Below are 57,671 nucleotides of genomic sequence, written 5' to 3'. Positions count from 1 at the left end.
CCTGCTGCTCGATACCTATGACGCGCCTCGCGAAAAAGTCGAGGTCATCCCGCATGGCATCCCGAATTACCCTTTTGTCGGACCGGAAGCTGCCAAGGCACGTCTCGGCTTTTCCGACAAGACGGTGATCCTCACTTTTGGCCTATTGTCGCCCAACAAGGGCATCGAGGTCATGATCGATGCCATGCCGATGGTCCTGAAAAGCCATCCCGGTGCTGTTTATGTGGTTCTTGGGGCAACGCACCCCAACCTGGTCCGCGATCACGGAGAGAGTTACCGGCATAGCCTGCAGTCACGGGTGGACGAACTGGGTTTGCACGATCACGTCGTCTTTCTCGACAAGTTCGTCGATCGACCAACACTGCTGCAATACATCGCCATGTGCGATGTCTACGTTACGCCGTACCTCAACAAGGCGCAGATGACGTCAGGCACGCTGGCCTACAGCTTCGGACTTGGAAACGCGGTCGTCTCCACTCCCTATTGGCACGCGGTCGAATTGCTCGACCACGGCCATGGCCTACTGGTCCCTTTCGGTGACGCGGAGGCGACCGGCCAGACCATCTCTGCGCTGCTGATGGATGAGCCTCGCCGCCAAGCGATGCGGCAGCGGGCCTATGCCGATAGCCGGCATATGACGTGGGACCATGTGGCCGCCCGCTATGTCACCTTGTTTGATCGGGCTAGAGCTGCCGAGCGCAAGCAGTCACCCCTGCGCAGCACCAATCCGGCCCTGCCTGCCTTGCGTTTCAACCACCTCGAAATCATGAGCGATGATACCGGGCTTATTCAGCACGCCATCCATGACGTGCCTGATCGGCTGCACGGCTACTGTGTCGACGACAATGCGCGGGCGCTTCTCCTGGCCAGCACACTGGCGAGCGAGGGCCGCGACAGCATTCCTGAACGGATGACTTCGGCCTACGCGTCCTTTGTCCAGCATGCCTTCAATTCGGACACGGACCGGTTCCGAAACTTCATGGGCTATGACCGGCGCTGGCTAGAGCCGCAAGGGTCTGAGGACAGTCACGGGCGCACGCTTTGGGCCCTCGGCCTTACGGCCCGCGGCCAACGCCAGTCCTCCCGTAGCCATTGGGCCGCCGAACTTTTCGAACGGGCTTTGCCAGCGGTAGAAAACTTCGGGTCCCCCCGTTCCTGGGCCTTCGCGCTGCTTGGCCTTAACGGCTATTGCGAGGTCCGGCCGGAGGACGGTTTCGCCCTTGGGCTGCGCAACATCCTTGCAGACCGGCTCTGCGCGCTCCTCATCCAGGTCGAGAGCCCGGACTGGATCTGGTTCGAAGAAGGCCTTGCCTATGACAATGCGCGCTTTTGCGAAGCGCTAATCCTGACCGGGCGTGAGACCGGACAGCCGGACTACGCGCAGACGGGCCTGCGAACGCTGGATTGGCTGATGGCACGACAGACAAGCTCGGCCGGAAATTTCCGTCCTGTCGGCAGCACCGGGTTCGGCGATGTTCGTCAGCCGCCGCGCGCCTTCGATCAACAGCCTGTCGAGGCATCTGCCAGTATCGCGGCCTGCCTTGCTGCCTGGCGCATGACGACGGATACGCGTTGGCGGAGCGAAGCCAACCGCGCCTTCGCATGGTTTACAGGCAGCAACGATCTGGGTGTTTCGCTGGTCGACACCGCGACGGGAAGTTGCCGTGACGGCCTGCATCCAGATCGGCCAAACGAGAACCGCGGTGCAGAATCTGTCCTGTCCTATCTCCTGGGCCTGCTCGACATGCAGCAGTTCGATCGCCTGGCCCTCGCGCCCAACCCATCCAGACTGGCGGTCGACAAGCCTCGGCTGACCCTGCTTCCCCAACCCAAATTTCGAGGCCGTCTTGTCGCAAGCAAATTTCCTGAACCGCCAGGCCCTTTACCTCAGGCCTGATCCGACCCGTGTCGTCGTTCGCCCGTTCAAACCGACAACGGAGCCCAAAGACCTCAAGCCTTCCGAAAAAACGCGCGCTAACCACATTGTTGATCGGGTACTGGCCCTTGATGAGGAGACTGTGACGCGCCAGCTTGCCGATGTGCTGGAGAATTTTGAGGGGCGGCATCGCAACCTGTTGCGCACTTTCGAGCTACGCGCCGCCGAAATGGAGGCGGCGCTGTTCAACCATCCAAGCTTTACCAAAGCACAGAGCCAGTTGGCCGGGGCTTACTTCCTCAACGAATATTCGTTCGAGGCCTCGGCCCTGTTCAATCCAAGCATCGTGCCCCACCCGGACCAGGGGCTTGCCCCCCCGGGCGGCTTGCGGTTCATCCTGAGCCTGCGTGCTGTGGGAGAGGGACACGTCTCCTCCCTCACCTTTCGCGCTGGCACCATCACCAAGGATGGCAGCGTTTCCATAGACCCCACTGCCCGCCTCGCCGCCACCTCCAAACTTCCGAAGGATTTCGACGCGGCGATCGACCAGCCAGTGGAGGTATCGTTCGATACTGGCGATATTAGCGAACGCGTGCTGTTCCCGGTCACCGCGGCACAGTCGAACGGTATCGAAGATGCGCGCTTCGTGCTTTTCGAAGATGGCGATCAGAGCACCTACTACGCCACCTATACAGCCTATAGCAGCGCCGGCATCCGATCGGAGCTGATCGAGACCAAGGATTTCCTTTCCTTCCGCATGACCCCGCTCAAGGGCAGTGCGGCGGTCAACAAAGGCATGGCGCTCTTCCCGCGCAAGATCGACGGCCGCTATGCGATGATCGGCCGGCAGGACAACGAGAATCTCTATCTCATCTATTCTGACGACCTGATCACCTGGAATGGCGGCAAGCCTATCCTCAAGCCCCTCTGGCCGTGGGAATTCGTGCAGATCGGCAACTGCGGATCACCGATCGAGCTCAAGGAGGGATGGCTGCTGTTCACCCATGGTGTTGGCCCGGTTCGCCGCTACTCGATCGGCGCTGCGCTGCTCGACAAGCACGATCCCGGCAAGGTGCTGGCTCGGTCGCGCGACCCGCTGGTGCATCCCGACGTCTCGCAGCGCGAGGGCTATGTGCCGAACGTGGTCTACACTTGCGGCGCCATCCGCCACGGCAGCCGCATCATCCTCCCCTACGCGGTGTCCGACACCTACTCAAACTTTGCCACTATCAAGATTAGGTCGTTGCTTGAGGCCATGGAGCCGGTGGCCTGACATGGTGGATATGGATAAGGCCATGGGGCGGCCATTTGCCTTGCTGAGGTGAGATTGGGGTCAGCATCCGCTTCACCCAATTTGCATGGGCGTTGTCCCACTTAACAATGTTCGCACATCGCGGATATCCGCTGAGCGGGGACGTCAGCCCGGTAGCAGCCCGTCTACATTGGGCCGCCTCCTCGTGGTCCACTCGGGACCGAGGGATGGCACGGGCAGAACAAGGGGCGTTATCGGACATTTTACCCTCCCCTCGGGCCCTGTCTTCGATGTCGATTTCAGGTCCATCGATCAGCGAACCAGCAGCTTTTTCCTCAGCGCAAGCTCCTCTCAACCTGCATCGTTGAAACTCTGCGAGCATCCGCGATCCAGTGCGTGATGTTTGAAATGTCATGACGTCAAAACAGTGGGTGGCGCGATAGGAGAGGACCGTTTTGACGACGCACTGACACCAAACCGCTGCTCGCTATGACACGTCAGAATTCTTGACGGCGCGGGCTAGCGCCAATAACAGCGCCCCAAAGGGGAATGCTGTCATAAGATGAGACGGCATTGGGGAGATCGCACGTGCAGCAAAGTTCTGAAAAACCGCCCGGCATTTCGGCCCCTGCGACCGATCTCATTGCGTGGAATCTTCGGAAGTGGCGAACGGCGGCCGGCCTCAGTCAGGACGGGCTCAGCACCAAAGCAGATGTTGATCGCACCTATGTCAGCCGCTTGGAACGAGGCATAGAAAACCCTTCAGTCCTCGTTCTTGAAAAACTCGCTGCCGCCTGCGCGATCCATGTGTCGCAGCTTCTGACCGTGCCCGAAGCTAACGAGAAACGTCCCCGAGCCATGGCCGCCGGACGAAAACCCAAAGCCGTCAAAGCGTCAGAAGGCCATTCCAGCTAAGCGGTAAAGCCCTGCCAATGGCTTGAACGCTGGCCCTCGGGCAAGAGGCCATCTTCGAACTGCACAAGCTTCCGGGCAGCCTTGAGTGCATTGTAGAGCTTACCTTGCCCGATGGCTTTGTTGATCTCGGCGACATGCGGCATGGCACCCGGCAGTTCGGCAATGATCATTCCGGTCAGCCTAAAATAGCTTTCACGGTGAGCGTCGAAATTATTTTCAAGATAAGCTTGCTGGATGGCAAGATAGATCTGCCGCGAAGACGTATCTGCGTGGGCCTGGTCGAGGTAGTCCTTTTCGCGAACGATCGGCAGGGCGCCATCGATGAAAAGATTGTAGATCGCATCGGCGTCGCAATAGATCATGCCGGTGCCGACATAGAGCTTTTCGCCGGGTTTGAGAGTGAGTTTGAGGGCCATCTGCTTTCGCCGTTCTGTGCGGATATAGACGATCCACTCGCCGATCGTGTCAATGAAAATGAAGAAGGCGGGCTTGTGGCCCGCCTTCCTTTGTTCGGTACGCTGCTTGCGATTAACGCAGGAGCTGCAGAACAGCCTGGTCCTGCTGCGACGCCATCGACAGTGCCGAAGACGACAGCTGCTGACGGGTCTGGAGAGCAAGGAGGTTGGCGGCTTCTTCGTTCGTATCAGCCAAGGTCAGGTTCGACGCGCCGGTTTCGAGCGTGTTGATCATGTTCTTGGTGAACGACTGACGGTTTTCGACGGACGACAGGTTCGAACCGAAGGTCGAGGCCTGCGAGCGCAGTTCAGTCAGAGCTGACGACAGCGTCGAAAGCAGGGAGTCGATGCCCTCGTCGGTATCGAGATCTTCAGCCATCAAGCTGGAAACGTTCATATTGGCAGCATTGATGCCACGTACGTTTCCATTGGCATCCTTTGCCTGGATGTCGATCGAAGAAGAACCGCTTTCATTGAAGGTGATCTTCAGCTTGTCGCCACGGAGCAGGTTGATACCGTTGAAGGAGGAGTCATCTGCAAGCTTGTCCAACTGGTCGCGCAGTTCGTTGAACTGCTTGGACAGGTTGGCACGAACCGTGTTGCCGGTGATTGTGTGCGAGGTCGGGGAACCTGCACCGATGCCGTCCTTGTCGAACGAGACCTTCAGTTCCTGCGTCGACAGGTTTTCGATACGCAGCTTGCCGTTGTCATTGGAAGCGCGAAGCTTGCCTTCGAACGAGCGATTGATTTCTTCAACGAACTTGTCGACCGTGTTGGCGGCATTGTAGCCAGAGACGGCAGCCTTTCCGGTTGCGACGGTGTCGGTACCGAAGAAGGTGCTGTTCTCACCAGAGATCGCAAGCGTCTTCGCTTCAGCATCGGTGGACTCAAGGCTGAGACGACCTGCACTATCGAAAGACGCGGTTACACCAGTGATGCCAGCGGCCTTGAGCTGATCATTAATGCTCTTGGTGCGCTGCTCCTGTGTGCCGGCAACAACGTTGAGGTCGGCAGACACGTCGCCATAGGTGACTTTGAACTTGTCCGAAGCCGCGGCTTTCGTTTCGGTGTAGACGCCAGCCGTGCCCTGAGTAACGGTCTTATTCTTAATACCGGCGATACCATCCTTTGGAAAGGTAGCGTCGTTCGTAGAACCAACCTTGCTGTTCGCCGAGAGATCAATGTTAACGGCAGGGCGAGCGCCCTTAGTCGTTGACTCGATTTTGAGGTCTGTACCAGTGGCCGTGGCGGAGTAACCAGTCCAACCTGCAGCTGTCAACGCAGCTTCGACCCGAGCCTTGACGTCAGCATCAGTTAGGCCAGCTGCACTGAGGTCGACCTGAGCATCTGAGTAGCCCGCACCAGCGGCCTTGACGGTGAAGCCGTTGTTAGCAGCACCCTTCGTGATGGTCATATCATTGATCGCAGCCGTCTCTTCAGTCAGGCCGGTGATCTGCGGTTCGGAACCAGCGCCGGTTGTCCAGCCAGTGGACGTCAGCGTGATCTTCTTAGTCGTAGAATCGGAGACTACGGTGTAGCCGCCGTCCTTTGCCTTGGCTTGCAGGTTAGTGACGAAGCTCTCGAAATCGGTACCTGCATCGACCTGCTCGCCGCCAACTGTGACAGTGCCGGGGCCATGGCTATCGTAGACAAACGAGACGGAGCCCTGGGTTGCCATGGTGACACCACCAGCAAACTCAACGGCTGGAGACGGCTTGCTCGCATCTGTAGAAGAGATAGAGAGCTTACCGCCGGCGAAGGACGTGGCGTACTTGCCAGTTCCGAACTTGCCGTCCAGCGCAGTCTGAACTGCCGTACGATAGGTGCTGCCGGTGCCAGGAGTGCCATTGGTGATGGTACCGAGGTCGATACCGTCGACCTTGAGCGCCTTGCTGTCCAGCGATGCGTCATAGTTGACAATGGTCTGAGCGCCGACGGTTTCGCCTGCTGCCAGTGTCGGATTATTGTAAACAGCCTGCGTGGTCAGCTTGGCCTTTACGCCACCGGTCGCTTCCTGCAGCTTGATTTCGGTTTCGGCGCCAAACTGCCCGCCATTGACCTTAATGGTCGATGCGTCAGTCACATCGTAGGTACCGGTCTGGAACGACTTGTCCTGGCGAGCCTGACGCAGAGTCGACTGCATGGATTCGACGTTCTTGGTGATCGCGGTGATGCCGTTTGAGGCAGCTTCGATAACCTTGATACCCGAAGCCATCGAGTCGAGCAGGTTGCTCATGTCGGCAGCGCGGCTGTTGAGAGCCGAGGCGGTGAAGAAGTTCGACGGATTGTCGAGGGCAGAATTCACCTTGTTGCCGGTGGCAAGTCGCGACTGCGTCTTGTCCATCATCGAGGCGGTATTCTGGAGGCTCAGAAGGTTCGCGCGAACGGCCTTCGAGAGAGAAACATCGGAACCCATGTGTGGTGCTTTCCATTCTTGGATGTTGGCCCTCTTCTGAAGGCCTGCGCACACCATGATGCAGTGCTATTTAATGGCCAGTTAATGCTGAACGGGCTGCTACCGGATTACGTAAAATTTGCATCAACGGGTTGATCTGGCCCGTCGGCGAGAGGCAACGATGATCGGGAGGCTTTGCTTGTCGGTGAACGTAAATGATGCTGGCGCATGTGCTTGATTCCAAGATCGTAGATTTAAGTATAGCGCTTCTCCACGTCAGTAGATGTGTGTGGGGGGCTAACGAGCGCAATGGGCCCACAACCACAACGAGTGGTTGAAATGCAATGGCTTTCGCAACGGCGGTTCCGTCTAAATTGCGAGCAAGAGACCGCTTTGAGTCATACCATAGACGGATAGAGCTCCATTCCGGGATTAAGTCCGCGATTTCGTTTCCCTAAGGAGCGGTCAGTCCGCTTTGTTGATACCAACATCGCGAAAAAACAGAACCGGATCGTCAGACGAGGGCCGATCAAATTTGAAGTTGACAAGCCAGGGCCGCAGATCGAAAGCGGCATGACTGATTGGTCCGCAATCCCCCTGCCTTCAAATAGCCAGTTCTGAGACTAGACGTTTTCTTTAAGCCAGTTTCGAAACGCAGAGAAATTCCGCGGCCGCTTCTTTGTTCCGGAAAAGCAGAACACATAGTGCTCGTGAACGATGTGCTCTGGGAAGAGGGCGACCAGTTTTCCCGAGCGGATCTCTTCGTTGACGAGCGCGATGCGGACGATGGTGACACCAAGACCTTCGATGGCCGCCGTCAGTTCGAGGCCGGGGCTTTCAAAGTCGATACAGCGGGCCTCTTCAAGGACGCTCTTCGCGTCTTCGGACAGCCAATTGGTCCAGTTCTGCAGATAGTCGCGGGAGCGCAACAGCGTATGCCGGGCCAAGTCGGAGCGCTTGTGCAAGGCCGACGCGGCTGAGAGATATCGCGGGCTGCAAATGGGCGTGAGGTTCGCCTCGGCCAGGAGATCGTATCGGTAATCGTCGCGCCGTTCCGGGCTGATGGCGATGGTGCCATCGACAGGGCTGGCGCCGCTGCCCGAGGTCAGGAACTTAACCTTGGCATCCGGGTGTTGCGCGTAAAAGCTGCTGAGCCGAGGCAGGAGGATACGCTGGAGAAACATTCTCGGTACGACAATGGTCAGGGGGGCATCTTCGGCGCGCTTCGCCACGGCGCTCGTCGCATCGCGGAGATCAGATAGAGCCTTTTTGACCTGGGCCCAATATTCCTCTCCCTCCGGTGTGAAGCTCATCCGCCGGTGATTGCGCACGAACAGCGCGATGCCGAGGTAAAGTTCAAGGTTCTGGATCTGGCGGCTGATGGCGCCTGGCGTGAGATTGAGCGCTTCTGCGGCTCGGGCGACGCTGAGATATTGTCCAACGGCTTCAAAGACAGGCAGCGCCGTCATCGGCGGCAATGGCAGATTCTTCTTCCGGTCCTTGCTATCCATCGCCTCTGCCTCCACCACAGGCTCTAGCGGTTCGTTGAGAAAAACTCAATCATTGCGAAAAACTTTCGATTTTATGGCGGACGATCCGCGCCTACCGAAGAAGAGACCGCGACAAGACGGTCAAGGGAGGTCGTATTGAGAAAGATCCAAATCATTGCGGGCACCAGCTTGCTCGCCTGTGCATCCGCTTTCGCACTTGAGGCTGCCGCGCAAGACCTGACCGTTGGTCTTGCCGCGATCGCGACCTCGGCGGATCCGCATTTCCACCGCGCCGGCTACAATTTCGATCTGCGCGAAAACATTTCCGATGCCTTGGCGTTCAGCAGCGGCGTGACCGGCGAACTCGAACCACGCCTCGCGCAGAGCTGGGAGATCGTCGACGACACCAAGTGGGTCGTCACCCTTGAGCCGAATGCAAAGTTTGCCAGCGGCAATGCCTTGGGCGCCGATGACGTCATCTATTCGTTCTGCCGCGTGCGTAACGTGCCCAACAGCCCCGGTCTTTATTCGAGCTTCATCGGCACCATTGCGAGCCTTACCGACCTCGGCGACGGCAAGCTCGAAATCACCACCAAGGCGCCAGACCCCAATCTGATGCGCAGCCTGAGCAATATCGGCATTGTTGAAAATCCGACCGAAGGCACCCTCGCCTATGACGAGGAAACCTGCGGCAATGACAACTGGCTCTCGACCAACGACTTCAATTCCGGCGCGACTGCCGCGGGCATCGGCCACTTCAAGGTTCGCACTTTTACGCCAGACGTTGAGATAGTGCTTGAGCGCAACGATGATTATTACGGCGAAGCCGCGGCCTACGAAACGGTGACGATCAAGGCGCTGCCCGACAATAGCGCACGCATTGCAGCGCTCCTTGGCGGTTCGGTGGATGTGATCAATTCGGTGCCGATCAATGGTATCGAGTCGATCCAGTCGGCCGGCAATCTCGAACTGGTTTCGGCGCCTTCGACACTGGCGATTTTCTTCCTCGCCGATCAGGGTCAGGAGCCGACGCCAAAGGTGACTGGCACGGACGGCAAGAACCCGTTCCTCGACGTTCGCGTCCGCCGTGCCCTCAACCTTGCCATCAATCGCACCGAGATCGCCGAAACGATCATGGGTGGCATGGCACAGCCGGCAAGCCAGCTGATCGGTGAAGGCGTCTTCGGCTATAATCCCGACCTGCCGCCTTATGCCTACGATCCGGAAGCGGCGCGCGCGCTGCTTGCCGAAGCCGGCTATCCCAACGGGTTCGGACTGACCCTGACCGCGCCCGCTGACCGCTATGTCAACGGCGCCCAGGTCGCGCAGGCCGTTGCTGCCATGCTCTCCCAGATCGGCATCAACGTAACGCTCGAGACTTTCCCGCGCAGCGTGTACTTCGAAAAGGCCAGTGCGTTCGAATATAGCCTTTATCTCGCTGGTGCCGCCGCGGACACGGGCGAAGGGTTGAGCCTGATGTTTAACCTGGCTGCGACACGCGACACGCAAAAGGGTTGGGGCGGCGCCAATCGTGGCCGTTATTCGAACCCTGCAACCGATGCCTTGCTGGTTGAAGCCCAGCAGACGCTTGATGACGCTAAGCGCGAAGACCTGCTGCGCCAGGCCTCGGCTCAGGTCTACCAAGACGAAGGCTATGTGCCGCTTTATCACGAATATGGCGTATGGGCGACCAAAGCCGATATCGTGTTCGAGCCGCACGCCAATCTCGTCAATATCTTCTACACGGCTCGTCCCAAGAACTGAGCCCGTCCATCGGGATGCGCCCCGGGCGCATCCCGTCTCCAAAATCCTGAGAGTTGCTTAAATGGGCACAGCCTTCAACGATGCGCTGGCAGCGCAGGTGGACCTTCGTGGCCTGCGCGACGCATTTTCCCCCGCCGCCACATATTCCGCCTTTCTCGAAATCGAAAAGGCTGTCGCTCTGGTGCAGGGCGAAATGGACATGATCCCGGCCGATGCCGCTCAGACCATTGCCGATAATTGCCGTGTCGAGCGATTGGACATGGCCCGCATCGAGGCCGATTATGGCGTCACGCGTCACCCGCTGATGCCGCTCCTCAACGAACTCGTTCGCGTCAGCGGGCCCAAGCACGGCGGTTATGTGCACTGGGGCATTACGACGCAGAACGTCATCCAGACCGGCATGCTGGTGCTGACAAAGCGCGCCCATGACGTGATGGACACCATCACGCGTGACGTGCTTGGGCACCTCGGCAAACTGGCGCGCGCCCATGCGGCAACGACCATGGCTGGGCGAACGCATTTCCGGCATGCCGTGCCGATCACCTTCGGCTTCAAGGCTGCCGTCTGGATCGAAGAAATTCTCCAGTCCATCGACCGGCTCGATAGCGCGCGCGATCGCGCCTTCGTCGTCATGATGGGTGGCGCTGTCGGCTGTTTTTCGGCGATTGGCGCTCAGGGGCCGGAATTCCAGAGGCGCGTTGCGGCGCGTCTCGGCATGGGCGAGATGGCCATTCCCTCCCGCGCCATCCGCACCCATATCTGCGAATATGTGAACGGCCTCGCGCTCCTTGCATCCGTCTGCCATCGGATCGCGGAAGAAGTGTACCAGACCTCGTCCGAAGAATTTGGCGAACTGCGCGAAAAGCGGCTCGATGGCGCCATTGGTTCTTCGACCATGCCGCAAAAGATCAATCCCGTGCAGTGCTATGGCGTTATCGCCAACGCCAACAAGCTCTATTCCCAGGCCGCCATGCTGATGGCGAATGCCCATCGTCCCTTTGAATCCGATGGCAGCACCAATCTTCTCTTTGAAGATACACTGGTCGAAGTCATCGCCGCCGCCGCCGAAGTTCTGGTCCGCACCGAGGCCCTGCTTTCAGGGCTTGAACTCGACCCCGTGCGCATGCGCGAAAACCTCAAACTGTCGAACGGCGCGATCTTCGGCGAATACGCCATGATGCAAATGGGCGCGACGATGGGCAAGCACCAGAGCCATCATCTGGTGCACGAAGCCGCCATCGCGGCTGCTTCCGGCGAAGGCACGTTCCTCGGGCACCTCGAGCGTCTGCCAGGCGGCGATGTCGTCAGCGCCGACATTCGCCACATGCTCGATGTGGACGGCGCGGCCGGCATTTGCAAAGAGTTCGCCCTTCACTTCGCAGACCTCATCGACGCCATGGGGTCGGGCCACTATCCCGGAGCCGAACAGCGCAAGCTTGGATTGGCCAACACATGATCAACTTCGTCCTTCAGCGCCTGCTGCAATGCATCGGCGTTGTGCTCGCGCTTTCGATCGTCCTCTTTGTCGGGCTCTGGCTGATCGGCAATCCCGTCGATGTGCTGATCTCGTCCGAAGCAACCGAAGCTGACCGTCAGGCGGCCATTGTCGCCCTTGGTCTCGACCGGCCGATCTGGGAGCAGTACTTCAACTTTCTCGTCAACGCCATGCAGGGCGATTGGGGCACCTCCTTTGTTTATAAGGAGCCCGTCACCACCATCCTGCTGCAGCGTCTGCCCGCCAGCCTTGAACTGGCCTTCGTCGCCTTCTTCATCGCCATCGGCTTTTCCATCCCCGCAGGGCTTTACGCCGGATTGAAACCAGAATCGTCGTTTTCGAAAGCCGTGATGGGCTTTTCACTGATCGGGGTCAGCATCCCCACCTTCTGGCAGGGGATGCTGCTGATCGTCGCCTTCGGCATCGCCCTGCCCTTTTTCCCCGTCGGCGACCGCGGCAATGTTGCGACCTATTTCGGGATCACATCCAGCCTCTGGACGCTGGATGGCTGGCACCACGTTCTTCTGCCCGCCTTCAGCCTCGCCCTCCTCAAGATGTCTCTCTTGATCCGCGTAACGCGCGCGGCAACGCTCGAGATCGTGCGGCTCGACTATGTCAAGTTCGCCTATGCCAAGGGCGTGCATCCCGTTCGGATCGTCTTCGTGCATATTCTGCGCAATGCCCTTGTCCCGCTGATCACCGTGATCGGCATCGAATTGGGCAATCTTCTTGCCTATGGCGTCATCACCGAAACGGTCTTTTCCTGGCCCGGTCTTGGAAAGCTCCTGATCAATTCAATCAAGGTGCTCGACCGCCCGATGATTGTGGCGCAGCTCACCTATACGGCGCTCCTTTTCATCACCATCAACTTCCTCGTGGACATCCTGCACATGACCATCGACCCGCGCGTGCGCTCCGTCATGGGAAAGCGTGCCAAATGAACCGCGCCGCCTTTGCCGAATTCGCCGGTCGCTTCGCTGAAAGCTGGGTTGCTGTCGCCAGCCTTGTCGTCACCGTGCTCTTCCTTGCCTGCGCGCTGTTTGCACCATGGCTTTCCCCGACCAATCCTTATGATCTGGCGCGCCTGCAACTGATCGACGCGCTCAAGCCCATGGGCTCACCCCAGGTAAAGCCGGGTGAGGAAATCCGAGCCAATTTCGCCCTGACGCAAGGCCAGTTGATACCTGAGGCCAATGCCACGGATTTTGAGGTGGAAGCCTGTGGCGCGAACTGCTTCATTGTCGGTCTCGCAGATAGCTCCGCCCCACTGATGAGCCTGCAACTTCGCGGCCTGGCGCGCGACGCCATCGTCGATGGTGCGAGCAAACATCCCATCCAGCCATGGTGGACCTTGAACGCGCCAGAGAACAATCAGGCGAAGGTGAGCTTTGAAACCGCCCCGGCCGACGCCCGCGTCGAAGCCATTGCGCGTACCGACAATCAGCCAACCGGCTTCATCTTCCAGCTCGGCAGCGACGCCTTTGGCCGCGACATGCTCTCGGCTATTCTCTATGGCATTCGCATCAGCGTCTTTGTCGGCGTTGCGGCGGCCGGGTCGGCTATGCTCTTCGGCACGGGCCTCGGCCTGCTGGCCGCCTGGCGCGGCGGAGCGACCGACGCCATGATCATGCGCGCCGTGGACTTTACCCTCAGCTTTCCCGCCATTCTTGTCGGCCTTGCGATCCTTGCCATCCTCGGCAGCGGCGTCGAAAAGGTCATTCTCGCCGTGGTTCTGGTGCAGTGGTGCTACTATGCACGAACGGCTCGATCCCTGGCGCTGAGTGAACTCAACAAGGAATATATCGAGGCGGCGCGGGGCATGCGTCTGCCAGCGTGGCGGATCATGCTGCGCCACGTGCTGCCCAATTGCCTGCCGCAGATCATCGTGCTGTTCACGCTCAATATCGCCTCGGCGATATCGCTAGAATCTTCCTTGAGTTTTCTCGGCGTCGGCCTGCCATTGACGCAGCCATCCCTCGGCATGCTGATCGCCAATGGCTACGAATATATCTTCTCGCAGAAATACTGGATCAGCTTCGGCCCCGGCATCGTGCTTCTTATCATGATTGTCGCCATGAACCTTCTGGGTGACCGGCTGCGCGATCTCAACAATCCGCGTTTCGAGAGTTGATCCCATGAGCGAGCAGTTCTTTGAGGTCGAAGGCCTCAACACCTGGTTTTTCACCCGCGCTGGCACGTTCAAATCGGTCCGGGACGTTTCCTTCAATCTCAAGCGCGGCGAGGTGCTGGGCATTGTCGGGGAGTCCGGATCAGGCAAGTCGGTAACTGGCATGTCGATCATGGGACAGGTCGAAAAGCCCGGCAAAATCGTCTCCGGATCGATCAGGCTCGATGGCGAAGAGCTGACCGAGCTCAGCTTTGACCAGATGCGAAAGTATCGCGGCCGCCGCATCGCCATGGTTTTCCAGAACCCCTTGATGACGCTCAATCCGCTGATGCGGGTGCGCCAGCAGATGTTCGAAGCGATCAGCGAACATGAAAAGGTCCCGGCCGCCCAGATGCGCGAGCGGTCGATCGCCGCGTTAAAGGCTGTGGGCATCCCCTCGCCTGAAGAACGGCTCGAAGCCTATCCGCACGAGCTGTCCGGCGGCATGCGGCAGCGCGTTGTAATCGCCACGGCACTGTTGATGAACCCCGACCTGATCATCGCCGACGAGCCGACAACGGCACTCGACGTCACCATCCAGGCCCAGATCATCCACCAGATGCGTAGCCAGATCACCGATCGGGGTCTCGGCATGATCTGGATTACCCATGATCTTGCAACATTGTCCGAACTCGCGGACCGCATTCTCGTCATGTATGCTGGGGCCATGATGGAAACAGGCGCGACGGCCGAAATCATCGCAACGCCGCGCCACCCCTATACCAGCAAGCTGCTTGAATCGGTGCCGTCGAACAACGAGCCCGGTCAACGTCTCAAGCAGATCCGCGGCACCATGCCTTCGCTTCTGGACCTGGGTGAAGGGTGCGCCTTCCGCAGCCGGTGCGAGCGGGCGTCACCTGCTTGCGAAACGTCCCCGCCAAAGCGCAGTTTTTCTTCAACGCACCACGCCTGGTGCCACCATCCAATCGAGGGATGATGCAAGTGGTCCAAACCGTCTTCCAAGCTGATGAAGTGTCCCGCGTCTTCGAGCCCGCTCGCGGCACGATCGAAAAACTGACAGACCGCCTGACCGGCAAGCGCCCCGCCATCGTTCAGGCCGTCGATCGCGTCAGCCTTTCCGTTGCGCAGGGCGAAACCCTGGGCATTGTAGGAGAATCGGGCTGCGGCAAGTCGACCCTTGCCCGCATGGTCACCGGCATTCTGCCGGTCTCTGGCGGAACGCGCCGCTTTCGGAACGAAGACTATGACAGTTTTCTCGCCCGTCGCCGGGATGCCCTCAAGGTTCAGATGGTATTTCAGGACCCGATGTCATCTCTCAACGGCCGCTTGAAGGTCGGCGAGATCATCGGCGAAGGGGCAGTCGTTCATGGCATTGTCCCCCGCTCGCGCATGCGGGAACACGTCGCCAGGATGCTCGAGCGCGTTGGCCTTGCCGCCGACAGCATCGATCGCTATCCGCATCAGTTTTCGGGCGGCCAGCGGCAGCGCATCGGCATCGCCCGCGCGCTCGCGGTCGAGCCCGAACTTCTCGTCTGCGACGAAGCCGTTGCGGCGCTCGATGTTTCGGTACAGGCGCAGATCATCAATCTCCTGATGGATATCCGTCAGGAGAGCGGACTGTCGATGATCTTCATCAGCCACGATCTGGGCCTCATCCGGCACCTCTGCGATCGCGTGGCGGTCATGTATCTCGGGCGCGTGGTCGAACTGGCAAAGACCAGTGAACTCTTCGCCAACCCTGTCCATCCCTATACCCAGATGCTGCTTGCCGGCATGCCGCGCATCTCAACCGAGCGACGGACTTTTATGCCCATCAAGGGCGAGATACCGTCTCCGCTGAACCCGCCAAGCGGATGTCATTTTCATCCCCGCTGTGACCGCGCTACGGATCATTGCCGTATTTCGCGCCCGGATTTAAGAGAAAAAGGCACCGGCCATTTTCATGCGTGCCTGAACGCGTAGGATTGGATCGAAGGCCACCGGCTTGGGACCACATACAAAAGCCAGTTTGCGCCCCAGCTCTGAAGTTTCACTGAAGCAGATATCTCAAACACTGACAAGTCGACCGATCCATTAGAGAAGATCGGGCGGTGGCTGCCCTTGGGCGAGAGAGCAGCAATTTGTTGCATCAGGTTCGAGCTCGATAAGGGCTGCTCATGAACATCAACGCCATTCCATCGACTGTGTAATAGCCGACGTCGTCTTAACCAGGCACCAGAATGATTTCCGAAACAAAGATGCTTGGGAAATTGACTGCGAGACGATAAGCGCCAGAGGCAATGAGCGAAAGCTGGTGACCATCGTGCACGAACGGGCAGACCGCGCGGCCATCGTCATCGCGCATACAATCGCCTTCAAGCTGCGGCTAGACGCCGGACTGGTGCTGTCGATTGAGGCTGTTTTGCCAGGCATTATGGCCTCGAACGGCCTAACATCGCCCCGAAACCCTGAGGGCTGGTCCGCCGGGTGATCGGGCGATCACTCCAGCCGAACCGTTGACGGATCCGCAGCCCCTTGTCCCCGGACCCATACCTGATCACAAGCCATCGGAATACTCGGCCTACCGGCGAAAGCAAGCCTCATATCCCTCGTCAGCAAGACGCTTCTGTTGCCGGCAGCTTTAATCGATCTGCTCAAAACCCGCCGCCACCCTTCAGCCTCCTCCAAGCCCGACTGACTGAGCTAATGGATGAGGCAGGCACGGGGCGAGGCAACCGGCGTTATCGGACATTTGCAGGTTGTGCGACCATCGCGCGCGGCACTCCTCGCGCTATCCTAGTTCAGGTTTGAGAGCAAAAACCTGACCGCATCCCCTTGGGCACAGTCCTCTCGATAGTGAGGGCCCAACGGGATAGGTGAACCTCCCAGCCATGCGGACACCCAAATCCGGCACGCCCCCTGCCCGGCTTTCAAGACCGATGACTGAATCGGTTGAACTTCCGCATCGCAGAAAAAGGCCAATCTCTCGGCTACTATACCGCATCCCACTGCTAGCTCTGGGTGAGCAATGACGAGGTGAGCTATCATGACTTATCGACACTATGGATCGCTGCAGGTCGCGGAGCCTTTGGCAGCCTTGGTGGAAACAGAAATCGCGCCGGGCAGCGGCATCGACCCGGCAAGGTTCTGGGCGGAATATGAAAAGGTCGTCGCGGACCTCGTGCCGACCAATCGTCAACTGCTCGAGAAACGAGACAAACTGCAAGTTCAGATCGATGACTGGCACGAACGGCATCGCGGCGAGCCCATCGACATGGAAGCCTATCGCCACTTCCTCACCAACATTGGCTATATCGTTCCCGTTGGCAGCGATTTTGCCGTCGCGCCTCAGAATGTCGATGATGAGATCGCAAAGCTGGCGGGACCGCAATTGGTCGTGCCGGTATCCAATGCCCGCTTTGCGCTCAATGCAGCAAATGCCCGCTGGGGTAGTCTTTATGACGCGCTCTATGGGACAGACGTCATTCCAAGCGATGGCGAACTTGCGCCTTCTAAGGGTTACAATGCCAAGCGTGGTGCAGCGGTCATAAATAGAGCGGCTGCTTATCTGGACGCAATGATCCCCTTGGCCGGAGCGTCTCACGCCGACGTTGAGGGCTACACGCTCGGCGCTTCCGGTTTTGAGGCCAGCGTTGATGGCCGCGTGCTGCATCTTGCCGACCCAGCACAATATCGGGGTCGATCCCAGAATACCGGGCGGACGACATATCTATTTGTTCACAACCACTTGCACCTGGAGCTCGTAATCGACAGCCTTGACCCTGTGGGGCGGGCGACAAGATCTGGTCTTTGCGACGTGGTTCTGGAGGCAGCGCTTACAACCATTCAGGACTGCGAGGATTCCGTCGCCGCCGTAGATGCCGAGGATAAGGTTGACGTCTATCGCAATTGGCTCGGCCTCATGAAGGGTGATCTCACAGCAACGCTGAACAAGGGCGGAAAGACAATTGAGCGTCGCCTGGCGGAAGACCGCGAATACGAAGCCGCCAATGGCGAGCGTCTGGTCTTGCCCGGGCGCAGCCTTATGCTCGTGCGACACGTGGGCCATCTGATGACAACCGATGCGGTTCTTGACGCTGAAGGCAGGGAGACGCCCGAGGGCATCATGGATGCCATGGTCGCGACTTTTGCGGCGCTGCACGATCTGCAGAAGACGATTGGAGCACGCAACAGTCGAACCGGATCGATCTATGTGGTCAAGCCCAAGATGCATGGGCCTGAGGAAGTCGGTTTTGCCAATATGCTGTTCGACCGGGTGGAAGATGCCTTGGGCCTTGCCCGAAACACGATCAAGATCGGAGTCATGGACGAGGAAAGGCGCACAACAGTCAACCTCAAGGAAGCGATCCGGGCCGTGCGCGACCGTATCGTGTTCATCAACACAGGTTTCCTTGACCGCACTGGGGATGAAATTCACACATCAATGCATGCTGGGCCTGTTGTGCCCAAGGACATGATCAAGTCGGCGACCTGGCTTGGCGCTTATGAAGCGAACAATGTCGATATTGGCCTTGGCGCCCATTTCGGCGGTAAGGCGCAGATCGGCAAGGGCATGTGGGCCAAGCCTGACGCCATGGCCGAAATGCTCGCGACCAAAGCCGGACAGATGCGGGCTGGCGCCAGCACGGCCTGGGTGCCTTCCCCGACGGCTGCGGTATTGCATGCGCTTCACTATCACGAGGTCGATGTGCGGGCCCAGCAAGCCGAAATCCGCGACCGCGACCCAGCCAAGCTCGAAGCCATACTGACCCCACCGCTGCTTCATGGGCAGAACCTGTCGGAAGCCGATGTGCAAAGGGAAGTCGATAACAATTGTCAGTCGATCCTCGGATATGTCGTGCGTTGGATCGACCAGGGGATTGGGTGCTCCAAAGTGCCCGATATCAACGATGTGGCGTTGATGGAGGATCGCGCGACGTTGCGCATCTCTTCGCAACACCTTGCCAATTGGATCTTTCATGGCGTGGTGCATCGCCAGAAGGTGGAAGACAGTCTGGCGCGAATGGCGGAAGCCGTAGACCGGCAGAATGCCAATGATCCGGCCTATGAGCCGATGGGGCCCGATTTGAAGGGGAATATCGCCTTCGAAACCGCATCAGCTCTGATCTTTGAAGGTCTTGGACAGCCCAATGGCTATACTGAGCCACTCTTGCACGAAGGTCGGCGCCGCAAGAAGCAGCAGGCAGCAGCCGCCTGACGCCTATCGGCCTGCCCTGAGCGATCAACGCTCTGGGCAGGCTTGTTTCGTCAGTTGCAAAAGACGTCGACGCCGGCCTGGCCCACTTCAAGGTCCTGGGCTGGCCTCCCGGAGCTGACGCCGATACTGCCGACCACGACCCCGTTTGCCGTTATCGGCAGACCGCCGCCTACCACCATCAGGCGCCCGCCAATTGCGGAATTTATGCCATAGGCCGGAGCGCCGGGCTGGCTTGCGGCGCCATATTCGTGCGTCGCCTTTTTAGCGGCAGCTGCCGTATAGGCCTTGTCTATAGCGATGGTGATGCTGGTGATCTTGCCGCCGTCCATGCGCTCAAAAGCGATGAGGTTGCCGCTATCGTCTGCAATAGCGATGCACATGGGCACACCGATCTCTCCAGCCTTGAGGGTGGCTGCGGCGATGATCTTGCGGGCGTCTTCGATGTCGAGGCGGCTGGTGGTGAGCATAGGGCGTCCTTTGCGATAGAAGCCCGTCTTGGCTAGCGCATCGACCTCCCCTCGCGTCTTCCCGATCGCGGCTTTTCCGCAATGTGGAAAGCTCTGCTAGCGCCGGGAAAGAATGATGACGGCACCGCCGAGCGCGATCAAGGCGGCGCCCAGGACCACGCCACAAGTCGGAATTTCGTTGAAGAATGCCCAGCCGATCACCGCCGCAAAAAGCAGAGAGGCATAGCTTAGCGGCGCCAGCACGCTAACTGTGGCCAACGAATAAGCGCGGATGTTGAGATATTGTCCGAGGATGGCCATTGGGCCGAGCAGAAGCAGTGTCAGATTGACGAAACCCCAGGATTGCCAGGTCATCAAAGCCGGGATGGCCAGCAAAAGCATGCCAAGAGTATTGGCATGAGCCAAGGTGACCATGGGACGGTCGGTGCTGGTCAGAACCTTGATGAAGATACTTTCAACGCCCATCAATACGGCGCCGACCACCACGACTGACGCGGGGAAGAGATAGTCCGTGTTGAAGCCGCTGAATGCGCCGCGTGACGCCATGACCGCAGAAGCGCCGAGGAGGCAGATGGCACCGCCGGCGATCTGGCGATAGCTTAACCGGTCGCCGAGAAAGAGGGCGCCAAAACTGACTGCGAAGACAACATTGAGCAGACCAATCGCGTTGGCATCGACGATCGGCATATGCATATTGCCAAAGATCAATGCAGCACCGCCAAACCCGCCTGCCAGCACCCGGAACACCTGCTTGGGCCGATGGCGGCTCTGCAGCGAGCGCCAGCTTTCGCCCCGCGCTATGGCAATGAATGTGATAGTGATGAACCCGCCAGCAAAGCGCAGGAACATCACCTGGATGGGCGAGACCGGCTCGGAGACGAGCCGGCCGGACGTGAAGACCAGAACGAAGATCAGCGTTGTCAGGAGAGAAAAGATCCCTGCTGCCAGGTTGCGCTGGCCCTCATCCCGGGAGTCGCTGGTCGTCACGATACCGGATGTCCTAGCTGGCTGAGCCTGCAGCGAGGCCGCCGATAGATCGGGTCATCTCAGCCGCCGCACTGGCGACCAATTGCCCGAGCACGGGCAGACGATCTTCCGGTAACCGACTGGGTAATCCAGAGATGGATAGTGCACAGACAACGTCGGAGTGACGGTCATAAACCGGAGCGGCGACGCATCGCAGGCCGGGCCGATATTCTTCGTCATCGATGGCATAGCCATTGATACGGATGCTATCGAGCTGAACCTTGAGCGCATCCCGGCAGATGAGTGTCTTGCCGGTCACGCGACGCATGCCGTAGCGCGTGAGGAAACTGGAAACCTCGCCACCGGAATAGGTTGCAAGCACAGATTTCCCCATGCCAGAGGCCGTCATCGGCGTACGCCCACCAATGCGCGAAATCGAACGGGTGATCTCACGGCTCTTGAGCTGATCGATAAGGACGATATCGCCATTGTCGACAACACCGAGATTTGCGGTTTCGCGCGTCTGATCGCGCAAACGACGAAGATAGGGCTGGGCCGGGGCGACGAAATTGCGATCCCGCACAAAGGCGTTGCCGATGGCAAAGGTGTGGCGACCAATATGCCAGAGATTGTCGCTCGGTAGGAATTGCACGAACTGGCGCTGTTCGAGCGTGGTCAGTAGGCGGTGCACAGTCGTCAGGGAGAGCTTGGTCTGACGGGCGAGATCGGTCAGCCTTAATCCACCCTTCGCTTCACTCAACGTCTCCATGATGAACATGGCTCGGTCTACAGATTGAACACGGCCGTCTAGGTCTTTGCTCACGATGCCCCTCCTCCAAGGATCGCTGATCACCGCCTGTTGGGAGCTCCTCAACCCCAGACAGGCGCCACATGACGTAACGATGGTAGCGCTACCATAGTGCTTGGTCAACCGTGGTTTCTTGGATATGCTAGCGTTGATACAAGCGTCAGAAATCTGAATAGAGTGGTGAGAAAAACGCCATGGTTCGCACTTCAAGGGGCCGCCCCACCATTGCCGATGTCGCTCAAAAAGCCGGGGTCGGCGCGATCACCGTCTCGCGCTATCTGCGTAGTCCAGATCGGGTCTCGGAAGGACGGCGCGCCGTAATTGCCGACGCTATTGCGGCCCTCAATTATGTGCCGGACCTGAATGCCAGAGCGCTCGCCTCCCACCGCACCGATGTCGTGAATGTCTTGGTTCCTTCACTCACCCAAAACATCTTCTCGGATGTGCTACGCGGTATTTACGACGGGGTCGAGGACAGCGGGCTACGGATTGAGCTGGCCAATACGCGGTACAATAGTCAGATCGAGGAGCAGCAGGTCTTTGCGGCCCTGCGGCACGGACCAGCGGCCATCATCGTGTCGGGTACTGAGCAGACAGCAAAAACCCGAAAGATGCTTGAAAATGCCGGTTGCCCCGTCATCCAAATCATGGACCTGACGGACGACCCCATCAGCAAGATCATTGGCTTTTCTCATTATCGGGCCGGGCTTGAAATGACCCGACACCTGATCGCGTCTGGATATCGGCGGGTCGGCTTTTTAGCCGGCTGGATGAACGCACGATCCAAGCAACGCATGCAGGGCTACCGCGATGCCCTTGAGGAAGCCAATCTATTCGATCCTGATCTTATCGGCGAAAGAGGCAACGAGGATCCCGCGATCAATGGCGAGATCGCGCCAGTGAGCCGCCCTTTTTCTTCGGCCACCATGGGACGTGAATTGATGCTAGAGATGCTGGACCGGCGTCCCGATGTCGATGCCGTCTTCTGTAACAATGACGTTCTGTCCTTGGGTGCGCTTTTTGCCCTGAGTTCGCGCGACGTGCGTGTACCTGCACAGGTCGGCGTCGCCGGCTTCAACGACTTCGACTATATGGAAGCGGCGCATCCAAGCCTCAGCAGCGTGCGCATTCACCGCTGGAAATGCGGCTATGAGGCTATGCAGGCTGTGCGCCATCAGCTTGAAGGCGGGGCGATTGGGGCGCCAATTGTCGATCTGGGATTCGATATAATGAAGCGGGCCAGCACCGATCGGAACGGACTTTTGTCGTCCGCATCGGCTCGCGAAGCTGTGGTCAGCATTGGCTGACGGGGGCATCGCCCCCCTGATATTGAGCGGCGGACGATGCGATCGTAAATAATCTGACTTAGACTTTCCAGTCTTGGTCCCAGTCCTGCACCACATGACCCGGCGAGATAGTGGTGTAGGTTCGCTCCGGCGGGACGAAATCGGCTGGACGGATCGGGCTCTTGATCTCATCAGACACCACCTGACGCAGTTGATTGCGTCGTGAAGGATCCGGGATCGGCACGGCAGCGATAAGTCGCTTCGTGTAAGGATGCTGTGGGTTTTTGAACAACGCAGTAGCTGGGCCCATCTCGACGATCTCGCCCAGATACATCACTGCCACCTTATGGCTCATGCGCTCGACCACCGCCATGTCGTGGGAGATGAAGAGGTAGGATAGGCCGAACTTCTGCTGCAGGTCGAGCAGAAGATTGACCACTTGAGCCTTGATGGACACATCGAGCCCAGAGACGGATTCGTCTGCCACGATGATCTTTGGTTCGAGTGACAGAGCACGGGCAACGCAGATGCGTTGGCGCTGACCGCCGGAGAACTGGGAAGGATAGCGATTGGCCACCTCAGGATCGAGACCGACCTGTTCGAGGAGCGCGGCGACCTTGACCCGTGCCTGCTCTCGCGTTCCCAGCTTGTGGGTCAGATAAGGTTCGGCGATCGCCTCGCCAACGCGAATGCGCGGATTGAGACTGGCGAAGGGATCCTGGAAAATCATCTGGATATTGCGCCGCATGTCACGCATCCGGTCGCGATCCATAGACATGATGTCCTTACCATCGATGCTGATCTCTCCGCTCTGCGGTTCGGTCAGCCGCATGATCGCACGTCCAGTGGTGGACTTTCCGCAGCCAGATTCGCCGACAAGAGACAGCGTTTCACCCGCCCTCAAATCGAACGAGACATTCTCCACCGCATGCACGCGGCCGTGAACCTTGCCAAAAAAGCTGGTGCCCAAGTCAAAGCGCTTTACGAGGTTTTTGACCGAAAGAACTGGCGGGCTGGCGTGATCGACGGTGTCGGGACGCGGTTCAGAAACGCGCAGAATACCGGTCCTGCGGTCGACAACGGGAAAATGCTCAGGCTGACCATTGCCCTTCATGGAACCGAGGCGCGGCACCGCGGCGATCAAGGCTTTGGTATAGCTGCTCTGGGCCGCATTAAAGATCTGGTCCGTCTGGCCCTGCTCTAGCACCTGCCCACCGAGCATCACTACGGTACGGTCGGCGATCTCGGCCACAACGCCCATGTCGTGGGTGATGAAGAGGACGCCCATGCCCTCTTCCTGTTGGAGCTGCTTGATCAGCTGCAGGATTTGAGCCTGAATGGTCACGTCGAGCGCTGTAGTTGGCTCGTCTGCGATCAGCAATTGCGGCTTGCAGGCCAAGGCCATGGCGATCATAACGCGCTGGCGCATGCCGCCAGAAAGATTGTGCGGCAATTCCTTGGCCCGCGCCTTGGCAGCCGGGATGCGCACCTTTTCGAGCATGCGCACCGCTTCGGCCTGCGCCGCAGCGCCCTCCATCTGACCATGAATGACAAGAGTTTCGGCGATCTGATTGCCGACGGTCGCCAATGGATTAAGGCTCGTCAGTGCTTCTTGAAAAATCATGCCGATCTGGCGGCCACGAACTTCGCGCATTTGCGGTTCGGGTAGACTTAGAAGTTCTCGACCGCTCAGCTTTACCGAGCCTTGCAGACGGCTTGATGTGGGGTCGAGCAGGCGCATGATCGAAAGAGCGGTCACGCTCTTTCCCGAACCGGATTCACCTACGACGCATAGAGTCTCTCGCGCGCCGATTTCAAAAGAGATGCCTTTGACGATCTCAATCCACCCGTTCTTTGTCTGGAAAGAGGTTTTAAGGTCGGTCACTGCCAGGACTGGCTCGGCCTTGGCAGAGTTTGGCATTGAGGCTTTTTCCAAGCCGAGGTCGCTCATCTTTGGACTCCTGGGCTTTGACTATTGCGAGGTGGACGGATCGAGAGCATCGCGCACGGCGTCGCCCACAAGGTTGAACGCCAGCACGACAAGGGTGATGGCAGCGCCAGCACCGATGATCGGCCACGGCGAACCGAAGATATTGTTGAGGCCGTCTTTGATGATGTTACCCCAGCTCGGGTTCGGAGCCTGCGTGCCGATGCCGAGGAAGCTCAGTGAGGCCTCAAGGCGGATCGCGGAGGCGACCCAGAGCATCATGAGCACAACGATTGGCGCCATGATGTTGGGAATGATGTGCCGGAAGATGATCACTGGCGTCCGCACGCCCATCGAGATTGCTGCCTCCACATAAGGCTCGTGCTTGACCGAAAGGGTCTGTGCGCGCGCAACGCGGGCAAAGCCGGGCACGAATGCGATGGTGATGACGATAATGACGTTCCAGAAGCCGCCGCCGAGAACGGCCGCGATCATGATGGCCAGAAGAAGTTCCGGGAAAGCTAACAGGAGATCAACCACGCGCGATATCACACGATCGACGACGCCGCCGAAATAGCCGGCGACCACGCCGAGCGTCCCACCGATAATGGCAGCACAGAATGGCGAGATGAGACCAAAGATCAACGAGTTGCGGGAGCCGTAGATCATGCGGGAAAGCACGTCGCGGCCGAATTGGTCGGTGCCAAGCCAGTTCTCCCAGCTTGGCGTGCGGTTGATCTTGAGCATGGATTGGGTCAGCGGATCATATGGCGCCAGCAGCGGCGCGAAGACTGCGACGAAGACAAGCGCCAAGATGATGATGATGGCGAAGATGGTGCCGGGGCGGCCTATGATGACGTCGCGGATGCTCCGAAAAATACTAGGCTCGGGAGCCAGCTGATGGGGTGACGGTTCAGAGATTACGGTCATCACTTCATCCTAATGCGAGGATCTACGACGATGTAGAGAAGGTCCATCAAGAGGTTGATCACCACGACGAACATAGCGAAGACGACCACCCCGCCCTGGATGACAGCATAGTCGCGCTCGGCAATGGCGCTGATCAGCAGCTTGCCGATACCTGGCCGATTGAAGACCATTTCGATAGCCACCGAACCCGAGAGCGTCGCTAAGGTGCTGAGGCCAAGGCCGGTGGTCAGCGGCAGGAGCGCGTTTCGTAGGCCGTGCCGGTAAATCACGCGGCTTTCTTTGGCACCCTTGGCGCGTGCGGTCCGTACATAGTCGCGGCTAAGCACTTCGAGAAGCGAGGTGCGAGTCAGCCGCCCGATAAAGGCTGCTTTGACGAAGGCCAACGTCAGTGCCGGCAGGAAGACGTGGTACATGCGGCTAGCGAAGTCGGTGCCACCGCCATTGATGGGGAACCAGCCGAGGTTGAGGGCGAAAGTGATAAGGAGCAGAGCTCCTAGGTAAAAGTCGGGGATGGCGTAGCCGATCAACGAGAAGACACGGACGCCGCTATCAGGCAGCTTGTTGCGATTGGTGGCGGCGAGCACGCCAAGCGGTACCCCGGCGATGACCCCCATCAGCATGGCCACCACAGTCAGCTCGATCGTGTAAGGCAGATTGTAGAGGATGAGGCCGACGACGTTTTGGTTGCTCATCATCGAATTTCCGAGGTCGAGGGTGAACACGCCGACGACGAAGTTGATGAATTGTAGCCAGAGTGGGTCGTTGAGGCCCATTCGCTCCCGAAAGAGGGCCAACTGTTCGGGCGTGGCCATGTCGCCCAGCGCAGCAATCGCTGGATCGCCCGGCAATATCCTCATGGCGATGAAGACCAGCAGCAGCACCAGGAACACCGTGGGGACCGCGTCTGCCAGCCTGAGTAACAAGTATCTCGCCAATCTCACCTCCCACCGAATATCGGTAAGGGCCACCGCTTGGGTCGCGGCGGCCGTTGTTTATCGTTGCATCACCGTGACGTACGGCTCGTTGGCCAAGTCTGCTGCAAGGCCGGGAATAAGAGTTGATTGCCCATCTTGCCGAAGGCTGACGAAATACTGCAGGTGAAAGTCCGACTTCGTGTATTCGGCTGGGATCGTTGCCTTATAGCCGCTCCCGTCCGCCTCCATCGGCATGGATTGCCAGCGCTCGGCTTGGTTGATGTGTCGGTAATGGAGCACGGGGGGCTCTTCCGCTCTCATGTCGATGCGGATCGGCAGCGGGTCGCCGCCCGTGAAAGCCGCGGTGGTAACAGCGTTTTGGGGGTGCGATCTGGTTGGGCGGTGTCCCTTGAGAGCAGCAATCGCCTTGGTTAACGCCGGGGTGCCCGCCACCGACTCCGTACCACCGAGGCCGCGAAGAGCCTCGAGGTCGAGCAGTTCGGCCTGCATCTCTGGCAGGCGAGTGTGCCATGAGCCGCGGAGCCAGGATTGTGGGCCGTATGTCAGGTCGTCGTGATAGAGCTCACGAGATATGGCAGAGAGCCGCTCCCAGGCCAGCACCGCATTGCGGGCGTGGCCCAGCATGGGCTCGATCAGTTCCGATGCCTTTGTGGCGATGAACAGTTCCGCCCAGCAAGAGGCCTTGAACTTTTCGGCAAAATGGCGGGCCATGCCACCCAGGATTTCGACATCTGCCAGAATGCGCTGTGGCTCGGCGCGGGCATAATCGGGCGAGGACCGCGCGGCGGTCAGTGCGATTTCGCAGCCCTTTGCCATTTCATCGAGCCAACCGGCTACATCGAGAGGGGTGTAGCGGTGACTTGTCTTGCCAGCGAGGAGCAGTTCGGCGAACTCGCGTGGCGAGGTGAATAAGACCGAGTCAAAGGTCGGCGCATTGCCGAACCGGGTCGGGCCTTCCATGTCGAAGCCATAGGCGCGTTTGCCGGAACCTTCGATCAGACCAAGATTGGTGTAGATTTCAGGCCAATAATGATTGTTGGACGCCGAAGGACCGTGGGTGAGGGTGACGAGCGGAAGCACCCGGCTGGCCCAAGAGAGACCTTTTTCGCAGACCTCTGCCAGCGTTCCGCATTCCCGTTCCAGCCACCGCATCCAGCTCTGGCGCGGCGCTTCGGGATTATAGAGCAGGCGCCCCCAGACGCGGTATTGATAGTCGTATTTGCGCCAATCCTGGCGCGTGGCATAACCTTGGCGCTTATAGTTGAAGCGTTGGCCGGGCATGCCGGTGCCCATGCGGCCCTTGAAGCTCTGAGGTTCGCACCATTCGACCCCATCCGAGCCGGCAAACATCGAACTTCTGCCGTAGCCTGCGGCAAAGACTGGATCACCCCAAAGCAGCACACGCTGCGTGCCGGGCCAGATGCGGTAGATGACCTTGTAGTCCTTGTCGCGTGTAAGGAGGTCGCCATAGGAGTAGCGCAGGAACTTGCGCGAGCCTTCGCTGAGCTGCTCGCGTTCGCTCTTGGCGAGTTCGGGCGGGTATTCCTTGTCGCGGATCGCGGACTGGTGGTAGGGCGGGCCCATATGCTCGGCCAGGTATTTGGGCGAAGCCGCAAAAGGCATGCCAGATCGCCGGGCAATGTCGATCATCTTGTGATCAAGCCCCTTGCCGTGCATGTCGATCTCGACCGGCCGGCCGGCGGCTGCGACGCCTGCAAATGCCTCTTCCCAAAAGCCGTATTCGCCTTCGGCAATGCCGCCTTCGACGTGCACGCGGAAGGTTAGGCCGGTAATCTCGGGCACATGACGCAAGAGAGCCGTTATGGCGTCGCGGCAATAGGGCCCAAGATTGTCGTCGGTGACACCGCGCACGGTATAATTGGCGCAAGGCACATCGTCGAAATCGTAGCGCTGCGTCCAAAGTGCCAACTGGAATTCAAGCCCACGGCGCGCACATTCTCGCCCAATGAAAGCAAGCATTTCCAGGTTCTGGTCGCGTTCTTCCGCACTCAGTTCCTTGACGTCGATATTGTAACCCTCAAGCGCCAGCAGGAATGGATAGGGAAAGTAGAAGTAGACGTCGCTGATCCAGGGATTATGGTAGGGATAATTGTAGCCCATGCCGAGGGTAAGCGAGAAACGGTTGAACCGGTTCGAAGCCAGCATGGTCAGGTAGTCGCGCCATTGCTGCTTGTCGTAATACCAGAGCTTGTCTTCTTCCTCGGCACAGAAGAGGCGCGCCATCGAGCGGATGCGCGCCGTGGGCTTTTCAACGAGCGAGAAAACGCCTTCGAAGAGATTTTCGCCTGGCGCGTTCCTTACCCGGTCGGCCAACTCGGTCAAGGCATAGACAATACCGCGGGCATCGAAACCCCAGACGAGGATGTGATCGCCCGACCGGTCCAGGGCCATAGCCTCAGCTTCTTGCGGGTATGACGCCCCTGCCCCCGAACTGGCTGCAACGCCAGCGCCGGCAACCTCGATGACAACGCCACCAGTTGTATCTAGGCCAAATGCAGCCGTCACGTCGCGTTGCCGGAGGGCCTGCGCCAGTTCCTGGGCCGCCCAGGCCACGGACCCGCCGGTCTTATTCAGCTCGGCTGGAATTACGATTGAAACATGCTTAGCCGCAGTCATTTTCTAAGTGCCTTTTGGTCCTACAATCTGGAGGTCCCGGGGCGCCGCCCCGGGACCGCGGCTCGTTCAAACACTCAGACGAAAGTGGCTTGCGACAGCGGCCAGTTGACGTATCCGGATTCAACGGGGAACCCGAGATCCACCTTATTGGAGCGGACCATCATGAAGCCGTTGTTGGAGACGGGCATGATGACCGCATCGGTCAGTGCCTTGATTTCGATCTGCTGAACGATGGCGATGCGTTTCTCGAGGTCAGGTTCTGCCAAGGCTTGGTTCAGGAGATCGTCGATCCCGGGAATGGTCACGCCGTAGTGGCTCATGTTCGACCCGCCGCTCCCGTCCGCCTTCACCTCGGCTTCGGCGGCGAGATAGGTGAGAATGACCTGGGTTGGCACCGGGGGCATGGCTGAGGATTGCTGGCTGAGAGTATTGGTCCCGACATTCTGGTCGGCGTGGAACGCGGTGTGATCCTTGATGTTGAGTTCCATATTGACGTTGATCCGGCGCAACTGGTCCTGGATCATCAACATGATGGCCGAGAAGTCCTCACGCTGGGACGTGTCATTGGTGAACGTCAAACCATTCGGGAAACCAGCTTCGGCTAGCAACGCCTTGGCTTTTTCCGGGTCGTAATTATAGGCGATCTCGGCCGGAATGGTTTCAGCAGTGAAGCCCCCGGGGAAAGAGGGCGGATTGAGCCCGTAGGTCCGCTTGGAGATCGGCGCGATGGCCGAGGTGATCTCGTCGCGGTCGATGCCGTAGAACATCGCCTGACGTACCCGAATATCGTCGAAGGGGGGCTTGGTCAGGTTGAACTGGATAGTGAAGAAGCTGCCCGGGCTGACCACGTCGAAGATCAGGTTGGGATCGCGCTGTGCCATCGAGTCAGCCCAGCCGGGTGCCCGGACGCCCTCGATGATATGGACGTCGCCTGAAAGCAGAGCCAAGGTGCGGGCCGTGGTGTCAGCGATGTACATCAGCTGCAGCTTAGGCGTAGCGGCCTTGGTATCCCAATAGTCCGGATTTGCAGCCAGGATCAGGCCCTGAGACGGGTCCGTTGCGACCGATTCAAGCATATAAACGCCTGTTCCGACCGGATCGGTGCCGATGGCCTCGTCACCTTTCTCCTCGATCGCCTTTTTGCTCATGATGCCGGCATCGTAGTCGCTGAGAGCACCGAGGAGAAACAGCGGATCAGGCTGCTCGAGATTGAAGACGACAGTATAGGGTCCGTCGATTTCCACACTGGCGATGTTGGTGAATTTGGCGCGGACGCCGCCGACACGTGGCGCATCGGTTGCGCGATCGAAAGTGTACTTAACGTCTTCGGACGTCATTTCACCATAGCCCTTGTGGAACTGCACGCCTTCACGCAGCCGGATGGTCCAGGTCTTGGCGTCTTCCGAAGACTCCCAGCTCAATGCGAGGCGCGGCACCAAGTCCTCCTGCGTGTCAGGAAACTTCCAGCGCGGCAGGTCGACCAGTTTGTCGTAAAGCGCGATGATGGCCCAGTTGTCGACGCCCTGGATGGATTGATGCGGATCGATCGTTCGCAGTCCACGTGCAGCAAAGCCTACGCGTAGCGTGTCACTGCCCTGCGCGAATGCCCTGCCGGTCATTACAGAAGCCAGGCTCAAACCAGCCATGGTCGCGGCAGCACCAGCCAAGAAATGTCGTCTAGAAACCTGCATGTTCAACCTCCCGTTGCGAGCCGTTGCGTCTGCTGTTCCTTGACCTCTCATTATGGTTCTCGAACAGGCAGTTGCCACGTATCCGGGAACGGTAGCGCCCGCGAAAAAAACGGGTCAAGGCAAGCGGCCCGGCGTTTTCCGCATGGTGGAAGTATCCCCCATACAATCGATTTCGACTTCCGCATCGCGGAAAGCAGCGGCAATGGGGGCTTGGCTGCGGGTTAGTCTGCGCTAGGCCTCCATGCTGAATGCGAGCATTAAGTGGAGGACATCGATGAGCGCCGAACCGTGGTACAGAACGACCTTGCGTTGGGGACAGACCAATCTGGTCGAATGCGATCCCGAACGCTACGACGCCCAATGGTGGCGCGAGCACTGGCGCAAGACCAAAGTCGAGGGCATCATCGTCAATGCAGGCGGCATCGTCGCCTACTATCCTTCCAAATTTCCGCTGCACCACCGGGCCGAAAAACTCGGAGACCGCGATCTTTACGGTGAAATCGTCAAGCTGGCGCGTGAGGATAGCATACGCGTCATAGCGCGCATGGACTCCAATCGCGTTGCGCAGGACTTTTACGAAGAGCATCCCGACTGGATTTGCAGAAAGGCTGACGGCAGCCCCCATAAGGAAGCTGAAAAATACATCACCTGCATCGGCTCGGCCTATTATACCGAATACCTGCCGGCGGTGATGGAAGAGATTATCGAGCGCAGCCAACCCGACGGATTTTCGGACAATTCCTGGGCCGGACTGCCACGCACGCACATCTGCTATTGCGACAACTGCAAAAACCAGTTCCGTGACTATGCCGGCAAAGACCTGCCGGAAGCGCATGATTGGGACAAAGAGAACTATCGCGACTGGGTGCGCTGGAATTTTACCCGACGCACGGAATTGTGGAAGCTGAACAATCGCGTGACCCGCAAGGCTGGCGGGGAGGATTGCGTCTGGTCGGGCATGATCGGGGGCGAGACCCTTTACAATTCTGCGCGCTTCATCGATCTGCAGCAGATCATGAGCGAAGCGGCCATCGTCATGCTCGATCACCAGCGGCGAAACCCACATGACGGTTTCGAGCAGAATACGGAAGCGGGTAAGCGCCTGCACGAACTGGCCGGATGGCACACGCTGATCCCCGAGTCCACCCCGCAATATCAGCTTGGCGGCCCGACCTTCCGTCTGGCTTCGATGCCGGCTGCCGAAGTGCGCCTTTGGGCGACGTCCGGATTTGCCGGCGGCATTCAACCTTGGTGGCACCATATTGGGTCGTCGCACGAGGATCGGCGTCAATATCAGACAGCTGAACCTCTGTTCGCCTGGCATGAGGCCAATCAAGATGTCCTCGTGAACCGCAAACTGACTCCAGATGTTGGAATTGTCTGGTCGCAGCAGAACCAAGACTATTTTGGTCGCGATTTCGGCCGCTTCGCTGCAGGCACGAAGACCATGGAGCCCTATCGTGGTGCGGTCAAAGCTATGGATAGGCATGGGATTCCGTATGTACCGCTGCACGCAGACGATATCGCTAAATCCATCGATCGGCTCTCGGTGATCATCCTCCCCAATGTAGGCGGTCTCAGCGACGAACAAATTGAGGGGATCGAAAGCTTCGTGGCCGCCGGTGGCTCCGTGATTGCTACAGGCGAAACATCGATCGCCACGCAATATGGTGATCTGCGCGTCGATTTTGCGCTTGGAAACCTTTTCGGCGTTCATCGCATCGAGGGCGCGACGGGTGGCGAAGGGCCGCCGGATCACAACATCGAAAAGCATGCCCGCCATAGCTATCTGCGTCTCACCCCGGAAAGGCGGGCAGGCGTTTATGGCCCGTCTGACAAAACCGCGCCCGCGAGCAGTGGAGCTCGCCATCCCGTGCTGGGTGGCCTCGACGAGACTGATACTTTGCCTTTCGGTGGGTACCTCCCGTCTGTGAGGGTCGATGCAGACACTGAAATCCTGGCTACCTACATCCCCGACTTTCCAATCTTCCCGCCGGAAACGTCTTGGATGCGCGAGCCTTATTCCAATCGTCCGGCTATTACCGCGCGTAATTCGAGCCGAGGCGGCAAGCTCGTTTGGTTCGCTGCCGATATTGATCGATGCTTTGCGCGCGACGATCAATTCGAACATGCGCTCTTGTTGGCCAATGCGGTGCGCTGGGCACTCGGCAACAAGGCCAAGGTCACGCTCGATGGCACGCATGGCATCATCACGGCCGAGCTCTTTGAACAGGGCGAACGTCAGGTGCTTCATCTCAACAATCGCCTCCTTCTCTCTCGCGTACCGGGCCGCCAATATGATCTGGTGCCGATCGGACCCATCACAGTACGATTACGCAGCAAGGGCACGTCGGCTGATCTGCGCGTTGCGGGCAAGAGTGTCGCCGCCAAGCGCGAGGGCGAACATCTGATCTTCACCATCGAGAAAATCCTCGATCACGAAGTAATCGTGGTGAGTTGATCGACCTGAAACGGGAGAGCCGGCGCGCCCTTGGGTGCGCCGGCTCGTTTTTCATGACGTGCGCTTGGCTTTGTTGAGCGGCCAATAGGCGTAGCCGCCTTCAACCGGGAAACCGAGATCGATGCGCGGATTACGGGCGATCACATAGCTTAGAGTAATGATCCCCATGATTGGCAGGTCGGTCAGCAGCTTCTTCTCAATCTCCTTGACAAGGGTCGTGCGCTTTTCGAAATCAGGCTCGTCCTGTGCCTGGTTAAGGAGGTCGTCGATACCGGGCATGGCCACGCCATAGTGGCTGAAATTGCCTTGACCGGTGCCGTCGGACTTAACCTCGGCGCCTGAGGATACCTGCTGCAGGAATACATTGAGCGGCACGGGGCCATAGCTCGAGGAGTTGAGTGGCATGCCGTTCTTGTCGACACGGTTCTCGGCATGGAAGGCGGTATGGTCAATGATGTCCAGCGCCAGGCTGATCCCCGCTGCGCGTAGCTGCTCCTGGATCATCAGCATGATCGCTGAATAATCTTCCCGCTGACTGGTGTAGCAGGGGATTTCGACGCCGTTTGGGAAACCAGCTTCTGCAAGCAGCGCCTTGGCTTTTTCGAGATCGTAATTGTACTGCAGCTCTGGGGGCAGCTCGTCCTTGGTGACCGATCCTTGGAATTCGGAAGAAATAATACCCACCATCGGTTTGGCCAAAGGGCCATAGGCGGCGGCAAGCGCCTCGTTATCGATGGCATAGCGGATGGCTTGGCGGACGCGGATGTCGTCTAGCGGCTTACGGGTGAGATTGATGTGCAGCAGATTAAAGCTGCCCGGCACCGTGGCATCAAAGACTGTCTCGGCCGAGCGCTGCTGCATGGACGGGATCCAGCCGGGCGAGCGGACGCCCTCAATCATATCGACTTGGCCAGAGGCAAAGGCCAACGTGCGGGCGGTCGTATCGGCGATGAAGGAAACAATGAGCTTGGGTGTCGCCGGCTGCTCGCCAAAATGCTCGGGGAAGGCCACGAGCGTGATGCCCGTCGTCTCATTGACGCTCTCGACCTGGTAGGATCCGGTACCGATCGGATCGCGGTTGAAGTTTTCGCCCTTTTCCTCGAAGGCCTTTTTGCTCAGGATCGAGGCAGGGAGCGTGGAAATGGCCGAGCCGTTGAACAGCGGATCGGGGCGCTTGAGCGTGAACACCACCGTATAGGCGTCGGGCGCCTCGACTGAGGCAATATTGTTGAAGGTGACCTTGCCTCCGGTGACGATTTCGGGGTCGAGATGCCGGCCGAAGGTGAACAGCACATCTTCCGACGTCATCTCGCCATAGCCTTTGTGGAATTGCACCCCTTGACGCAGCGTATAGGTCCAGGTCTTGGCGTCCTCCGAGCTTTCCCAGCTTTCGGCCAGGCTGGGTTCGAACTCCTCGGGGCGCGTAGCGAACTTGCCGTCCGGATTGCGCGCCAAGGTGTTGAACACTTGGTAAATCGCCCAATTGTCACCGCCGGTGAGGCCGGTCTGTTGGGGGTTTACCCCCGTGGGGGCGCGGGCGGCCAGCGCAATTGTCAGCACATCCTCCTGCGCCAAGGCTGCGGGCATATGCAGGCCGATGCCTGCGGCGGCACCGGCGGCACCGGCATTGATCAGGAATTGTCGTCTCGACAGGGCCATAAGGTTCTCCTCCCTTGTGTGGCGTCATGCGGAAATGGGTATGCTTCTCCGCTTCAATAATTCAGCGTCGAACTGCGCTCCCAGGCCTGGGCCGGTGGGCAGGTGGAACAAGCCGTCCTTAGGTTCGGACGGATTGGTGAAGATGGAGCCCGCACGCTCCCAGCCGTCGGCAAGCTCTACCGGCTTGTTCAGGTGCATGATGGTGGAGAGGACGTGAAGATTGGCGAGGTGCCCCAGCGATGGCTGAGTCTGGTGCGGCACGAGGTCGACACCATGGGCATAGGCAATGGCCGCACATTGCATGATGCCGGTAATGCCGCCCATCTTGACAATGTCGGGCTGCACCATGCGCACGCCGGCATTGATCAGGTCCTTGAGGCCCTGGAGCGTATAGGTCTGCTCGCCTGCCGAGACCGTGATATCGAGCCGCTGGGCCACCTCGCCCATGGCCGACACATGATAATGCTGCACCGGCTCTTCGAACCACGCGAAACCGAGCTCTTCGAGCGCCCGGCCGACGCGGATGGCGCCGCCGACCGAATAGCCGTTATTGGCGTCGAACCCGAGGACGAACTCGTCGCCCAACGCTTTGCGCACGGCCTTGGCCTTGGCGATGTCGCCGGGGATATCGACGTCGAGTTTGGTGCGGTCGCCATCCCAGCGGATTTTTACGGCGGCGGGCTTTTCCTTGGCGACCCGGCGTTCGACGACTTCAACGACCTGATCGACCGTGCGCCAGGCATTGCCGCCGACTGAGGCGTAGCAGGTGAGGCTTTCGCGCCAAGCGCCACCGAGAAGCTTATAGACGGGCTGGCCGAAAAGTTTTCCCTTAAGATCCCAAAGCGCGATGTCGAGCGCGGCCAGCGCGGCGGTCGTTGCCCCTTCCGGCCCGAGCTTAATACATTTGTGGTAAAGCGTGTCGAGCAGCACAGCGTGATCGAGCACGTCCTTGCCGACGAGGAACGGCGCCATTTCTTGGGCGATGATGACCAGGGAGGCCAGTCCGCCTTGCATGGGCGAAGCCTCTCCCATCCCGAATTGTCCATCCTCGGTTTCGATCCGAACGAAAGCCGACCGATTATTCGGCTTGCTTTCATCGAACGTCACCTGGAACGTCTCGACTTTAGTAATCTTCACTGCACGTCCTCCTCCGTGCCGTGAAAGCTGATGGTTACCAGCTCACGGCGATATACTTGGTTTCACAGAACTCCATGATGCCGTGGTGTGCGCCTTCCCGGCCCAAGCCACTTTGCTTGACGCCGCCGAACGGCGCAGCGGGGTCTGACACCAGCCCTCGATTAAGACCAACCATCCCGCTTTCGAGCCGCTCGGCAACCCGCATGCCGCGGCCGACATCGCGGGTAAAAACATAGGCGATGAGGCCATATTCGGTGTCGTTGGCGGCAGCAACAACCTCGTCTTCGGTGTCGAAGCCGGCAATGGCGACGACAGGCCCGAAGATTTCCTCGTGCATGATCCGTGCCGCCGACGGTACGCTCGTCATCACAGTCGGCGGAAAGTAGAATCCCTCTCCAACTGAAGCCTTGCCTCCAACCAATACCTTTGCGCCTTTGGTAACCGCCTCTCCAACGAGCCCGCCAATGCGGTCTACCGCTGCCTGGTTGATCAAAGGACCACACTGAGTCTTTGGGTCGTAACCGGACCCCACTTTGAGTGCCGACATGCGCTCGGTCAGGCCCTTGGAGAAAGCGTCGAGAATACCTTTCTGGACATAAAAGCGATTGGCAGCCGTGCACGCCTCGCCGCCATTACGCATCTTGGCGACCATCGCACCGTCCAACGCTGCATCAAGATCGGCATCGTCGAAGACAATAAACGGCGCATTGCCGCCAAGCTCCATCGAGCTCGAAATCACAGTGTCAGCAGCTTCGCGCAGTAGCTTGCGTCCGACTTCGGTCGATCCGGTGAAAGACAACTTGCGCACGCGAGGATCATGCAGCATCGCACTGACGGTTGCCCCGGCTTGCGAAGTCGTCAGCACGTTCACCACCCCTGCGGGTACACCGGCTTCGCGATAAATGTCGGCCAGCACATAGGCCGTCAGCGGCGTTTCCGTTGCCGGCTTGAGAATGACGGTGCATCCGGCCGCTAGCGCCGGCGCAATCTTGCGGGTTGCCATGGCAGCTGGGAAATTCCACGGCGTCACCAGGACCGCAATGCCCATCGGCTGGTGCTCGACCACGATCTTGTTGGCCCCGCTTGGCGCGGTATAGATATCGCCATTGAGGCGCACGGCTTCTTCGGAAAACCAGCGGAAGAATTCTGCGGCATAAGTAACCTCGCCCTTGGCATCGGCCAGCGACTTGCCGTTTTCAAGACTGATCAACTCTGCCAGCATGTCGCGCTTTTCGATCATCAGTTCAAAGCAGCGCCGCAGGATTTCGGCGCGCTGGCGCGGCGCCGTCGTCCTCCAGCCCTCGGCAGCTTTCTCTGCGGCAGCCACGGCCTGCATTGCATCGGCGATGCTCGCGTCGGCGACGCTGGTGATGACCTCTCCGGTCGAAGGGTCAACCACGTCGATCCGCTTGTTGCCCTCGGCAGGGAGCCAGGTCCCATCGATCCACAAATCTCCCGGAAGACTTGCCGGGTCGAAGCTCAAACCTTCAAAAGGGGCTGTGTTATGCATGATCTATCCTATGCAGAGCGCCGAACGGCGGTGCGGTCGCCAACAAAGGCGGCGTTGACGAGCAGGGTCATGCTCGCCGGGTCGAGGGGGCGCGGATTGTTTTTGACGAGCCGCGTGGCTCCCAATGCCGCTTCCGCGATCCAGCCCAATTGATCCTCGGCAATGCCGAGGTCACGCAGCGAACCGGGAATGCCGATGGCGGAGAGAAGGTCGGTCACCGCGTCGATGGCCGCATCGGCGCGGGCCGCCTGGCTCAGCCCATCGCCAACGCCCATGGCGTCGGCGATCTGGGCCATTTCTGGCTCGGCATGCGACTTGTTGAACGCCATCACAAAGGGCAGCATGACCGCCACCCCCATGCCGTGTGGGGTGTGCGTCAACGCTCCCACCGGATATTGCACGGCGTGAGCGGCAGCGGTGCCGGCCGTGCCGAAGGCCAGCCCGGCTAAGGTCGACCCCATCATCAGATTGTTTCGTGCCAGAACGTCGCTGCCATCCCGGCAGGCTGTTTCGAGGCTGCCTGAAACCAAACGGATGGCCTCGAGCGCATGCTGGTCGGAAAAGGCGTTCTTGCCCACAAACACATGCTCATGCACGGTGTTTGCTTCCACGGACCGGCGCAGATTGGTGAACGCTTCAATGGCATGTGTCAGCGCATCGGCGCCAGAAAAGGCGGTGAGGCCAGTGGGGGAGGAATAGGTCAGTTCTGGGTCGCAGATGGCGGTATGCGGTATCAGATGCGGGCTGGCAATGCCGACCTTCACTGCGCGGTCCGGATCGGAGACGACGGCCACCGGGGTCACTTCCGATCCGGTGCCCGACGTCGTGGGAATGGCGATCAGCGGCAGGATGGGCCCAGGGACCTTGAATTCCCCGTAATAGTCCGATGGCGCTCCACCATGGCTGAGCAGGAGCGCGATGATCTTGGCGGCGTCAAGGCAGCTGCCGCCACCTATACCGATAACAAGGTCGGCGCCGAATGTCTTGCCTGCGTCGAGCCCTTGGAGGATGCACGAGGCCGGCAGTTCTGCAATCGTGCCCGAAAAGACCGCGATCTCGACATGTGCCGCTTCAAGGGCCTGCATCAGGTCGAGAAATTGCTGATCGGCGGCCAACCGCTCATCGGTCACGACCAAGGCCTTTCGGCCCAATGTTGCGGCATAGCCGGGGAGTGCGGCGCGTTGACCGGCGCCAAACACCAGGGTTCGCGGCAAACGGGAAACGGCAAAAATGGGGGTCATGACGTCACCCGTTCGAGACTTTGGGCACCGTGCGCCAGGTGCTGGATGCGCCGCCAGACCGTGTCGGCGATCGGAACGCCGCTCTTGATCTGCTTCGCCCTCTTGGCCCTGCCTCGCTCACCCGGCACAAGCACACGCTCAAACCCCGATGCGGGCTCGGCGGTGCGGATCAGCTCGAGATAAGCCGACAAGCCCGCGGTGTTCGGGCCATCGATGACAATGAACACATCGCCCTTGTTGCACGGATGGACAGCGTCCAGCGTCCCATGCACGTCCGTTCCCAGCGCCGCGCCGGAGAGGGCGCTGACAAGCAGTTCGAAGGCCAGTCCCATGGCATAGCCCTTTGCATCGCCAAACGGGGCAATGGCGCCGGCCTTGGCAGCGTTCGGGTCCGTTGTCGGATCGCCCCGGGCGTCTAGCGCCCAATCGGGCGGAAGGGATTCGCCGCGATTGGCGTAGTCATGGATCTCTCCCATCGACACCCGGCTGGTCGCAGCATCCATGACGAAGGGATCGGCCTCGCCGGTTGGCACCGCTATGGAGATGGGGTTGGTGCCCACCATGGCATGCCGCCCACCCCAGGGGTGAACGAGCGCTTCGCTGGTCGACAGCACGATGGCCGCCTGCCCGTCCCGCGCGATGCGCTCTGCATACCATGCCAGCATGCCAAGGTGCTGGGAGTTTCGGATTGCTGCGAGCGCAATGCCAGCTTCGCGGGCGCGCGCTGTCACTTTGGCCAGCGCCGCATTGGCGACCACCGGCCCTAGCCCATTATCGCCATCAACGACGAGATAGCTGCTACCGCGCCACTCCTGCTTGCCGCTTGTCTTGGGATCGACAAGACCGGCAGCCAGACGTTCGACGAGGCGCTCGAGCCGCAGGAGACCATGGGATGGGACGCCCCGCAGATCAGCATCCAACCAGAGATCGACCTGAACACTAGCGTTCTCGACAGGCACGCCTGCCCGAACGAGTGCACGTTCGGCTGTCTGGCGAGCTTCGCTTTCGGCGACAATCGGCACTATATCAAATCCGATCGGATATATGATTGAGCGTTTCGGACTATGGTGGTATTGAATGGGCAGGTCAATAGACAACATGGATTGGGACTAGATGGTCTTTGGCGATAAGCGGGCTGGCCAGGCACTTCCCCTCAAGCGTCCCACGCGCCTGGGGGAAGAGGTTTACAACGCCATTTATGCCCAGCTCATGTCCCGGGAGATCTCACCCGGTGGGCGCATTTCCGTGGATCGGCTGGTGCGCGAATTGGGCGTTTCCCAAACCCCGATCCGAGAGGCCCTCTCTCGCCTTGAAGCCGAGGGACTGGTGGTCAAGACTCATCTCATTGGTTATAGCGCGGCCAATCAGATGGACCGCTCTCGTCTTGAGCAGCTCTATGAATTGCGCCTGCTGCTCGAACCGCACGCTGCGGCTCGCGCTGCCCTGAACATGACCGACGAAGCGCGCGCCACTCTTTCCAAGCTGGCGTCAGAGATGGAGGCAGGCAGCAATGAAAACATCTCGGAAGCCTATGGCCGCTTCGCGCAGCTCGATGGTCAATTCCACGATCTGATCGCCCACGCTGGCGGAAATGACCTAGTACAGGAAACGCTGGCAAGCCTGCACACACACGTCCATCTTTTCCGCCTCTTCTACCATGCTCGGGTCACGAGCGATGCCATCTCAGAACACCGCCATATCATCGAGGCGATAAGCGCCCGCGATGCTGAAGCGACAAGGCAGTCCATGCATATTCATATCGAGCGCTCTCAAGCGCGATTCATGAAAGCGTTTGCCCCATCATAATCTTTCGACGGCAGAGGGCTGACACTGCCAAGCTGACTGAGAATGTGCGAAGGGCGGCCAGCTTCCGAACGGACACGGGTCGCGCAGCTGTGGGATTGTTCGACTGCGCCACGATGGGCGAGACAAAAATGGCAGCTCAAGCCAAATGCGCCTGGGCGCACATCAACGCCATTCCATCGACTGTGTAATAGCCGATTTCGTCTCAAAACAGACAGCCAAGAAGATTCGATGACACATAAGGTTAGGCAAAGAACTACCGTCGGTACAGGTCTGAGACGTCGTCCTTGTGGCGCTTCATGTTATATTCATTGCCGGTCTTGCCATATTCAGGCCGTGTGTCTCAGCCCTCATTTCCCAATATCGGGTCCGGCTATCACATGCTCGGGCGGAGAAAGCAGATTACCGCAGATTGCAGTTTGAGCAGCAAATCTGTTGAACAGAGCTCGGGCCTAAAAACCGACGCTTCTGAATCCTTTAAGCCAAAACCGGCAGGGTTGTGATAGTTATATCCTGCCGGCAAATGCTCGAGGTTATTCCTAAATCAAGTAATGCCTTATCGCGCGCTTCGGGGTAAGCGTTCAGCAGAAACCTCGTCTGCTCTACCCATCAGCATTCATGATATCGAGTCACGTCTACTGGGATGGCACGAAATTTGGGTGCATCTTCACGATGTGGGAAACCTCGCTGGCCCGGAACCAAGGAACTTCCGGTCCTCCACCGTACGAAAAAAGCGACTTTATCGTGTCTTCCGAGCAGTCGAGCAAGCGCGAGAGCTCTTTGAGGTCCATAACTTCGTCTTTGTCAAATTTGTCTCGAGCACGTGCCTTATCAGCAAGCTGGCGCAAAGGGCTATCAGGAAACCATAGTGGGCTGAGGATGCCGCCCGCTTCCCATTGACTAAAACTGTTGAACAGATCTAGGAGGTCGACACCAAGTCCGACATAGTCGGTCGGATCGAAACGGTAGGCATATTCATATGCCGCCTTGACGATTGTCCAAATGTGGAAGGGTGCCAAGTCGAAACTGACGGTTTCGCCTTCCCACGTGTCCCAATCGACTTCGTGACCTAGAAATGCTGTGGCTGCTTGCACATTTGCGACATACGCGATGTGGCGCGCCTGCACCAGCAGAGCCAAACGAAGCTCGCTTTCGAGGGTATTCAGCGTCGTCGGGGGAGTAAGAGGATTAGACAAGAATCGGCCTCACATTGTTGTTGTGAGGTATGCTCGCCCGAGCTCTTGAAAGCGACAAACGTTAAAATGCATAAATTTTTGCTGAATATTGTCGCCATCCGCTCGGGAGCAGCGGACCAGTCTTGAATATGGCTCACCGGAGAATCTGCCCGCCTGCAAATGGATATTCTAAGCAAAAAGGCAGAACACTAGGTTCTGCCTTTGGTTGTCTGCAGTCGGTGCGAGCCTGACGGTCGTCTTGAGTACCATGCCAGTTAATAGCACTTCACGAAGGCATGAAGGTTAATTCGTCAGACACCTCTCCGTTCGTTAGGTCGGGCGCATTGGACCAGTGATAACCGAACGCCGCCCGGAATTCCCCATTGAGCGAGCTTGATGGTGACGGGCACTATCCGCCGCCACGGTTTCCATCGTCGGCTTGTTGTCCATCACATCGGTGCCCTCGCCGGGTTTTCCAACGACCTCTTCGTTGTCCTTCGAAGGTTCCGTTGTGTCAGCGAGGATGCCAACATCGTTCTGGACAAGCATATTGCAGACCGCGCTATCGACCTTTCCTGCGTTAACGAGCAGGTACGCCGTTTTCTTGATCTCGACGCGGATGGTAGAGGAGAAGCGCTCGCCAAGATCAATAAGATCAGTGAGGGCTGCCCTTCCCTTGAACCCACCTACGAGCAGATCTGCCTTGAGACCAATTTCGCGGGCCTTCTCCACAAGCTCATGGCTCGGAGCGGCAGCGACAACAAAGGCGGAAACTCCGGGCTTTACTCTTTTCCGCGAGTTCTGGAATTCGGCATCCCGGTCATGAAAGCGCTGAATCGTCGCGGCGTCGCGGTCGTTATCCATCGCAACCAGCATGGCCCCGCGCAGAGCACTTGTATCGAGGCGGCAGCGGTGGAGCCCGATTTCGTCACAGATACGGGCGAGTGAGCCCTTAATTGCAAGATCGCCCTTAATCTCAGCGACCTCGACCCGCGCACGCTTCTGCAAGAGCGCTTCGGAACGCGCTGCCGGCGTCTGCGCACCAAGCTGCATCTTGGTCAGGCTACGCTGCGTCTCCTTGAGGAGCTTAGCCGTCTCGGCCAAATCATCTTTTTTCATTTTGTTCGACACCAGAAGCCTTCCTGTACTTGACGCCCCGGTATGCACCTTGCAAACCGGCCGCTGACCCAGGGTGACTCGGACCTACGCAAGGCACACGCGCCTGCCCCGGTTTTTTTTGCATTCGAGGCAGATTTCAGCTTTGTCGCTTGCCAGAACCTGTGTAGGGCGGTTCATTTCCTAGAAAGACACGCAGTGGCTATCTCTTTCGCAAGAGCCGAGCTCATCCAGCGCTCACGCGGACACTCGACGATCGAACGAGTGGCATATGTGATGCGTACGCGGGCAGTTTCGGATCGCACTGGCAAGTCGTACGACTTTACACATTACGGAGATTACCTCGCCGGTACAGTGCTTCTACCCAATGGGGCCGCTCCTGTCAGATCGGCTATTGAGCTTTGCACCGGCTTGGAGATGGCCAGTAATCGCAAGGATGCCGCCTTAGGCTTTGAACTTGTCCTTGCCCTACCGAGGCCCGAGGAACAAGCGATCGAAATAAGCCAGGCAATGGCTGAGGAATTCATCCGTAACGTTATTGTCGAAAAGCACGGGCTTACAGCAATAGTCGCTTTGCATTCGCCGCATAAATCGGAACAAGAATTCGACATGGACGCTCTTCTCCTTTCTGTGGGAGAGGAAGACTCTTTTGCAACGGCAATGGCCATGTCTGCCGTCAACCTCCACGTACATGCGCTTATCTCTCCGCGACAGCGCACTCCACATGGTTGGTCGAGCCGGCGTTATACCGCTCTTGACCCTGTGAACAGGAATGGAAAGACCTATGGCCGGAAGTGGGGAAGGCTTTGGGGAAATTTCCAGAACACATTTTTTGCGGGATCGGGAAGCGACCTTCGAGTTACTCCGAATCCTCCCGTTTCTTTAACGCCCGCGCCACTCCGGCTGGTGAGAGGCTGGCGGGCAAAAAAGCGCACAGCCAGCGGCACTGTTGATGGGCGCGAGCTTCTGGTTAATCAAAGCAGGGAGTACGACAATACCGAGGCCGCCTTAAAAATTGACGGTATGCTCCAAAGCCTCAAAGCGCCATTCACGCGAAACGAACTCAACCGTTTCTTTATGCGTCACCTGCCTGGATCGCTCGGGCTCGAGGCCGCCGATGCAGCTATCGGCCTTGGTTGCGTTGCACTTTCAACGCCTGAAGGGTCAGGCGAATGGTATGCGAGCGTTGGACTGGTGCATCACGAAATGGCAGCGATTGGTCGTGGTCTCATCCTCGCCGAGCGCTTCCTCGGACAACGCGAAGTTAGTCATCTTGTCGTTGAGGGCTTTACCCAATCAACGAGCACCGTACTTGCCAACATTTTTTCAGGGCCGGATCTGGTCATTGTAAAAACCGAAAACGCAGCGGACGCTTTAGCCGGCGACCTCGCGGGGCTTGCCAAGAGAGTTGGTCTGCGAGCCGTATCGATCGCGTCCCCCGCAGGCCATCCGTTACCGCAGTCCATTGTGGTCGAGGCCGCGGCGCTTACCTCCAAGATGGTCTCCGACGCGCTTATCATCCTTGACGATCCCGATGCACTAGTCGCCGCAGAACTGTCGCTAGTCCTGGCTGCAGCGGTTGCGGGAAACAATAAACTCGTCTGTTTGAGACGGGCAGACAGCGACTGGGCACGGCTAGAACTGATCGACTTAATTGCTGAACATGCCCCAGTTCTCGAATGGAAGCCGCTGGGCTTTTCTCACCCTCGCACTGGGATCGTCCAGGAGAGAACTCCAATCGTACCGCGAACGGCAATTACCTTTGCCCCTCAAACGAAGCCCAATGCTCCCAATCTTGGGGGTTGGCCACGCTTCGGCGTCGATTTTGATGGACAAGTCATAACCTCGAAATCCTCCATGGCTGTCATCATGAGGATGCTCGCAACTGTTCCGGATGAGCTCGAATGGGTTTTTCCGAACAACGACAAGGCGTCGGATGAGGCGCTCTTACTTCAACGGCTTGAAGCCTGGTTCGCTGAAGAGACGATAATGGCCTCAGTCCCCGGCGATAGTCTAGATGCGGAACATGCTGCTTTCGACAGCCTGGACGCGCCTTTCGACCAAGCCGATGATGACAGCTTTGATGTCGAACAATTTTGGGAAACGGGCGATCATGATGAGGAATGGTCCGAAGAGTACAGTGTTTACGATGAGCCCGATCTCGACGAACCAGAAGTCTGAAAGAACATGCGCGGTGTTCTCTTCCCTCCTTCCTAAGTAACGAGCGTCAACCGAGGCATGGGTCTTTTCAGTGCGTGACGTTATCGGTGGACCATCGTCGGCACCGACGGCCAAGCGATAGACAACCGCATCATGGAAAACCGGCTCGAATATTTGCCGAAATGCTTCGGCCAGGAGCGAACTTACGCTGCGGCACGGTCCTTGCGATGTAAGCGGGTAACCGGGGCCGTTATGGCTTGAAGTTCCAGGGCATCAGTTCGGCAATCTGGTTGTTTGGCCAGCCCGCTGCGATGCGCTGCAGGGTCTGGGTCAGCCATGCGTGCGGATCGACGCCGTTCATCTTGGCTGTGGTGAGCAGCATTGCGATTGTGGCCCAGGCTCGCCCACCACCATCGGAGCCGGCAATGAGCGCATTCTTGCGGGTAATGGTCTGGGGACGGATTGCGCGTTCGACGATGTTGGAGTCGATCTCGATACGACCATCGGCGAGGAAGCGCTCGAGGGCGGCGCGGCGGCTCAGGGTATAGCGGATGGCCTCGGCCAGTTTGGATTTGCCCGACAGGCGCGGCAGCTCCCGGTCCAGCATGTCGAACAACTCGACGACGATGGGACCGGATCGCTCGGCGCGGATGCTGGCACGCAGGTCGGAACCATGACCGCGGATATCCTCCTTGATGGCCCATAGGGGCGCCATCGCCTTGACCACAGCGCTGGCAAAGGGCGAGCCATCGCTGGCATGCAGGTCGAAGAACTTGCGCCGCGCGTGGGCCCAGCACCCGGCCAGGGTCATGGCATCATTGTCGCCACGATCCTTGCCCAGCCGATTAAAGGCGGCATAGCCATCGATCTGCGGCATACCGCGATAACCCTCCAGATACCGGGCGACGCAATCGCCGGACCGAGAGTCCTCGAACCGATAGGCCACCATCGGCGGTCCTGATCCACCGAACGGTCGATCATCCCGGGCATAAGCCCAGAGCCAGGCGGTCTTCACCTTGCCCGAGCCCGGCGCCAGCGTCGGTAATCGGGTCTCATCGGCAAAGACCCGCTCGCCCTGTTTGATGGTGTGCAGAACATACTGGGTCAGCGGCTCGAGCTCGAAGCCAAGCCGGCCCATCCACTAAGCCATCAGCGAGTGATCCAGCTCCACACCGTCCCGGGCGTAAATCTCTTCCTGCCGATAGAGCGGCAAGCCATCGGCATATTTGCTGACCGCCACCTGGGCCAGCAGCGCATCGGTAAGAATACCGCCGGCAATCAGGTGATCGGGTGCCGACGCCTGCACGATGCGGTCTTCGCCATCTGCCAGGCGGTATGCGTATTTGGGCCGGCGGGTGACGATGACGCGGAACGTGGCTGGGGTCACATCGAGCCGTTCGGAGAGATCTTCGCCAATTCGGACGGCCTCCAGACCAACGCAGTCGGCCGGCACCTCCGGCTCGATGACCTGTTCGATACGCTCCAGGTGTGGCGCGAAGCCCTTGCGAGGACGTGAAGCCCATGGCGTCGCAGCTTGTTTGTCGCGCGCGGCCAGCCCGGCCTCGATCTCGCCAATGCCGGTCTCGATCTCGTCGAACACGAAGGCCATTTGCTCGTCATCGAGCGGGTCGTGCCGCAGCCGTTCAGAGCGTGTGCCGTATTGGGCACGCTGCAGCATGGCGATGATCGAGGTCAGTCGCGCAATCCGCTCGTCGGCCGTGGCGTTGATGAGCTTGAGTTCGGCAATTTCGGCTTCCAGTGCCAGACGCTCCTGATCGGCCGACGCCTTTTCGGCATGGGCAGCAGCGATCATCGCCTTGAGGGCGTCGACATCATCAGGAAGCTGCTGCGGATCGGCCGGAACCATAGCCACATCATGGTACAAAACAAACCGTATTGCCTCGGCTTTCGTGCCAGTGAACGAGGCTGCCGCAGAGTTTTACCCAGCCGATTGCGGGGTGTTCTCAGGCACCGCGTGCACCCGTTTCCAGTCCAGTCCCTCTACCAATGCCAGCAGTTGTGCAGTGCTCAACTGCACCCGACTATGGCCAATCCGCGGCCAGCAGAATGCCGCCTTCTCCAGACGCTTGGCTTAGAGACAAGGGCCTGTCCCATCCCACCAAACGATCTTGATCCGATCCGCCCGTTTTGCTCGGAACACATAGAGCGAGCCCTTGAAGGGATCGGCACCGGCATCGCGCACCAGGCCGATCAGGCCATCTGGTCCTTTCCTAAAATCCACCGGCTGGCTGGCCAGGAAGACCTTTACGCCCGAGGGGATCATGCGGACCGGACGGCGCGAAGCACACGGCGCAGGTGATCCTCATCAACATCAGCGCCGACACGGACCAGCATGCCATCCACGAAAACCTCGATGGCCGTGCCGTCCGCCGTTCCGGTCCCCGTTGCGCTCGTGCTTACCCGTTTTACTTTGCCCCTGCCGGCCGCCTTGGACCGCCAGCCGAACAGCTGCGACGGCAAGATCCCAATCTCGCGTGCGAGCGCCGACACGTTCGCGACCGGCTCCAGGCTCCGAGCGACCGTCGCCGCCTTAAACTCGTCCGACCAGCAACGCCGGCGTGCTACCGGAGCGCCTTCCAGACGATCCGGAACAGCCCCAATCAGATGGAAACTTCTATCCGCACGCATAGTCTCAGACATAGAACATGACACCCCTCACCAACCAAAAGGTGCCAAATACCGCCGCCTCAGCCGGCTGAACAGACGGGGTCAGCTTTGCGCTTACCTTGCGATCGTACGGCGCCTAGTTGGCCTGTTCGAGGTCGAGAGGCCCAATAATGGCTGGTGATCACCCAAGCAGCTGACGATGAGTGGCGTTTTGAGCGCGCGGTGATGAGTGAGGTCGAAGCCTCATGCTCAAGCACCGCCCTAGATTGTCGGGGCAGGAGAATTTTTCTAAGGCCGTGGACTATATGCTCAAGCTGGCCCGCATTCACGCAGTTCCGCAGGATGGCAGATCTATCTGACCAGCAATGCGGCCGAACGGGCTCTGAAAGTTATCGCACTTGGATAGAAGGCTTTGCTATTCGCCGGCTCCGACCGCGGCGGGCAGCGGGCCACCTTAATTTATAGCCTCATCGTGAACGCCAAGCTGGACGATGTTAACTGCAAACTTGGCACGCCGATATTCCGGGCCATATTGCCGAACATCCCAGTCATCAACAGGTGACCAGCCGCCCGGTGGAAAATAACGTGGGCCCTGGTTTCTTAATAGAACAGGTGGTTCGGTTTGTCGCCAGATAAGGGCCGAGACAACCTTCGCGCGCGGACGATCTCATTAAACACATATTGTATTAGGAAGAGAGTCCGAGAGAAGGAAAATTCTCGTCGCATTGGGGAATTGGCAGTCAAACGATGATATCCTGAACCGCACCTACTCACCGAAAATGCGGATGTGAAGGAACTCCTTCGGCAGGATCAGTCCGACGTGGTACGCATAACAACGAATCTTCGCGCATCGCCTTCTTGGATTGCCACAGTATCCAGAGGAAGGGACGGGCCGTTGCCCGACCCTTATTGCAGCGAGACATCCCCACAGCTCGGTTGATGAACGACAGAAGGCGTTTCCGGACATTTGCCCCACCGCCCTGCCCCGTCACAAGGCCTCGTTGACGGAGAAAAAGAGGCCTCGAGGGACGATTTTATGCGTTGATACCGCTCTCTGCGCGCCGAGCGTCGTCGGTGCCTTTGACATTCATCGAGATTTCGAGGAGTCCCTCTCACCGCCTAAAGATGCTGCGTGGCGCACCAAATTGCCTTCCACCCGACGAAAGCTGGCTTCCCGCAAACGGCCGTGTTCTGAGACCCGGCTTTCACCGCATCATGCACAACGGTCTGCTCACCGGTTCCACGCGAAAGGAAAGCTCCGCCCAGGTCGCAACATACGTGGCTTGGCCCCGTAGCAGGAAGAACCGCCAGCCTCGAGACGTTACACCCGCGCCATCTTATCCCTGCTGCGGCGGCACCATGGTGATCATCGATTCTTTCCGCAATGGTGCCAACCTCGAGCACCGCCGACCAAACACCAACAAACCGGAAGACCGCCTATCAACCGGCATGAACTGATACCTTACCAGACAGATAAACCTTTATCTTTGCCTGCAGGCAATCGCGCGCGGATCTATGATGGATCGGCATCTCCCCCTCGCTCGGCTGCATCTGCCACGGAAAACGTAGCTTCAAAGACCTCTTTATCTTATCATCTGCGTCATACCTGTCCTGGTCACCCCGGATTGGCCCTCGTCCACAAACCGCCCAAAACCAGAAAAGCCCGTAGCGCCCAGACCGTGGCTTACTGGTTCGGTCTACCCAACTTTCGGGCGCCTAACAGCAGCCGAAAGTCTTTAGGGTAGCGGACTTGGTGCTTTTGGCACCAAAGATCGGTACCTGTCGCACTAAGTAAGGGCGTGGGTTCCAACGTTCTACGGTCGCGCCTCTCTGGCCAGCCTCTTCATAGCCGTGTTGACGAAAAGCCACTGATTACGAGGGCTGCATAATAGCTGGACCTTATGTTTCTACAGCCGACATCATCCCCGCCATGGATGAGGCATCCGCGTCGGACCTATCTAGGGTACAATCCAGCCTTGTTGTCCTTGCCGCAGCAGGCCGATCAGAGCCAGTTTGGGGCAGTTCTTCCGCCACCCCCTACACCTTTTTCTCCAAGGTTATAAAAGGGGGGCGGCTCCACCCCAATAGTTTCCTCGCGTTTGAAGGCATCTGGGAGAAGTACACGACCGGTGGCGGGAACAGCCTTTCGATCTATGCAGTTCAGGGGGCAACAAGGTAAGGTTAGGTCAGTCAGGCTTGACAGGCACTAGCCGACATTTTGCCTTCCGGCACACCTGCGTGATCTCTGACGACTATCGCTGGTTTTATCCTTCGATTGCTGAAGTGATGTATTATCAGAACGCCGGTTTCTCGACAGACAACGCGCTCTATGGCAACGGGTTTATGCGCACTGGCGGCAACATGCTGAGCCGGTCACCTAAAACTAAAACCAGTCCGGCTGCAGCTTCCGGATTTGCCTCCTACTCGGCCGCCCCCACTGTCGAGACGGTGCTCATCGACTTCAACCAGGATTGGGGGCTTCGCGTCGAGGTCAACTTAGGGTTGGAATGTGGCGAACTGATCGCGTTCTCAGCGACGTTCCAATCTGCGGCCTTCGATGCTGGCGGCAATCCTGCGAGGTCAACCACGGTTTGCAGCGATAGTCTCACAGAAGGCTCCGGGTCTACCACGAATAATGACGTAGGTAGCCAACTCGGCAAGTTGCGCCCCGGTCGGCCGATACTGAATGAAGGTATGGGCGGTCAGGTCAGCGAGAAGATCATCGACCGTGCCATGGCATCGAAAATCCGAGCCAAATATTGGGATGCGATCCTGTGGATTGGGACCAACGACGCTGGTCCAGATGGTGCAGCGTGGTTCGCTACGGTGGATACCCAAATCCAGCGTTTCCTTGCGAACCGATCTAGCGGTGCAAGACACCCGCTCATCACTGGGCTGCACCCTCAGACAACATTCAACGGCACCTACAAGACGGCACTGCAGAATGTAAATTCCGCTTTGGCGGCAAAGTATGGCGGTAACTTCGTCAGCACGGCCGCGCTTCTCGACGGGAATGGGGATGTTCAGGCTGGCGTAGCAGCTTGCTCTCGCCGTCAAAATCACTGCGACCGCGGAAATCATCCATAGATGCGCTCGTTTCATCCCATCCCGGACAGAATGCAGGCAGGTTGGGACGAAACGTTCGTGCCATCTCCTTTGACCCCACAGGCCGTGCTGCTATTATCCAGCAGCAGGAGATATTTCTGACAAAGAAGAAGATAGAGGCTGTTAAGCCCAAGGCGTCGAAGTCCAGCGAACTGCCTGACGAGCTTCTGGATAAAGTTGCCGGTGGCGGCCAACAAAACGCCGGGCCGGGTGAGCGGATGGCTGGCCCACGCGAAGACGGCCCGCAAAAATAGTCCCATTCGTATGCGACAGAATGACGGGATTGCGGGACAAACTGGCAGCGTAGCCAAGTATGGACGACAGGGCAGGTAGGCTAAAGTGTCCTGAACTGGAGATGACGATGAAACCTGCCAAAAAAACTGGATCGCCCGGCCCGAAGGATGAACTTCCAGACAATCTGCTCGAGAAGGTGGCAGGTGGCGGACAATCCGGATTACAGGGCGGCGAACCTGCCGATGGAAATGTAAGGCCGGAAGAGACTGCTAAGCCTAAGTGATAACCTCACACCAAAGGGGCTTATGTTCGGTCTCCGGCCCTCACCGGCACACCACCTAATGGGGCCAGTTGCCAAATACTTCTAGAACAAATCCCACGATCGCGAGGGGTGCAGCAACTCTGGTCATGGCGTTTTTGGCAGACTCCTTGAGGGTGCCGTACTCCATGAGGTCAGTAAGATCTGATGCCATTTGACGATGGTGTTCTTCCAGCAGAGTGAACCGCGCCGGGTTTGCCGGAGGCTCTAACTCCTGAGTAGGATAGAGCATGACCAGCAAGACGACGAACAAGTTTTCGATTGAGGTCCGCGCCCGAGCGGTTCGGATGGTGCAGGAGCATGGCGGGGAGTATCCGTCTCGTTGGGCGGCCGTGGTGTCGGTTGCCGGCAAGATCGGCTGCTCGGCGCACACCCTCAACGAATGGCTCAAGAAGGCCGAGGTCGACAGTGGCAAACGTGCCGGCGTGGCGACGGATGTGGCCGAGAAGCTCAAGGCTCTGGAGCGGGAGAACCGAGAGCTGCGTCAGGCCAACGAGATCCTTCGCAAAGCCTCCGCATATTTCGCCCAGGCGGAGCTCGACCGCCCACTGAAGCGATGATCGCCTTTATCGACTGTTATCGTGGGCATTACGGGGTCGAGCCGATCTGCAGAGTCCTGCCAGTCGCCCCATCCACCTATCATGAGCATGTCACCCAACGCCGTGATCCCTCGCGACTGTCGGCGCGTGCCCAGCGCGATGAAGCTCTCAAGCCTGAGGTCATGCGGGTCTTTGCCGAGAACTTCTCGGTCTATGGTGTCCGCAAGGTTTGGCGACAGATGCAGCGGGAAGGGTTCGATGTTGCGCGATGCACGGTGCAAAGACTGATGCGGGAACTCGGCCTGCAGGGTGTCATTCGCGGCAAGCCAGTGCGCACCACGATCAGCGACAAGGCCGCGCCTTGCCCGCTCGATCACGTCAACCGTCAGTTCCATGCTCCAGCGCCAAACAGGCTCTGGGTCTCAGACTTTACCTATGTGGCGACGTGGGCCGGGTTCGCCTATGTAGCCTTCGTGATCGACGTCTATTCCCGCTATATCGTGGGCTGGCGGGTCAGTCGCACCGCCCATGCCAGCTTCGTGCTCGACGCACTCGAGCAGGCCATCCACGACCGTCGGCCCGTCCATCGCGGCGGTCTGGTTCATCATTCGGACCGCGGGTCGCAATACGTCAGCATTCGCTATACCGAGCGTCTGGCCGAGGCTGGGATCGAACCGTCAGTGGGTAGCGTCGGGGACAGTTACGACAACGCCTTGGCCGAAAGCATCAACGGACTCTACAAGGCCGAGGTGATCCACCGGCGCGGACCCTGGAGAAACATCGAATCTGTTGAGTTCGCCACTCTCGAATGGGTGGATTGGTTCAATCACCGGCGCCTCCTCGAACCCATTGGAAACATCCCGCTAGCGGAAGCTGAGGCAGACTTCTACGCGACACTGGAACAACCGGCCATGGCCGCATAACTTAAACCAAACAGCCTCCGGAATTTCCGGTGCGGTTCAGAGTGATGTCGATTGCCCCATCCGGAGCCACCATTTTGATCGTGTCAAAACCGGCGGGTATTCGAACACCATTGGCTAAATACTCTATCTGGCGGGTGTCAATCCGATGCTTGAGCATCTTTGCTTCTGAACGATTGATGTCGAGTATCCAGCGAGGTTCACGCGCAGACCAGCGTGCAATCTCTCTATTTGCCCGCCGTGCTTTCTTGAGGTCTTTCGCGTTGCTGATGGCATTCATTCGAGGCAGGCCTTTACGCATAATGACCAGCCATTTCCCGCCCGCTATTGCCCCTGCAAGGGCAATCAAGATGTATCCTACGAATACCGACCAGTCCTGTGCCGCCGCTATCATTCCGCCACCTCGCCCCTCCTAATAACTCACGAATTTAGGCTGCAATGTCGAGTCTTCTTCAGAGGGATGAGAGTTGGCATGTCCAGCCCGCGCCCGCATAAAGCGCACAGCCTCAAACCATTTGTGGGTGGTTTCGGCCTCAAATACCAGCACCAGCGACGGTCCAAGGGCTCTAGATAAGTCGGGGATACTATCGTTCTATGTCTCTCGATGCCGTCAGCTTTTGTCTGCGTGGATCTAACGATGACGTGGCGACGGAATGGCTTTGCCTTAAAGATTTGGTTCATGCCAATCTCACGCAGCGGAAAGACTGGAACGTATTCCGAGTGCGCCGACTGCACTCGATGCGCTGCATGCAGCGATTGGGATCCAAGGAGACAAATCGATAGTTGGATGGCGTGGGGCCAGGCAGAGGGTGTTATCGGACATTCTCATAGCAACTTCTGCAAATCGTAAGCGGGTAGCCGAGGCCGTTACTGCCTGAAGTTCCATGGCATGAGGTCGGCGATCTGGCTGTTTGGCCAGCCGGCTTCGATGCGTTCGAGGGTCTGTGTTAGCCAGGCATGGGGATCGACGCCGTTCATCTTAGCGGTAGTGATCAGCGTCGCGATTGTGGCCCATGCGCGCCCACCACCATCGGAGCCGGCAAAGAGCGCATTCTTGCGGGTAATGGTCTGCGGGCGGATTACGCGTTCGACGATGTTGGAGTCGATCTCGATACGGCCATCGGCGAGGAAGCGCTCGAGGGCGGCGCGGCGGCTCAGGGTATAGCGGATGGCCTCGGCCAGTTTGGATTTACCCGACAGGCGCGGCAGCTCCCGGTCCAGCATGGCGAACAGCTCGGTGACGATGGGGCGGGAGCGCTCGGCCCGGATGCTGGTGCGCAGTTCGGCGCCATGGCCGCGGATATCCTCCTCGATGGCCCAGAGGGGCGCCATCGCCTTGACCACAGCGCTGGCAAAGGGCGAGCCATCGCTGGCATGCAGGTCGAAGAACTTGCGCCGCGAATGGGCCCAACACCCGGCCAGGGTCATGGCATCATTGGTGCCACGATCCTTGCCGAGCCGATTGTAGGCGGCATAGCCATCGATCTGCAGGATACCGCGATAGCCATCCAGATGCTGGGCGACGCAATCGCCTGATCGACTGTCTTCGAAGCGATAAGCCACCATCGGCGGTCCTGATCCACCGAATGGCCGATCGTCCCGGGCATAGGCCCAGAGCCAGGCGGTCTTCACCTTGCCCGAGCCCGGCGCCAGGGTCGGCAATCGGGTCTCGTCGGCAAAGATCCGCTCGCCCTGTTTGATAGTATGCAGGACGTATTGAGCCAGCGGCTCGAGCTCGAAGCCGACCCGGCCCATCCACTGGGCCATCAGCGAGCGATCCAGTTCCACACCGTCCCGGGCGTAAATCTCTTCCTGCCGATAGAGCGGCAAGCCATCGGCATATTTGCTGACCGCCACCTGGGCCAGCAGCGCCTCGGTAGGAATACCGCCGGCAATCAGGTGATCGGGTGCCGGCGCCTGCACGATACGATCCTCACCATCGGCCAGGCGGTAGGCGTATTTTGGTCGGCGGGTGACGATGACGCGGAACGTGGCCAGGGTCACATCGAGGCGCTCGGAGACGTCCTCGCCAATGCGAACAGCTTCAAGGCCTACGCAGTCGGCCGGGACCTCTGGTTCGATAATCTGCTCGATGCGTTCCAGATGCGGCGCAAAGCCCTTGCGCGGCCGCGGCGGACGGAGGGCAGCAGTTCCAGCGCGCTTGTCGCGTTCGGCCCGGATTGCACCCAGTCCCGTTTGCAACTCGTCGAACACGAAGGCCATCTGTTCGGCATCGAGCGGATCGATCCGTAGCTTTTCCGAGCGGGTCCCGAACTGTGCTCGTTTGAGCATGGCCACGATCGATTCAAGCCGAGCGATCTTTTCGGCGTCGGCCGCCTTAGCCGCATTCATTTGAGCGATTGCGGCTTCATGGGCAGCAACCTCGGCTTCCAGCGCCAGACGCTTCTGATCGGCTGCGGTCTCCCTGGCATGGGCAGCCAAGACCATCGCCTTGAGGGCGGCGATATCATCGGGAAGCTGCTGCGGATCGGCCGGGTTCATGCCCGCACAATGGCACAAAACACCCCGGATTGCCTTAGCTTTTGCGCCAGTGAACGAGGCTGCCGCAGGCTTTTACCCAGCCGATTGTGGCCGGCTCGCCGGCACCGCCCGAACCCGTTTCCAGTCCATACCATCGACCAGGGCCAGCAGTTGGGCATGGCCTAACTGAACACGACTATGGCCAATCCGCGGCCAGCAGAACGCCGCCTTCTCCAACCGCTTGGCGTAAAGGCACAGGCCTGTGCCATCCCACCACACGATCTTGATCCGGTCCGCCCGTTTTGCCCGGAACACATAAAGCGAACCGTTGAACGGATCGGCACCCGCATCCCGAACCAAGCCGATCAGGCCATCGGGTCCTTTCCTGAAGTCCACCGGCTGGCTGGCCAGGAACACCTTTACACCCGAGGGGATCATGCGGAGGGGACGGCGCGGAGGACACGGCGCAGATGATCCTCGCTGACCATCGGCCCAACGCGGACGGTGGCACCCGCGATACCGATCTCGATAACCCCGCCCGAAGCGCCAACCTCTTCGCCAGGCTCTTCCCGTCGTTCAACCTGGCCCTTGGCGATGGCTTTGCGGCGCCAGCCGAACAGTTGCGACGGCGACATCCCGTATCGCCGCGCCACCGCCGAAACGTTTACGTCCGGGGCCAGCGCTTCTTCCACAATCCGCGCCTTGGTCTCGTCAGGCCAGTTGCGCCGCGCCACCGCAGGACTGTTCTCCATCCGGCTCGGCACGACCTCGAGCAACTGGAAACTTCTATCACTGGGCATATGCGCAGACATAGGAACTCACACCGTCATTAAAACCACGGTGCCAATACCTCAGTCGCACACCTCAGGTCAGACGGGATCTCCTTGGCGCTTACTGCAAGTTGAACGCGCATAACTTTAAGGTGGCGTACCGAGCGCGAACCACTGACTGGAGCGCACCCCCTTTTGACCGGACAGGCGGCATAGCTGATAAGGCATAGGCATGCGCCTATGAGTAAGACTATGTCCAAGAGTACCGACGAGCCGTTTCGACGGGTCGAAGTCATCACCTCCGTGCAGCGCCGCCGTCGCTGGTCAGTGGCCGAGAAGGTGCGGCTGGTTGAGCAGGCCATGCAGCCAGGCATGAGCGTTTCCTATGTGGCCCGCCAGGCTGGCATTTCTCCGTCTCAGCTTTTCGCCTGGAAGCGCCGGATGCTCGAGGGCGGCCACGCGGCCGTCCAGGCCGATGAAGATGTTGTTGGCGCCTCTCAGGTCCGCGATCTGGAAAAGCGCGTGCGTGACCTCGAGCGCATGCTCGGCAAGAAGACCATGGAAGCCGAGATCTTGAGGGAGGCCTTGGATCTCGCGCGCCCAAAAAAACGGACCTCGCCCTTGCTGTCGTGGAGCAATCCCGAGGACGATACCCAATGAGCGCCATTGCCCGCACTCTGGGCGTCTCCAGGTCCAACCTGACCGAGCGCGCCAGCAAGCCTGCCAAGCCACGCGGACCGTATCGCAAGCCTGAGGATGTTACCCTTCTTGCCGAGCTGCGCCCGATCATCGACCAGCGCCCCACCTATGGTTATCGCCGTGTGACAGCATTGCTCAACAGGCAGCGGCGTGAGGCAGGCAAGGCCGTCGTCAACACCAAGCGTGTGCTTAGGGTCATGCAGCAGAACGGGCTCACCCTTCAAAAGCATACCGCTCTCCGGCCCACCCGCACCCACGACGGAGTTGTGGTTGCCCTGCGCTCCAATATCCGTTGGTGCTCCGATCATCTGGAGATTCATGCCAGGAATGGAGAGGTGGTGCGGATCGTTTTCGTCATCGACGCCTGTGACCGCGAGATCATCGCCTGGTCAGCTGTTGCCAATGCCGGCATCTCCGGCGAGATGGTCTGTGATCTGATGATCGCTGCCGTCGAGCGCCGCTTCCGCACACTCAAGGTCCCACACCGGCTCGAGTGGCTGTCGGACAATGGCAGCGCCTATATCGCCCGGCAGACTGCACAGGTGGCCGCGGCACTGGGCATTGACCTGCTTTTTACCCCGGTACGAAGCCCGCAAAGCAATGGCATGTCCGAGGCCTTCGTCAAAACCTTGAAAAGGGATTACGCCTCAACCGTCATACTTCCAGACGCCAAGACCATCCTGGCCTTATTGCCCGAATGGATCGAGGACTATTGTGATGTCCACCCGCACTCCGGGCTTAAGTTCCGCTCACCACGCGAGTTCCTGCGCCTCAGTGCCTAAACCCAACGGCCGACTGTCCGGTGAAATGGGGTCCACTCCACTGACCCCTGTCGTGTGAAAACGCAGTCCCCACGCAAAAGCGCCAGCTTTCGGACAGTTCCTGATCGTAACTATTGGCTGCTTGCGTTCTCTGAACCGTAAGCGATGTGCCGGTCACACCTTGGCAGCGAAGTTCCAGGGCAGAAGATCGTTGATGCGGCTCTGCTTGTGGTCGCTCACGATGGCGCGGAGGGTCGTGGCGAGCCAAGCGTAGGGATCGACGCCATTGAGCTTGCAGGTTTCGATCAGCGAGGCGATGACTGCCCAGTTTTCGGCACC

44 protein-coding genes, 2 pseudogenes and 1 other annotated feature (1 of these 47 running past the window's edge) are annotated in these 57,671 nt (G+C 58.9%); of the genes and pseudogenes, 19 read left to right on the top strand and 27 right to left on the bottom strand.

The features are described 5' to 3' along the window. From DevBK_RS00235 to DevBK_RS00225, 3 genes are all read left to right on the top strand, one after another. On the top strand, positions 1-1,897 hold the 3' portion of the coding sequence (locus tag DevBK_RS00235; protein WP_317184021.1) for a glycosyltransferase family 4 protein. 452 nt of this gene lie to the left of the window's left edge; only the last 1,897 of its 2,349 coding nucleotides appear in the window; its start codon lies off the left edge, out of view; the stop codon is at positions 1,895-1,897. After that, positions 1,848-3,149, top strand: a complete 1,302-nt coding sequence (locus tag DevBK_RS00230) for a glycoside hydrolase family 130 protein (protein WP_317184020.1) — start codon at positions 1,848-1,850, stop codon at positions 3,147-3,149. The genes DevBK_RS00235 and DevBK_RS00230 overlap by 50 nt, the downstream gene beginning before the upstream one ends. A 567-nt stretch (positions 3,150-3,716) precedes the next feature. Continuing rightward, positions 3,717-4,043: a helix-turn-helix transcriptional regulator gene (locus tag DevBK_RS00225; RefSeq protein WP_317184019.1), complete on the top strand. Its 327-nt coding sequence runs from the start codon at positions 3,717-3,719 to the stop codon at positions 4,041-4,043. Here DevBK_RS00225 and DevBK_RS00220 read toward each other — a convergent pair. The 3 genes from DevBK_RS00220 to DevBK_RS00210 form a co-directional block, all read right to left on the bottom strand. Beyond that, positions 4,040-4,459: a flagellar biosynthesis repressor FlbT gene (locus DevBK_RS00220; RefSeq protein ID WP_317184018.1), complete on the bottom strand. Its 420-nt coding sequence runs from the start codon at positions 4,457-4,459 to the stop codon at positions 4,040-4,042. The genes DevBK_RS00225 and DevBK_RS00220 overlap by 4 nt on opposite strands. A 112-nt stretch (positions 4,460-4,571) precedes the next feature. Continuing rightward, the gene (locus DevBK_RS00215) at positions 4,572-6,914 is read right to left on the bottom strand and encodes a flagellin (protein ID WP_317184017.1); all 2,343 of its coding nucleotides are present in this window, start codon (positions 6,912-6,914) and stop codon (positions 4,572-4,574) included. A gap of 602 nt (positions 6,915-7,516) precedes the next feature. After that, positions 7,517-8,404, bottom strand: coding sequence for a LysR substrate-binding domain-containing protein (locus DevBK_RS00210; protein ID WP_317184016.1), 888 nt, complete (start codon positions 8,402-8,404; stop codon positions 7,517-7,519). A gap of 135 nt (positions 8,405-8,539) precedes the next feature. Here DevBK_RS00210 and DevBK_RS00205 point away from each other — a divergent pair, with 135 nt between their 5' ends. From DevBK_RS00205 to DevBK_RS00180, 6 genes are all read left to right on the top strand, one after another. Beyond that, positions 8,540-10,147 carry an ABC transporter substrate-binding protein gene (locus DevBK_RS00205; protein ID WP_317184015.1) on the top strand — a complete coding sequence of 536 codons (1,608 nt, stop codon included), beginning with the start codon at positions 8,540-8,542 and terminating at the stop codon, positions 10,145-10,147. A 61-nt stretch (positions 10,148-10,208) separates the two neighbouring features. Then, a complete protein-coding gene (locus DevBK_RS00200; RefSeq protein ID WP_317184014.1) occupies positions 10,209-11,603 on the top strand; it encodes an adenylosuccinate lyase family protein in 1,395 nt (464 codons plus the stop codon). Further along, positions 11,600-12,583: an ABC transporter permease gene (locus DevBK_RS00195; protein WP_061912014.1), complete on the top strand. Its 984-nt coding sequence runs from the start codon at positions 11,600-11,602 to the stop codon at positions 12,581-12,583. The genes DevBK_RS00200 and DevBK_RS00195 overlap by 4 nt, the downstream gene beginning before the upstream one ends. Further along, positions 12,580-13,773: an ABC transporter permease gene (locus tag DevBK_RS00190; RefSeq protein ID WP_317184013.1), complete on the top strand. Its 1,194-nt coding sequence runs from the start codon at positions 12,580-12,582 to the stop codon at positions 13,771-13,773. Before DevBK_RS00195 ends, DevBK_RS00190 begins: the two co-directional genes overlap by 4 nt. A gap of 4 nt (positions 13,774-13,777) precedes the next feature. Then, the gene (locus DevBK_RS00185) at positions 13,778-14,746 is read left to right on the top strand and encodes an ABC transporter ATP-binding protein (RefSeq protein ID WP_061912013.1); all 969 of its coding nucleotides are present in this window, start codon (positions 13,778-13,780) and stop codon (positions 14,744-14,746) included. Next, positions 14,746-15,732: an oligopeptide/dipeptide ABC transporter ATP-binding protein gene (locus tag DevBK_RS00180; RefSeq protein ID WP_317184012.1), complete on the top strand. Its 987-nt coding sequence runs from the start codon at positions 14,746-14,748 to the stop codon at positions 15,730-15,732. The genes DevBK_RS00185 and DevBK_RS00180 overlap by 1 nt, the downstream gene beginning before the upstream one ends. 241 nt (positions 15,733-15,973) lie before the next feature. On the opposite strand, the gene DevBK_RS00175 is transcribed toward DevBK_RS00180, so the two are convergent. Next, positions 15,974-16,114 (bottom strand): hypothetical protein, encoded by a 141-nt coding sequence (locus tag DevBK_RS00175; protein ID WP_317184011.1) that lies wholly within the window; start codon positions 16,112-16,114, stop codon positions 15,974-15,976. Between the two features lie 681 nt (positions 16,115-16,795). Between DevBK_RS00175 and DevBK_RS00170 the strand changes: the two genes are divergently transcribed. Then, the gene (locus tag DevBK_RS00170) at positions 16,796-18,967 is read left to right on the top strand and encodes a malate synthase G (protein WP_317184010.1); all 2,172 of its coding nucleotides are present in this window, start codon (positions 16,796-16,798) and stop codon (positions 18,965-18,967) included. 50 nt (positions 18,968-19,017) lie between these two features. On the opposite strand, the gene DevBK_RS00165 is transcribed toward DevBK_RS00170, so the two are convergent. The 3 genes from DevBK_RS00165 to DevBK_RS00155 form a co-directional block, all read right to left on the bottom strand. Continuing rightward, positions 19,018-19,434: a heme-binding protein gene (locus DevBK_RS00165; protein WP_317184009.1), complete on the bottom strand. Its 417-nt coding sequence runs from the start codon at positions 19,432-19,434 to the stop codon at positions 19,018-19,020. Positions 19,435-19,530: 96 nt separating this feature from the next. Further along, positions 19,531-20,421 carry a DMT family transporter gene (locus DevBK_RS00160; RefSeq protein WP_317184008.1) on the bottom strand — a complete coding sequence of 297 codons (891 nt, stop codon included), beginning with the start codon at positions 20,419-20,421 and terminating at the stop codon, positions 19,531-19,533. A gap of 13 nt (positions 20,422-20,434) precedes the next feature. Then, the gene (locus DevBK_RS00155) at positions 20,435-21,223 is read right to left on the bottom strand and encodes an IclR family transcriptional regulator (RefSeq protein ID WP_317184007.1); all 789 of its coding nucleotides are present in this window, start codon (positions 21,221-21,223) and stop codon (positions 20,435-20,437) included. A 179-nt stretch (positions 21,224-21,402) separates the two neighbouring features. Here DevBK_RS00155 and DevBK_RS00150 point away from each other — a divergent pair, with 179 nt between their 5' ends. After that, entirely contained in the window at positions 21,403-22,515 is a 1,113-nt protein-coding gene (locus tag DevBK_RS00150) for a LacI family DNA-binding transcriptional regulator (RefSeq protein WP_317184006.1), read from the top strand. Between the two features lie 58 nt (positions 22,516-22,573). Here the strand turns inward: DevBK_RS00150 and DevBK_RS00145 are convergent, their stop codons facing one another. The 5 genes from DevBK_RS00145 to DevBK_RS00125 all read right to left on the bottom strand — a co-directional run bounded on the left by DevBK_RS00145 (position 22,574) and on the right by DevBK_RS00125 (position 30,614). Further along, positions 22,574-24,445, bottom strand: coding sequence for an ABC transporter ATP-binding protein (locus DevBK_RS00145; protein WP_410494014.1), 1,872 nt, complete (start codon positions 24,443-24,445; stop codon positions 22,574-22,576). A gap of 21 nt (positions 24,446-24,466) precedes the next feature. Beyond that, positions 24,467-25,351 (bottom strand): ABC transporter permease, encoded by an 885-nt coding sequence (locus DevBK_RS00140; protein ID WP_317184005.1) that lies wholly within the window; start codon positions 25,349-25,351, stop codon positions 24,467-24,469. Next, positions 25,351-26,286: an ABC transporter permease gene (locus tag DevBK_RS00135; RefSeq protein WP_317184004.1), complete on the bottom strand. Its 936-nt coding sequence runs from the start codon at positions 26,284-26,286 to the stop codon at positions 25,351-25,353. The genes DevBK_RS00140 and DevBK_RS00135 overlap by 1 nt, the downstream gene beginning before the upstream one ends. A gap of 57 nt (positions 26,287-26,343) precedes the next feature. Beyond that, positions 26,344-28,923, bottom strand: a complete 2,580-nt coding sequence (locus tag DevBK_RS00130; RefSeq protein WP_317184003.1) for a hypothetical protein — start codon at positions 28,921-28,923, stop codon at positions 26,344-26,346. A 74-nt stretch (positions 28,924-28,997) separates the two neighbouring features. Next, positions 28,998-30,614, bottom strand: coding sequence for an ABC transporter substrate-binding protein (locus DevBK_RS00125; RefSeq protein WP_317184002.1), 1,617 nt, complete (start codon positions 30,612-30,614; stop codon positions 28,998-29,000). A 274-nt stretch (positions 30,615-30,888) separates the two neighbouring features. Here DevBK_RS00125 and DevBK_RS00120 point away from each other — a divergent pair, with 274 nt between their 5' ends. Continuing rightward, positions 30,889-33,075 (top strand): alpha-amylase family protein, encoded by a 2,187-nt coding sequence (locus DevBK_RS00120; RefSeq protein WP_317184001.1) that lies wholly within the window; start codon positions 30,889-30,891, stop codon positions 33,073-33,075. Between the two features lie 51 nt (positions 33,076-33,126). On the opposite strand, the gene DevBK_RS00115 is transcribed toward DevBK_RS00120, so the two are convergent. The 5 genes from DevBK_RS00115 to DevBK_RS00095 are packed head-to-tail and all read right to left on the bottom strand — an operon-like array spanning position 33,127 to position 39,644. Then, positions 33,127-34,734, bottom strand: coding sequence for an ABC transporter substrate-binding protein (locus DevBK_RS00115; RefSeq protein WP_317184000.1), 1,608 nt, complete (start codon positions 34,732-34,734; stop codon positions 33,127-33,129). Positions 34,735-34,758: 24 nt separating this feature from the next. Then, complete coding sequence (locus tag DevBK_RS00110) at positions 34,759-35,871, bottom strand: mandelate racemase/muconate lactonizing enzyme family protein (protein WP_317183999.1); 1,113 nt, start codon at positions 35,869-35,871, stop codon at positions 34,759-34,761. A 34-nt stretch (positions 35,872-35,905) separates the two neighbouring features. Beyond that, a complete protein-coding gene (locus DevBK_RS00105) occupies positions 35,906-37,381 on the bottom strand; it encodes an NAD-dependent succinate-semialdehyde dehydrogenase (protein WP_317183998.1) in 1,476 nt (491 codons plus the stop codon). An 8-nt stretch (positions 37,382-37,389) separates the two neighbouring features. Further along, positions 37,390-38,622, bottom strand: coding sequence for an iron-containing alcohol dehydrogenase (locus tag DevBK_RS00100; protein WP_317183997.1), 1,233 nt, complete (start codon positions 38,620-38,622; stop codon positions 37,390-37,392). Continuing rightward, positions 38,619-39,644, bottom strand: a complete 1,026-nt coding sequence (locus DevBK_RS00095; RefSeq protein ID WP_317183996.1) for an Ldh family oxidoreductase — start codon at positions 39,642-39,644, stop codon at positions 38,619-38,621. The genes DevBK_RS00100 and DevBK_RS00095 overlap by 4 nt, the downstream gene beginning before the upstream one ends. Positions 39,645-39,735: 91 nt before the next feature. On the opposite strand from DevBK_RS00095, the gene DevBK_RS00090 reads away from it, so the two are divergent. After that, positions 39,736-40,428, top strand: a complete 693-nt coding sequence (locus DevBK_RS00090; RefSeq protein WP_317183995.1) for a GntR family transcriptional regulator — start codon at positions 39,736-39,738, stop codon at positions 40,426-40,428. A gap of 632 nt (positions 40,429-41,060) precedes the next feature. Here the strand turns inward: DevBK_RS00090 and DevBK_RS00085 are convergent. Beyond that, a complete protein-coding gene (locus DevBK_RS00085) occupies positions 41,061-41,621 on the bottom strand; it encodes a hypothetical protein (RefSeq protein ID WP_317183994.1) in 561 nt (186 codons plus the stop codon). 309 nt (positions 41,622-41,930) lie between these two features. Next, a complete protein-coding gene (locus DevBK_RS00080) occupies positions 41,931-42,731 on the bottom strand; it encodes a hypothetical protein (protein ID WP_317183993.1) in 801 nt (266 codons plus the stop codon). Positions 42,732-42,761: 30 nt separating this feature from the next. On the opposite strand from DevBK_RS00080, the gene DevBK_RS00075 reads away from it, so the two are divergent. Further along, complete coding sequence (locus DevBK_RS00075; RefSeq protein ID WP_317183992.1) at positions 42,762-44,897, top strand: MobA/MobL family protein; 2,136 nt, start codon at positions 42,762-42,764, stop codon at positions 44,895-44,897. A gap of 229 nt (positions 44,898-45,126) precedes the next feature. On the opposite strand, the pseudogene tnpC (DevBK_RS00070) reads toward DevBK_RS00075, so the two are convergent. The 3 genes and pseudogenes from tnpC (DevBK_RS00070) to DevBK_RS00060 form a co-directional block, all read right to left on the bottom strand. Next, positions 45,127-46,743, bottom strand: a pseudogene (tnpC, locus tag DevBK_RS00070) (IS66 family transposase). A gap of 72 nt (positions 46,744-46,815) precedes the next feature. After that, positions 46,816-47,160, bottom strand: a pseudogene (gene tnpB, locus DevBK_RS00065) (IS66 family insertion sequence element accessory protein TnpB). Further along, entirely contained in the window at positions 47,157-47,537 is a 381-nt protein-coding gene (locus DevBK_RS00060; protein ID WP_317183991.1) for a transposase, read from the bottom strand. The pseudogene tnpB (DevBK_RS00065) and the gene DevBK_RS00060 overlap by 4 nt, the downstream one beginning before the upstream one ends. Positions 47,538-49,742: 2,205 nt before the next feature. Between DevBK_RS00060 and DevBK_RS00050 the strand changes: the two genes are divergently transcribed. From DevBK_RS00050 to DevBK_RS00035, 4 genes are all read left to right on the top strand, one after another. Beyond that, the gene (locus DevBK_RS00050) at positions 49,743-50,591 is read left to right on the top strand and encodes an SGNH/GDSL hydrolase family protein (protein ID WP_317183990.1); all 849 of its coding nucleotides are present in this window, start codon (positions 49,743-49,745) and stop codon (positions 50,589-50,591) included. A gap of 41 nt (positions 50,592-50,632) precedes the next feature. Then, entirely contained in the window at positions 50,633-50,863 is a 231-nt protein-coding gene (locus tag DevBK_RS00045) for a hypothetical protein (RefSeq protein ID WP_317183989.1), read from the top strand. 107 nt (positions 50,864-50,970) lie between these two features. Next, positions 50,971-51,126, top strand: a complete 156-nt coding sequence (locus tag DevBK_RS00040) for a hypothetical protein (protein WP_317183988.1) — start codon at positions 50,971-50,973, stop codon at positions 51,124-51,126. A 266-nt stretch (positions 51,127-51,392) separates the two neighbouring features. Beyond that, positions 51,393-52,624, top strand: a protein-coding gene (locus tag DevBK_RS00035) for an IS3 family transposase (RefSeq protein ID WP_317183987.1) whose coding sequence is annotated in 2 segments (ribosomal slippage) — positions 51,393-51,687 and positions 51,687-52,624 — 1,233 coding nt in all. Because the reading frame shifts where the segments join, the coding sequence is not laid out codon by codon here. After that, positions 51,677-51,793, top strand: a sequence feature (AL1L pseudoknot). (Overlaps the previous gene by 117 nt.) Position 52,625: 1 nt before the next feature. Here DevBK_RS00035 and DevBK_RS00030 read toward each other — a convergent pair. From DevBK_RS00030 to DevBK_RS00015, 4 genes are all read right to left on the bottom strand, one after another. Next, positions 52,626-52,970: a hypothetical protein gene (locus DevBK_RS00030; RefSeq protein WP_317183986.1), complete on the bottom strand. Its 345-nt coding sequence runs from the start codon at positions 52,968-52,970 to the stop codon at positions 52,626-52,628. A gap of 518 nt (positions 52,971-53,488) precedes the next feature. Beyond that, entirely contained in the window at positions 53,489-55,123 is a 1,635-nt protein-coding gene (gene tnpC, locus DevBK_RS00025; RefSeq protein ID WP_317183985.1) for an IS66 family transposase, read from the bottom strand. Positions 55,124-55,195: 72 nt separating this feature from the next. Further along, the gene (gene tnpB, locus DevBK_RS00020; protein WP_317183984.1) at positions 55,196-55,519 is read right to left on the bottom strand and encodes an IS66 family insertion sequence element accessory protein TnpB; all 324 of its coding nucleotides are present in this window, start codon (positions 55,517-55,519) and stop codon (positions 55,196-55,198) included. Positions 55,520-55,536: 17 nt separating this feature from the next. Then, positions 55,537-55,914 carry a transposase gene (locus DevBK_RS00015; RefSeq protein ID WP_317183983.1) on the bottom strand — a complete coding sequence of 126 codons (378 nt, stop codon included), beginning with the start codon at positions 55,912-55,914 and terminating at the stop codon, positions 55,537-55,539. A gap of 198 nt (positions 55,915-56,112) precedes the next feature. On the opposite strand from DevBK_RS00015, the gene DevBK_RS00010 reads away from it, so the two are divergent. Continuing rightward, positions 56,113-57,353, top strand: a protein-coding gene (locus DevBK_RS00010) for an IS3 family transposase (RefSeq protein WP_410494013.1) whose coding sequence is annotated in 2 segments (ribosomal slippage) — positions 56,113-56,473 and positions 56,473-57,353 — 1,242 coding nt in all. Because the reading frame shifts where the segments join, the coding sequence is not laid out codon by codon here. Between the two features lie 153 nt (positions 57,354-57,506). Here DevBK_RS00010 and DevBK_RS00005 read toward each other — a convergent pair. Continuing rightward, the coding region (locus DevBK_RS00005; protein ID WP_317185564.1) for a transposase domain-containing protein at positions 57,507-57,671 on the bottom strand (165 nt) is incomplete at its 5' end.

Origin of the sequence: Devosia sp. BK (assembly GCF_032907385.1) — a bacterium.
Taxonomy (GTDB): Bacteria; Pseudomonadota; Alphaproteobacteria; order Rhizobiales; family Devosiaceae; genus Devosia.
This window is presented reverse-complemented; position numbering and strand designations above follow the sequence as displayed.

Bases quoted from the DNA above. Each gene is read 5' to 3' on its own strand.
- DevBK_RS00075 (WP_317183992.1), top strand. From the start codon at position 42,762: ATGCACCTTGCAAACCGGCCGCTGACCCAGGGTGACTCGGACCTACGC.
- DevBK_RS00040 (WP_317183988.1), top strand. From the start codon at position 50,971: ATGAAACCTGCCAAAAAAACTGGATCGCCCGGCCCGAAGGATGAACTT.
- DevBK_RS00100 (WP_317183997.1), bottom strand. From the start codon at position 38,622: ATGACCCCCATTTTTGCCGTTTCCCGTTTGCCGCGAACCCTGGTGTTT.
- DevBK_RS00105 (WP_317183998.1), bottom strand. From the start codon at position 37,381: ATGCATAACACAGCCCCTTTTGAAGGTTTGAGCTTCGACCCGGCAAGT.
- DevBK_RS00190 (WP_317184013.1), top strand. From the start codon at position 12,580: ATGAACCGCGCCGCCTTTGCCGAATTCGCCGGTCGCTTCGCTGAAAGC.
- DevBK_RS00140 (WP_317184005.1), bottom strand. From the start codon at position 25,351: ATGACCGTAATCTCTGAACCGTCACCCCATCAGCTGGCTCCCGAGCCT.
- DevBK_RS00180 (WP_317184012.1), top strand. From the start codon at position 14,746: ATGCAAGTGGTCCAAACCGTCTTCCAAGCTGATGAAGTGTCCCGCGTC.
- DevBK_RS00165 (WP_317184009.1), bottom strand. From the start codon at position 19,434: ATGCTCACCACCAGCCGCCTCGACATCGAAGACGCCCGCAAGATCATC.
- DevBK_RS00115 (WP_317184000.1), bottom strand. From the start codon at position 34,734: ATGGCCCTGTCGAGACGACAATTCCTGATCAATGCCGGTGCCGCCGGT.
- DevBK_RS00090 (WP_317183995.1), top strand. From the start codon at position 39,736: ATGGTCTTTGGCGATAAGCGGGCTGGCCAGGCACTTCCCCTCAAGCGT.
- DevBK_RS00015 (WP_317183983.1), bottom strand. From the start codon at position 55,914: ATGTCTGCGCATATGCCCAGTGATAGAAGTTTCCAGTTGCTCGAGGTC.
- DevBK_RS00195 (WP_061912014.1), top strand. From the start codon at position 11,600: ATGATCAACTTCGTCCTTCAGCGCCTGCTGCAATGCATCGGCGTTGTG.
- DevBK_RS00170 (WP_317184010.1), top strand. From the start codon at position 16,796: ATGACTTATCGACACTATGGATCGCTGCAGGTCGCGGAGCCTTTGGCA.
- DevBK_RS00130 (WP_317184003.1), bottom strand. From the start codon at position 28,923: ATGACTGCGGCTAAGCATGTTTCAATCGTAATTCCAGCCGAGCTGAAT.
- DevBK_RS00185 (WP_061912013.1), top strand. From the start codon at position 13,778: ATGAGCGAGCAGTTCTTTGAGGTCGAAGGCCTCAACACCTGGTTTTTC.
- DevBK_RS00120 (WP_317184001.1), top strand. From the start codon at position 30,889: ATGAGCGCCGAACCGTGGTACAGAACGACCTTGCGTTGGGGACAGACC.
- DevBK_RS00145 (WP_410494014.1), bottom strand. From the start codon at position 24,445: ATGAGCGACCTCGGCTTGGAAAAAGCCTCAATGCCAAACTCTGCCAAG.
- DevBK_RS00200 (WP_317184014.1), top strand. From the start codon at position 10,209: ATGGGCACAGCCTTCAACGATGCGCTGGCAGCGCAGGTGGACCTTCGT.
- DevBK_RS00220 (WP_317184018.1), bottom strand. From the start codon at position 4,459: ATGGCCCTCAAACTCACTCTCAAACCCGGCGAAAAGCTCTATGTCGGC.
- tnpC (WP_317183985.1), bottom strand. From the start codon at position 55,123: ATGAACCCGGCCGATCCGCAGCAGCTTCCCGATGATATCGCCGCCCTC.
- DevBK_RS00125 (WP_317184002.1), bottom strand. From the start codon at position 30,614: ATGCAGGTTTCTAGACGACATTTCTTGGCTGGTGCTGCCGCGACCATG.
- DevBK_RS00060 (WP_317183991.1), bottom strand. From the start codon at position 47,537: ATGTCTGAGACTATGCGTGCGGATAGAAGTTTCCATCTGATTGGGGCT.
- DevBK_RS00215 (WP_317184017.1), bottom strand. From the start codon at position 6,914: ATGGGTTCCGATGTTTCTCTCTCGAAGGCCGTTCGCGCGAACCTTCTG.
- DevBK_RS00150 (WP_317184006.1), top strand. From the start codon at position 21,403: ATGGTTCGCACTTCAAGGGGCCGCCCCACCATTGCCGATGTCGCTCAA.
- DevBK_RS00210 (WP_317184016.1), bottom strand. From the start codon at position 8,404: ATGGATAGCAAGGACCGGAAGAAGAATCTGCCATTGCCGCCGATGACG.
- DevBK_RS00175 (WP_317184011.1), bottom strand. From the start codon at position 16,114: ATGCGCGATGACGATGGCCGCGCGGTCTGCCCGTTCGTGCACGATGGT.